This is a genomic window from Rhodococcus sp. 05-2254-5, assembly GCF_002258575.1.
In the GTDB taxonomy this organism is placed as follows: domain Bacteria; phylum Actinomycetota; class Actinomycetes; order Mycobacteriales; family Mycobacteriaceae; genus Rhodococcoides; species Rhodococcoides fascians.
Genome location: NZ_NOZG01000026.1, coordinates 344,978 through 402,648 on the forward strand (window position 1 = coordinate 344,978; position 57,671 = coordinate 402,648).

General features: G+C 64.4%; 55 protein-coding genes (2 of these 55 running past the window's edge). 43 read left to right on the forward strand and 12 right to left on the reverse strand.

The features are described from left to right. The 4 genes from CH278_RS17465 to CH278_RS17480 form a co-directional block, all read left to right on the forward strand. Positions 1-635, forward strand: the 3' portion of a protein-coding gene (locus tag CH278_RS17465; RefSeq protein WP_027496763.1) for a bifunctional riboflavin kinase/FAD synthetase. 334 nt of this gene lie to the left of the window's left edge; only the last 635 of its 969 coding nucleotides appear in the window; the start codon falls outside the window, past its left edge; it ends in the stop codon at positions 633-635. 136 nt (positions 636-771) lie between these two features. Then, entirely contained in the window at positions 772-1,041 is a 270-nt protein-coding gene (gene rpsO / locus CH278_RS17470; RefSeq protein WP_027496764.1) for a 30S ribosomal protein S15, read from the forward strand. 393 nt (positions 1,042-1,434) lie between these two features. Then, a complete protein-coding gene (locus CH278_RS17475; protein WP_027496765.1) occupies positions 1,435-3,696 on the forward strand; it encodes a polyribonucleotide nucleotidyltransferase in 2,262 nt (753 codons plus the stop codon). Further along, complete coding sequence (locus CH278_RS17480; protein WP_179274445.1) at positions 3,641-5,050, forward strand: M16 family metallopeptidase; 1,410 nt, start codon at positions 3,641-3,643, stop codon at positions 5,048-5,050. The genes CH278_RS17475 and CH278_RS17480 overlap by 56 nt, the downstream gene beginning before the upstream one ends. On the opposite strand, the gene CH278_RS17485 is transcribed toward CH278_RS17480, so the two are convergent. Then, positions 5,031-5,603, reverse strand: coding sequence for a TetR/AcrR family transcriptional regulator (locus CH278_RS17485; RefSeq protein ID WP_032366444.1), 573 nt, complete (start codon positions 5,601-5,603; stop codon positions 5,031-5,033). The two genes, CH278_RS17480 and CH278_RS17485, sit on opposite strands and share 20 nt — an antisense overlap. 53 nt (positions 5,604-5,656) lie before the next feature. On the opposite strand from CH278_RS17485, the gene CH278_RS17490 reads away from it, so the two are divergent. Continuing rightward, positions 5,657-6,331, forward strand: a complete 675-nt coding sequence (locus CH278_RS17490) for a lysophospholipid acyltransferase family protein (RefSeq protein WP_027496768.1) — start codon at positions 5,657-5,659, stop codon at positions 6,329-6,331. A gap of 32 nt (positions 6,332-6,363) precedes the next feature. Here the strand turns inward: CH278_RS17490 and CH278_RS17495 are convergent, their stop codons facing one another. Both CH278_RS17495 and CH278_RS17500 read right to left on the reverse strand, forming a co-directional pair. Next, a complete protein-coding gene (locus CH278_RS17495; RefSeq protein WP_032372836.1) occupies positions 6,364-7,107 on the reverse strand; it encodes a polyprenol monophosphomannose synthase in 744 nt (247 codons plus the stop codon). An 86-nt stretch (positions 7,108-7,193) separates the two neighbouring features. Further along, positions 7,194-7,961 carry a 2-phosphosulfolactate phosphatase gene (locus tag CH278_RS17500; RefSeq protein ID WP_057474077.1) on the reverse strand — a complete coding sequence of 256 codons (768 nt, stop codon included), beginning with the start codon at positions 7,959-7,961 and terminating at the stop codon, positions 7,194-7,196. Positions 7,962-8,031: 70 nt separating this feature from the next. Between CH278_RS17500 and CH278_RS17505 the strand changes: the two genes are divergently transcribed. Together CH278_RS17505 and CH278_RS17510 are read left to right on the forward strand one after the other, a co-directional pair. Next, on the forward strand, positions 8,032-8,466 hold the full coding sequence (locus tag CH278_RS17505) for a hypothetical protein (protein WP_057474076.1): 435 nt from the start codon (positions 8,032-8,034) through the stop codon (positions 8,464-8,466). Between the two features lie 125 nt (positions 8,467-8,591). Beyond that, positions 8,592-10,049, forward strand: a complete 1,458-nt coding sequence (locus CH278_RS17510; protein ID WP_094622450.1) for an APC family permease — start codon at positions 8,592-8,594, stop codon at positions 10,047-10,049. Positions 10,050-10,051: 2 nt separating this feature from the next. Here the strand turns inward: CH278_RS17510 and CH278_RS17515 are convergent, their stop codons facing one another. Then, positions 10,052-10,327 carry a hypothetical protein gene (locus CH278_RS17515; RefSeq protein WP_027496773.1) on the reverse strand — a complete coding sequence of 92 codons (276 nt, stop codon included), beginning with the start codon at positions 10,325-10,327 and terminating at the stop codon, positions 10,052-10,054. 100 nt (positions 10,328-10,427) lie between these two features. Here CH278_RS17515 and CH278_RS17520 point away from each other — a divergent pair, with 100 nt between their 5' ends. Together CH278_RS17520 and CH278_RS17525 are read left to right on the forward strand one after the other, a co-directional pair. Next, positions 10,428-11,063 (forward strand): AMIN-like domain-containing (lipo)protein, encoded by a 636-nt coding sequence (locus CH278_RS17520; RefSeq protein ID WP_143536274.1) that lies wholly within the window; start codon positions 10,428-10,430, stop codon positions 11,061-11,063. An 89-nt stretch (positions 11,064-11,152) separates the two neighbouring features. Continuing rightward, complete coding sequence (locus tag CH278_RS17525; protein WP_094622525.1) at positions 11,153-11,602, forward strand: hypothetical protein; 450 nt, start codon at positions 11,153-11,155, stop codon at positions 11,600-11,602. Between the two features lies 1 nt (position 11,603). Here the strand turns inward: CH278_RS17525 and CH278_RS17530 are convergent, their stop codons facing one another. Further along, positions 11,604-12,317, reverse strand: coding sequence for an aquaporin (locus tag CH278_RS17530; protein ID WP_218828719.1), 714 nt, complete (start codon positions 12,315-12,317; stop codon positions 11,604-11,606). Between the two features lie 290 nt (positions 12,318-12,607). On the opposite strand from CH278_RS17530, the gene CH278_RS17535 reads away from it, so the two are divergent. The 14 genes from CH278_RS17535 (at position 12,608) to nuoN (ending at position 28,245) form a co-directional block, all read left to right on the forward strand. Then, positions 12,608-12,967, forward strand: coding sequence for an NADH-quinone oxidoreductase subunit A (locus tag CH278_RS17535; RefSeq protein WP_027496775.1), 360 nt, complete (start codon positions 12,608-12,610; stop codon positions 12,965-12,967). Positions 12,968-13,038: 71 nt separating this feature from the next. After that, positions 13,039-13,593 carry a NuoB/complex I 20 kDa subunit family protein gene (locus CH278_RS17540; protein WP_027496776.1) on the forward strand — a complete coding sequence of 185 codons (555 nt, stop codon included), beginning with the start codon at positions 13,039-13,041 and terminating at the stop codon, positions 13,591-13,593. Continuing rightward, positions 13,590-14,294, forward strand: coding sequence for an NADH-quinone oxidoreductase subunit C (locus CH278_RS17545; protein WP_174557255.1), 705 nt, complete (start codon positions 13,590-13,592; stop codon positions 14,292-14,294). Before CH278_RS17540 ends, CH278_RS17545 begins: the two co-directional genes overlap by 4 nt. Then, complete coding sequence (gene nuoD / locus CH278_RS17550; protein ID WP_032366449.1) at positions 14,294-15,592, forward strand: NADH dehydrogenase (quinone) subunit D; 1,299 nt, start codon at positions 14,294-14,296, stop codon at positions 15,590-15,592. Before CH278_RS17545 ends, nuoD begins: the two co-directional genes overlap by 1 nt. Continuing rightward, entirely contained in the window at positions 15,589-16,485 is an 897-nt protein-coding gene (nuoE, locus tag CH278_RS17555) for an NADH-quinone oxidoreductase subunit NuoE (RefSeq protein WP_094622452.1), read from the forward strand. The genes nuoD and nuoE overlap by 4 nt, the downstream gene beginning before the upstream one ends. A gap of 1 nt (position 16,486) precedes the next feature. Then, positions 16,487-17,788 (forward strand): NADH-quinone oxidoreductase subunit NuoF, encoded by a 1,302-nt coding sequence (gene nuoF, locus CH278_RS17560; RefSeq protein WP_094622453.1) that lies wholly within the window; start codon positions 16,487-16,489, stop codon positions 17,786-17,788. Continuing rightward, positions 17,785-20,358 (forward strand): NADH-quinone oxidoreductase subunit G, encoded by a 2,574-nt coding sequence (locus tag CH278_RS17565; RefSeq protein WP_094622454.1) that lies wholly within the window; start codon positions 17,785-17,787, stop codon positions 20,356-20,358. The genes nuoF and CH278_RS17565 overlap by 4 nt, the downstream gene beginning before the upstream one ends. 26 nt (positions 20,359-20,384) lie before the next feature. Continuing rightward, positions 20,385-21,665, forward strand: coding sequence for an NADH-quinone oxidoreductase subunit NuoH (gene nuoH / locus CH278_RS17570; protein WP_032391636.1), 1,281 nt, complete (start codon positions 20,385-20,387; stop codon positions 21,663-21,665). Continuing rightward, positions 21,658-22,203, forward strand: coding sequence for an NADH-quinone oxidoreductase subunit NuoI (nuoI, locus tag CH278_RS17575; protein ID WP_027496782.1), 546 nt, complete (start codon positions 21,658-21,660; stop codon positions 22,201-22,203). The genes nuoH and nuoI overlap by 8 nt, the downstream gene beginning before the upstream one ends. Next, positions 22,200-22,967 (forward strand): NADH-quinone oxidoreductase subunit J, encoded by a 768-nt coding sequence (locus CH278_RS17580; protein WP_032366452.1) that lies wholly within the window; start codon positions 22,200-22,202, stop codon positions 22,965-22,967. The genes nuoI and CH278_RS17580 overlap by 4 nt, the downstream gene beginning before the upstream one ends. After that, positions 22,964-23,263 (forward strand): NADH-quinone oxidoreductase subunit NuoK, encoded by a 300-nt coding sequence (gene nuoK, locus CH278_RS17585; RefSeq protein WP_027496783.1) that lies wholly within the window; start codon positions 22,964-22,966, stop codon positions 23,261-23,263. The genes CH278_RS17580 and nuoK overlap by 4 nt, the downstream gene beginning before the upstream one ends. Before the next feature lie 16 nt (positions 23,264-23,279). Continuing rightward, positions 23,280-25,151: an NADH-quinone oxidoreductase subunit L gene (gene nuoL / locus CH278_RS17590; RefSeq protein WP_094622456.1), complete on the forward strand. Its 1,872-nt coding sequence runs from the start codon at positions 23,280-23,282 to the stop codon at positions 25,149-25,151. Then, entirely contained in the window at positions 25,148-26,686 is a 1,539-nt protein-coding gene (locus tag CH278_RS17595; protein ID WP_094622458.1) for an NADH-quinone oxidoreductase subunit M, read from the forward strand. Before nuoL ends, CH278_RS17595 begins: the two co-directional genes overlap by 4 nt. Further along, positions 26,683-28,245: an NADH-quinone oxidoreductase subunit NuoN gene (gene nuoN, locus CH278_RS17600; protein WP_094622459.1), complete on the forward strand. Its 1,563-nt coding sequence runs from the start codon at positions 26,683-26,685 to the stop codon at positions 28,243-28,245. Before CH278_RS17595 ends, nuoN begins: the two co-directional genes overlap by 4 nt. Before the next feature lie 11 nt (positions 28,246-28,256). On the opposite strand, the gene CH278_RS17605 is transcribed toward nuoN, so the two are convergent. Continuing rightward, positions 28,257-28,736, reverse strand: a complete 480-nt coding sequence (locus CH278_RS17605; RefSeq protein ID WP_032370831.1) for a DUF4188 domain-containing protein — start codon at positions 28,734-28,736, stop codon at positions 28,257-28,259. 81 nt (positions 28,737-28,817) lie between these two features. Here CH278_RS17605 and CH278_RS17610 point away from each other — a divergent pair, with 81 nt between their 5' ends. Further along, complete coding sequence (locus CH278_RS17610; RefSeq protein ID WP_027496788.1) at positions 28,818-29,411, forward strand: TetR/AcrR family transcriptional regulator; 594 nt, start codon at positions 28,818-28,820, stop codon at positions 29,409-29,411. Here CH278_RS17610 and CH278_RS17615 read toward each other — a convergent pair. After that, positions 29,405-30,328, reverse strand: a complete 924-nt coding sequence (locus tag CH278_RS17615) for a YdcF family protein (RefSeq protein WP_094622461.1) — start codon at positions 30,326-30,328, stop codon at positions 29,405-29,407. The two genes, CH278_RS17610 and CH278_RS17615, sit on opposite strands and share 7 nt — an antisense overlap. A gap of 127 nt (positions 30,329-30,455) precedes the next feature. Further along, on the reverse strand, positions 30,456-30,710 hold the full coding sequence (locus CH278_RS17620; RefSeq protein ID WP_032370974.1) for a hypothetical protein: 255 nt from the start codon (positions 30,708-30,710) through the stop codon (positions 30,456-30,458). 107 nt (positions 30,711-30,817) lie between these two features. Between CH278_RS17620 and CH278_RS17625 the strand changes: the two genes are divergently transcribed. From CH278_RS17625 to CH278_RS17655, 7 genes are all read left to right on the forward strand, one after another. Further along, the gene (locus tag CH278_RS17625) at positions 30,818-31,333 is read left to right on the forward strand and encodes a DinB family protein (protein WP_032366611.1); all 516 of its coding nucleotides are present in this window, start codon (positions 30,818-30,820) and stop codon (positions 31,331-31,333) included. Positions 31,334-31,382: 49 nt separating this feature from the next. After that, complete coding sequence (locus CH278_RS17630) at positions 31,383-32,909, forward strand: aldehyde dehydrogenase family protein (protein ID WP_179274446.1); 1,527 nt, start codon at positions 31,383-31,385, stop codon at positions 32,907-32,909. A gap of 24 nt (positions 32,910-32,933) precedes the next feature. After that, entirely contained in the window at positions 32,934-34,445 is a 1,512-nt protein-coding gene (locus CH278_RS17635; protein WP_032366458.1) for an APC family permease, read from the forward strand. A 12-nt stretch (positions 34,446-34,457) separates the two neighbouring features. Then, complete coding sequence (locus CH278_RS17640) at positions 34,458-36,005, forward strand: GMC family oxidoreductase (RefSeq protein WP_027496792.1); 1,548 nt, start codon at positions 34,458-34,460, stop codon at positions 36,003-36,005. Next, the gene (locus CH278_RS17645) at positions 35,995-37,944 is read left to right on the forward strand and encodes a putative nucleotidyltransferase substrate binding domain-containing protein (RefSeq protein WP_032366459.1); all 1,950 of its coding nucleotides are present in this window, start codon (positions 35,995-35,997) and stop codon (positions 37,942-37,944) included. The genes CH278_RS17640 and CH278_RS17645 overlap by 11 nt, the downstream gene beginning before the upstream one ends. A gap of 24 nt (positions 37,945-37,968) precedes the next feature. Next, positions 37,969-40,647: an MGH1-like glycoside hydrolase domain-containing protein gene (locus CH278_RS17650; RefSeq protein WP_256991867.1), complete on the forward strand. Its 2,679-nt coding sequence runs from the start codon at positions 37,969-37,971 to the stop codon at positions 40,645-40,647. Between the two features lie 83 nt (positions 40,648-40,730). Continuing rightward, positions 40,731-41,837: an alcohol dehydrogenase catalytic domain-containing protein gene (locus CH278_RS17655; protein WP_032407080.1), complete on the forward strand. Its 1,107-nt coding sequence runs from the start codon at positions 40,731-40,733 to the stop codon at positions 41,835-41,837. Between the two features lie 3 nt (positions 41,838-41,840). Here CH278_RS17655 and CH278_RS17660 read toward each other — a convergent pair whose 3' ends face one another. Continuing rightward, entirely contained in the window at positions 41,841-42,629 is a 789-nt protein-coding gene (locus tag CH278_RS17660) for an ABC transporter ATP-binding protein (protein ID WP_094622463.1), read from the reverse strand. Between the two features lie 93 nt (positions 42,630-42,722). Here CH278_RS17660 and dapB point away from each other — a divergent pair, with 93 nt between their 5' ends. From dapB to CH278_RS17675, 3 genes are read left to right on the forward strand one after another with little or no spacing between them, the layout of a single operon-like run. Beyond that, positions 42,723-43,481: a 4-hydroxy-tetrahydrodipicolinate reductase gene (gene dapB, locus CH278_RS17665; protein ID WP_027496797.1), complete on the forward strand. Its 759-nt coding sequence runs from the start codon at positions 42,723-42,725 to the stop codon at positions 43,479-43,481. A 50-nt stretch (positions 43,482-43,531) separates the two neighbouring features. Further along, a complete protein-coding gene (locus CH278_RS17670; protein WP_072692106.1) occupies positions 43,532-43,951 on the forward strand; it encodes a hypothetical protein in 420 nt (139 codons plus the stop codon). A gap of 5 nt (positions 43,952-43,956) precedes the next feature. Beyond that, the gene (locus CH278_RS17675; RefSeq protein ID WP_032366463.1) at positions 43,957-44,409 is read left to right on the forward strand and encodes a flavodoxin family protein; all 453 of its coding nucleotides are present in this window, start codon (positions 43,957-43,959) and stop codon (positions 44,407-44,409) included. A gap of 56 nt (positions 44,410-44,465) precedes the next feature. Here the strand turns inward: CH278_RS17675 and CH278_RS17680 are convergent, their stop codons facing one another. Continuing rightward, positions 44,466-44,885, reverse strand: a complete 420-nt coding sequence (locus CH278_RS17680; RefSeq protein WP_179274457.1) for a hypothetical protein — start codon at positions 44,883-44,885, stop codon at positions 44,466-44,468. Positions 44,886-45,055: 170 nt separating this feature from the next. On the opposite strand from CH278_RS17680, the gene CH278_RS17685 reads away from it, so the two are divergent. From CH278_RS17685 to zwf, 4 genes are read left to right on the forward strand one after another with little or no spacing between them, the layout of a single operon-like run. Next, positions 45,056-46,426: an OFA family MFS transporter gene (locus tag CH278_RS17685; RefSeq protein ID WP_027496813.1), complete on the forward strand. Its 1,371-nt coding sequence runs from the start codon at positions 45,056-45,058 to the stop codon at positions 46,424-46,426. After that, positions 46,423-46,539: an MFS transporter small subunit gene (locus CH278_RS28305; protein ID WP_420030340.1), complete on the forward strand. Its 117-nt coding sequence runs from the start codon at positions 46,423-46,425 to the stop codon at positions 46,537-46,539. Before CH278_RS17685 ends, CH278_RS28305 begins: the two co-directional genes overlap by 4 nt. A gap of 35 nt (positions 46,540-46,574) precedes the next feature. Next, positions 46,575-47,783 (forward strand): winged helix-turn-helix domain-containing protein, encoded by a 1,209-nt coding sequence (locus CH278_RS17690; RefSeq protein ID WP_032372575.1) that lies wholly within the window; start codon positions 46,575-46,577, stop codon positions 47,781-47,783. Between the two features lie 48 nt (positions 47,784-47,831). Further along, positions 47,832-49,286, forward strand: coding sequence for a glucose-6-phosphate dehydrogenase (zwf, locus tag CH278_RS17695; RefSeq protein WP_094622467.1), 1,455 nt, complete (start codon positions 47,832-47,834; stop codon positions 49,284-49,286). Between the two features lie 30 nt (positions 49,287-49,316). Here zwf and CH278_RS17700 read toward each other — a convergent pair whose 3' ends face one another. Further along, a complete protein-coding gene (locus tag CH278_RS17700; protein WP_094622469.1) occupies positions 49,317-49,793 on the reverse strand; it encodes a hypothetical protein in 477 nt (158 codons plus the stop codon). A gap of 126 nt (positions 49,794-49,919) precedes the next feature. On the opposite strand from CH278_RS17700, the gene thyX reads away from it, so the two are divergent. The 3 genes from thyX (at position 49,920) to CH278_RS17715 (ending at position 53,566) form a co-directional block, all read left to right on the forward strand. Then, positions 49,920-50,699 carry an FAD-dependent thymidylate synthase gene (gene thyX, locus CH278_RS17705; RefSeq protein WP_228139203.1) on the forward strand — a complete coding sequence of 260 codons (780 nt, stop codon included), beginning with the start codon at positions 49,920-49,922 and terminating at the stop codon, positions 50,697-50,699. Between the two features lie 99 nt (positions 50,700-50,798). Continuing rightward, entirely contained in the window at positions 50,799-51,707 is a 909-nt protein-coding gene (gene dapA / locus CH278_RS17710; protein ID WP_027496818.1) for a 4-hydroxy-tetrahydrodipicolinate synthase, read from the forward strand. Between the two features lie 107 nt (positions 51,708-51,814). Then, positions 51,815-53,566 (forward strand): ribonuclease J, encoded by a 1,752-nt coding sequence (locus tag CH278_RS17715; RefSeq protein ID WP_032366466.1) that lies wholly within the window; start codon positions 51,815-51,817, stop codon positions 53,564-53,566. 3 nt (positions 53,567-53,569) lie between these two features. Here the strand turns inward: CH278_RS17715 and CH278_RS17720 are convergent, their stop codons facing one another. Beyond that, positions 53,570-54,349 carry a sulfite exporter TauE/SafE family protein gene (locus CH278_RS17720; protein WP_094622471.1) on the reverse strand — a complete coding sequence of 260 codons (780 nt, stop codon included), beginning with the start codon at positions 54,347-54,349 and terminating at the stop codon, positions 53,570-53,572. A gap of 79 nt (positions 54,350-54,428) precedes the next feature. Between CH278_RS17720 and CH278_RS17725 the strand changes: the two genes are divergently transcribed. Together CH278_RS17725 and CH278_RS17735 are read left to right on the forward strand one after the other, a co-directional pair. Beyond that, the gene (locus CH278_RS17725) at positions 54,429-55,052 is read left to right on the forward strand and encodes a TIGR03085 family metal-binding protein (RefSeq protein WP_094622473.1); all 624 of its coding nucleotides are present in this window, start codon (positions 54,429-54,431) and stop codon (positions 55,050-55,052) included. A 68-nt stretch (positions 55,053-55,120) separates the two neighbouring features. After that, a protein-coding gene (locus CH278_RS17735; RefSeq protein ID WP_179274447.1) for an FtsK/SpoIIIE family DNA translocase crosses the window boundary here: on the forward strand, positions 55,121-57,671 show its 5' portion. The gene runs 140 nt beyond the window's last position; only the first 2,551 of its 2,691 coding nucleotides appear in the window; its start codon is at positions 55,121-55,123; its stop codon lies off the right edge, out of view.

Below are 57,671 nucleotides of genomic sequence, written 5' to 3' on the forward strand. Positions count from 1 at the left end.
TCGAACGCCTGCACGTTGCAGAAGTGGTCGTCGGCGAGAACTTCACCTACGGGAAGAAGGCGCTCGGGACGGTCCCCATGCTGCGCAAGATCGGCGAACGGTCCGGCTTCGCAGTCGACGGAGTCAACCTGTTGGCCGAGCATGCCGTCACGTTCTCGTCCACCTACATCAGGTCGTGCGTGGACGCCGGGGACGTCGCGGCAGCAGCTGCAGCGCTCGGCCGCCCGCATCGCGTCGAGGGTGTCGTCGTGCACGGCGACGGACGCGGCCGTCAAATGGGCTATCCCACAGCCAATGTCGCTCCGCCGATGTACTCGGCCATACCGGCGGACGGGGTCTACGCCGCCTGGTTCACCGTGCTCGGTCCGGGTCCGATCATGGGGACGGTCACTCCGGGGGAGCGGCACCCGGCGGCGGTGTCGGTGGGCACGAATCCCACGTTCTCGGGACGCACCAGGACCGTCGAGGCGTTCGTGCTCGACGGCGAGGGAGACCTCTACGGGCAGCACGTGGCCGTCGACTTCGTCGAGCGACTGCGCGGAATGGAGAAGTTCGATTCCATGGAAGCTCTCGTGGAGGAGATGGGCCGGGACGCCGACCGGGCCCGCTCGATCCTGGCCGCCAGCGCAGCCTGATAGGCTGACTCCTCGGTGTTCGCTGCGGTCCGCGGCGGCTGCACCGGCTTCGATACCGCCCGGATGATCATGCATCGTCCACGGCGGGGCCCGTTGCTTCCTTTCACGCGGACGTCATTGATCAGGAGTAGTACCAGTGGCATTGACCACCGAACAGAAGAAGGCCGTTCTCGGCGAGTACGGCTTGCACCCCACCGACACGGGTTCGCCCGAGGCGCAGGTTGCAATGCTCACCAAGCGCATCGTCGACTTGACCGAGCACCTCAAGATGCACAAGCACGATCACCACTCCCGCCGCGGCCTGTTGCTGCTGGTCGGACGTCGTCGTCGTCTGCTCAAGTACATCGCGAAGGTAGACGTCACTCGCTACCGTTCGCTCATCGAGCGTCTGGGTCTGCGTCGATAATTTCGATCGACGCGAGGATGTTGCCGATGCATGGTTCGACGCGCCGGTGTACACCCGACTCGCAGCAATAGTGCAGTAGCCAACGAGGCAGTGCTTAGACTGTTCCTCGTTGGCTTTCTGTGTTTGTACCGCAACATCAGGATAGTCAGCACGACCAGCGGATACACGGTATCCGCACACCGCCGTGTATGCCTGTCACGCCGTGGTGTCGGTCTTCGGTAGTGGCTTTTCGGATACGAGATCCGGAGGGCTTCGATCGATGGCCGCCTCCGCGCAGCCGCGTCCCGAGACGAACTCTCGGAGATGGACGGCACAGGTATGCCGCCACAGCCAGGAGGGCTGGTGGTGTGTCCACGCGGGCACGGCAAAGACGAGAGGACGAGAACAGAACACATGTCGGACACCACAACATTGGACGCCGAAGAAGGCGTCTACGAAGCAACAGCGATCATCGACAACGGCTCTTTCGGTAAGCGGAGCATCCGCTTCGAGACGGGTCGCCTCGCACAGCAGGCCGCAGGCGCAGTCGCCGCGTACCTCGACGAGGACACCATGCTGCTGTCGGCAACGACGGCAGGCAAGCACCCCCGTGAGGGATTCGATTTCTTCCCGCTGACGGTCGACGTCGAAGAGCGCATGTACGCCGCGGGCCGTATCCCCGGATCGTTCTTCCGCCGCGAGGGCCGTCCGTCCACCGACGCCATCCTCACCTGCCGCCTGATCGACCGGCCGCTGCGTCCGACGTTCGTCGACGGACTGCGCAACGAGATCCAGGTCGTCATCACGGTCATGAGCCTCAACCCGGCCGATCTGTACGACGTCGTCGCGATCAACGCCGCGTCGGCATCGACCCAGATCGCCGGCCTGCCGTTCTCCGGTCCGATCGGCGGCGTTCGCGTCGCGCTGATCGACAAGCAGTGGGTTGCGTTCCCGACCAACGAGCAGCTCGAGAAGGCCGTGTTCAACATGGTCGTCGCCGGCCGCATCGTCTCCGGCTCCGGTGCCGACGCCGACGTCGCGATCATGATGGTCGAGGCCGAGGCCACCGAGAACGTCATCGAGCTCATCGAGGGCGGCGCTACCGCACCCAACGAGGCAGTTGTCGCCGAGGGCCTCGAGGCCTCGAAGCCCTTCATCGCAGCCCTGTGCACCGCACAGCAGGAGCTCGCGTCCAAGGCCGCCAAGCCGACCGGCGACTACCCGGTCTTCCCGGCGTACCAGAGCGACGTCTTCGAAGCCGTCGAGAACGCCGCGAAGATCCCGCTCAACGAGGCACTGACCATTGCCGGCAAGGCCGAGCGCGAGAACAAGCTCGACGAGGTCAAGGCTCAGGTCCTCACCTCGGTCGGAGACAGCTTCGCCGGCCGCGAGAAGGAGATCGGTGCCGCGTTCCGCGCACTGACCAAGAAGTCGGTTCGCCAGCGCATCCTCACCGATCACTTCCGCATCGACGGCCGCGGCATCACCGACATCCGGTCGTTGTCCGCCGAGGTCGCGATCATCCCGCGTACCCACGGATCGGCTCTGTTCGAGCGCGGCGAGACCCAGATCCTGGGCGTCACCACCCTCGACATGGTCAAGATGGCGCAGCAGGTCGACTCGCTCGGGCCCGAGACGTCCAAGCGCTACATGCACCATTACAACTTCCCGCCGTACTCCACCGGTGAGACCGGCCGCGTCGGTTCGCCGAAGCGTCGCGAGATCGGTCACGGCGCACTCGCCGAGCGCGCTCTGCTGCCGGTTCTGCCCAGCCAGGCCGAGTTCCCGTACGCCATCCGCCAGGTCTCCGAGGCATTGAGCTCCAACGGCTCGACCTCGATGGGCTCGGTCTGCGCATCGACTCTGTCGCTGCTCAATGCCGGTGTGCCGCTGCGTGCCCCGGTTGCCGGTATCGCGATGGGCCTCGTGTCCGACGAGGTCGACGGCGAGACTCGCTACGTCGCCCTCACGGACATCCTCGGTGCCGAGGACGCGTTCGGCGACATGGACTTCAAGGTCGCCGGAACCAAGGACTTCGTCACCGCCCTCCAGCTCGACACCAAGCTCGACGGCATTCCCTCCAAGGTGCTCGCCGGCGCGCTGTCACAGGCGAAGGATGCTCGCACGACGATCCTCGAGGTCATGGCCGAGGCCATCGACACCCCGGACGAGATGAGCCCGTACGCACCTCGCGTCACCGCGATCAAGGTGCCGGTCGACAAGATCGGCGAGGTCATCGGGCCCAAGGGCAAGATGATCAACTCCATCACCGAGCAGACCGGTGCCAACATCTCGATCGAAGATGACGGCACTGTCTACGTCGGTGCAGCGGACGGCCCGTCCGCACAGGCCGCGATCGACATGATCAACGCCATCGCCAACCCGCAGCTGCCGAAGGTCGGCGAGCGATTCCTCGGAACCGTCGTCAAGACAACGGCTTTCGGTGCATTCGTCTCGCTGCTCCCGGGCCGCGACGGACTGGTGCACATCTCGAAGCTCGGTAACGGCAAGCGCATCAACAAGGTCGAGGACGTCGTGAGCGTCGGGTCGAAGTTGCGCGTCGAGATCGCCGATATCGACAACCGCGGCAAGATCAGCCTCGTTCCCGTCGAAGACGACAATGCAGCTGCTCCCGCCGACGCTCCCGAGGCACCCGCCGAGGTCAGCGCTGAGTAAGAAGCAAGCGAGCCGAACGGTACGTCCCCTCGGGACGTACCGTTCGGCCGTTCCAGAGACCAGCGGCACCGACACGGGCGTTCGACGCACGACTCTGCCCGGCGGCCTTCGGGTCGTCACCGAGTTCGTTCCCGGCGTTCGCTCGGCATCGGTCGGTGTGTGGGTCGGCGTCGGCTCGCGCGACGAGCAACCCAGCGTCGCCGGTGCCGCGCACTTCCTCGAACATCTGCTGTTCAAGTCGACGCCGACGCGTAGTGCGCTCGAGATCGCCCAGGTGATGGACGGTGTCGGGGGAGAGCTGAACGCATTCACTTCCAAGGAGAGCACGTGCTTCTACGCGCACGTGCTCGACGAGGACGTCGCGCTCGCGATCGATCTCGTCAGCGATGTGGTGCTTCGTGGTCGGTGTAGATCGGCAGATGTGGACGTCGAGCGTCAGGTGGTCCTCGAAGAGATCTCCATGCGCGACGACGATCCCGAGGATCTCCTGGGAGATGCTTTCCTGGAAGCGATGTTCGGTGATCACCCGATCGGGCGTCCGATCATCGGATCTGTCGAATCCATCGAATCGATGACCCGTTCCCAACTGCATTCGTTCCATGTTCGCCGCTATACGCCGCAACGGATGGTCGTCGCCGTCGCAGGCAACGTCGATCACAAGCAGATTGTGTCCTTGGTACGTCGCGCCTTCGCGGGTCATCTGGAAAAGGGCCTGAGGCCGGCCGAAAAGCGTAGCGGCACAGCGCGATTGCGCCAGAATCCGACGCTGAGCCTGACCGCCCGGGACAGCGAACAGGCGCATCTGTGCCTGGGCGTACGGGCGTTCGGACGTCACGAAGGACACCGCTGGGCATTGTCGGTACTGAATTCTGCTGTCGGCGGTGGGCTCAGTTCTCGCCTGTTCCAGGAGATCAGGGAAGAGCGCGGACTGGCTTACTCGGTGTACTCCTCGGTGGATACGTTTGCCGACAGCGGGGCGTTCTCGGTGTACGCGGGATGCCAGCCGGAGAACCTGGGCGAGGTCACCACGGTGATTCGCGAGGTGCTCGCCAAGGTTGCGGCCGAGGGCATCACCGATGCCGAGTGCGCTCGCGCCAAGGGGTCGTTGCGCGGTGGATTGGTGCTGGGACTGGAAGATTCGGGTTCTCGGATGAACCGTATCGGTCGCAGCGAACTGAACTACGGCAATCACCGAGACATCACCGACACCCTGGCGCGTATCGACAGTGTCGGCAACGACGAGGTGCGTGAGGTCGCGGCGGTGTTGCTCGATCGGCCCTTCGGTGCCGCCGTGGTGGGGCCGTACAAGTCGGTCCGGCAATTGCCCGCGTCGGTCAAGTCTCTGATTCGCTGACGTTCCTGATCGCGTCGCGCACTGCGCGGCGGATCAGGGATGTCACCATCGGCGTGCCGCCTATGGGGTCGAGCGCCCGCGTGGAGTGCAGCGCCGCGATCCCGTGCGCGGAGGTCCACAGTCGCAGGGCTACGAACTGTGGATTCTCCGGAACAACCGCACCGACCGTCTCGATCAACGTATCGAACAGCGGGCGTGAGGTGTCGCCGAGCTTCTCGCCGGAACCCTCCAGCAGGTCGTGCCGAAACATCAGCGCGAACATCGCCGGTCGCTCCACCGCGAACTGCACGTAGGCCTCGGCAATTGCGTCGAGAGCAGTCAGGGGTGAATTCGACTGCCGAGCCGCCGATGTCGCTCGTTCACCGAGATCGACGAGCCCGACCCTGGCCACGGCTGCGGCCAGAGCGTTCAGCGTCGGGAAGTATCGCCGCGGGGCACCGTGCGACACTCCCGCCTCTCGGGTCACCGCTCTGATCGTCAGCCCGTCCTGCCCGTCACGGTCGAGCAATCGCACGCCTGCGTCCACCAATCGGGTCCTGAGGTTGTCCGCCACGTAGACATTGTCTACTCTCGGCGTCGACGTTGTCCAGCCGAAGGGGTCGAACCATGTGGTACCTGTTGTTCAAATACGTGCTCATCGGACCGATTCTCCGAGTTCTCGGCCGTCCGTCGGTGGTCGGCCTGGACAATCTTCCGACCTCCGGTCCGGTCATCATCGCCGGAAATCACCTGACCGTCGTCGATTCTTTCTTTCTCGTTCTTCTGGTTCGACGTCGGGTCACGTTCATCGCGAAAAGCGAGTACTTCACCGGTAGAGGTGTCAAGGGGGCCGCGCTCCGGTGGTTCTATTCCGCGACGGGCCAAGTCCCGGTCGATCGACGCGGCTCCGCCGCCTCGGAGCCGGCGCTCGAAGCCGCGAAAAGTGTTCTGCGACAGGGGGACATCTGGGCTGTCTATCCGGAAGGCACTCGGTCACCCGACGGCAGACTGTACAAGGGTAAAACCGGTATGGCGCGGGTCGCGATCGAGACCGGTGCTCCCGTCGTGCCGGTGGTCGTCCACGGAACGCTCGGGTTCAATCCGGTGGGTTCGCGGATGTGGAGACCGGCAAAGGTGCGACTGGTCGTCGGCGAACCGATGGACTTCTCCAGATATGCCGGGGGACAATCCAATCGGGTCATCATCCGTGCTGTCACGGATCAGGTCATGGCATCGTTGGCGGACCTGTCGGGTCAGGAGTACGTCGATCTGTACGCCGCCGATGTCAAGGCGGCGTCATGAGCACCGTGGGCCGATGTCGAGATGAGGTGTGCTCAGAGCTTCTTCTTGTTCCGCAACAACTTCCAGGGCACCAAGGCTGATTCGAGCTGGACCGACAGGCTCATCTTCGACTCGCCTTCGCTGCGCTCCTCGAACGTGATCGGTACCTCGGCGAGAGTGAGCCCGTGTTTGACGGTGCGGTAGTTCATCTCGACCTGGAACGCGTACCCGTTGCTCTCCACCGACGCGACGTCGATCGTGCGGAGCGTGCGGGCATGCCATGCCTTGAAGCCGGCGGTGGCGTCCTTGACTCCGAGACGAAGAATCGTGTTCACGTAGAAGTTGGCCCACGCCGACAGCGCCTTGCGGTGCCACGGCCAGTCCGCGGCGACCGAACCGCCGGGGACGTAGCGCGAACCGAGCACGACCGCGGCGTCGGTGCTCCGCAGCTTGTCGATCATCGCCGGAATCACCTCGGTGGGGTGCGACAGATCGGCGTCCATCTGGATCACGATGTCGGCTCCCTCGTCGAGGGCCCGTGTCATGCCGGCCACGTATGCGCGGCCCAGACCGTTCTTCTCGGTGCGGTGCAGAACGGAGACCTCGAGGGGACCGTCGATGGCGAGTTTGTCGGCGATGTCACCGGTTCCGTCGGGGGAATTGTCGTCGACCACGAGAACACCGAGCCCCTCGACCTTCAGCCCGGCCAGCAGTTCGACCAGCTTGGGGAGGTTCTCGCGTTCGTTGTACGTCGGTACAACGACGGTGGTCTTCGGGGCGACTCGTTCCGTACTCACCACCGTATGATCCGTGATTCCGTGTTCCGATCAAAATTTCGGACACGATCGGCCGCGTCGGTGCGGGTTTCGGAGGCCCGATGGGGCTATCGGCCTCGGTGCTCGACGAAGGTATCGCCGCGCAGTATCGGCACGCAGGAACTCGAACCGACTTCGGCGGCGATGTCGACGTCCTCGGGGTGGCCCATCGCTATGAGCTCCCGCCCCGAGCCGCATCGCCGCAGCTCGGTCGCTATATCCGCCGCGGCCGCGTGCCACGCGGTCGCAGCGACCACCGCCTCGGGGGATGGATCGAACAGGCCGGACTCCACGAGCGGTGCCAGCACGGCTCCGGCACCCCACAGGTCCTCCACTGCGGGCCGCAACGACGAATCGGGCCATCTCTCGCCGGCGGCTATGACGGCAATCACGCTGTGGGGGTGCTCGTCGACGACCCACTGCGCGATCGCGGCGGCGTTGCGGAGCGATGCGCCCACGCACGCGTCGACCCGGGCGGCGAGTGCGTGGGCGATCGTGGAACCGTTCGGCGACGGCAACACGAGTCGACTCGGTGGTGGTGCGGCGGCGCGCACGGTGGCAGGACACAAGCTGATGTCGCCCGGCGTGGCAACCGAACGGCCGACTGCGAGAACGGCGTCGTGTTGCTCGGCCAGGTGGGTGGCACGGTCGTCGCGCCATCGGCTGGGTACGACCTCGATTCCGGCGTCCACCGCCACCGTCAGAGTGGTCGTGAACGACAGGACGTCCACGACGACGGCGATGTCGGCACCGGCGACCACAGCGTCGATCGCGGACAGCCCCCACTCGAAGCGCAATGCGCAGTCGTTCTGAGTGTGGGCGGAGTCGACCGGCATTGCGGAACCGTAACCAACATTGCCCCCGGTGCTACGTTCGGCCCGGACAGCGGAACCAGGGGAGGCGCGGATGCAGCTGGAGATCGACACGAAAGTGATCGTGTTCGCGTCGGGTGTGTTGCTGATGTGGGCGTTGGCGCTGGGAGTACTCAAGTACCACCAGATGACCAGGTCGAGCGACGGAACCGCGCACCGATACGTCGACATCGCGCATCGGGCAGCGTTGATGTACTCCTTCGCTGCGCTCGTGCTGGCGGCTCTCGCGCACTACAGCGCCTGGCCGACGGTGGTCGACCTGACCGCAGCGGTGGTGGTGCTGGTGTTCTTCGTCGCCGCGATCGCCGGCTACACCGTGCACGGGATCCGGCGAGACACCGAGAATCAGTTCGTCCATCCCGTTCCGGGGACGCACCTGTTCATGCTCGCTCTGATCGTCGGCGAGATCGGCGGGACCGCGGTACTGCTGGCCGGATTTTTCGCCGAACAATTCTTGGGACGGTCCTAGTGTCGCTCGGTCCCGAGGACGGTTGTGACGCAAGGATTTCCAATTTGTCCGGATAACCGACAATCGCGAAAACAAACACCACCTTTCCTCCGGCGCGGAAACAGTGGATGGCTTAGCGTCGGGAAATGGGAATGTTTCGCACGAAGTCCGTCGACGAGATCGAGAGCGACGTCGACGACGAGGGGTCCGGCAGTCTGCGCAAGCAGCTCGGGTTACGCGATTTGGTCGGTTTCGGGGTCGGCATCGTCATCGGAACCGGCATATTCACGCTCACCGGTGTACAGGCCAAAGAAAATGCCGGCCCGGCGGTCGTGATCTCCTTCGTCATCGCCGGTGTCGTGAGTTTGCTTGCCGCACTGTGTTATGCGGAACTTGCATCGGCCGTGCCGACGGCGGGCAGTGCGTACACGTACGCGTACGCCACCCTGGGGGAGCTGTTCGCGTGGATCATCGGATGGGATTTGATCCTCGAATTCGCTTTGGGTGCTGCCGTTGTCGCTCGAAGCTGGTCCGGCTACCTCGCGGATCTCTTTTCTCTGCCACCCAGCTTGTTCACGGAGGAAGCGCCGGTGAACGTGGGGGCTGTTGCCATCGTCGCGGTGCTGGGCGTCATTGCCGCTGTGGGAGTCAAGGAGTCGGCGCGAGTGACCAACGTGCTGGTTCTGATCAAGGTCGCCATCTCGGTGTTCATCGTGGTCGCCGGCCTGTTCTTCGTCCAGAAATCGAACCTGGTTCCGTTCGTACCCGAGTCCGTGCCCGCCGAGGCCGGTGGCTCGACGCTCGATCAGCCCCTGATGCAGGCCGTGGCCGGAATCGCACCCTCGGCGTTCGGATTTGCCGGCGTCGTCACCGCTGCAGCGGTCGTGTTCTTCGCCTACACAGGATTCGAGGCCGTTGCCAATCTCAGTGAGGAGGCCGAGCGGCCCGCCCATGATCTGCCTCGTGCACTGATCGGCACGCTCGTGGCATGCACGTTGCTGTACATGATGGTCGCGTTCGTCGTCACCGGCATGGTGAAGTACACCGAGCTCGACGACAGCGCACCCATTGCCAAGGCGTTCGATTCTGTGGGTGCAGGCTGGGCTGGAGTTCTGGTCTCGATAGCGGCCGTGGCGGGTCTGACGTCGGTCATTCTGGTCGAGTTGGTGACCATCAGCCGAATCGGCTTCGCGATGGGCAGGGACGGTTTGCTACCCAAGTCGGTTGCGAAGGTGTCTCCCCGTTTCGGGACTCCGACCCGGTTGACCGTCGGCGTCGTGGTGTTCGTGGCGCTGCTGGGGGCCCTGGTACCGCTGAAGGAACTGGCCGAGATGGTCAGCATCGGAGCCCTGTTCGCGTTTCTGCTGGTCTCGGCGGCAGTGCCGATCCTGCGTCGGACCAAGCCGGATCTCGAGCGGCCCTTTCGAGTTCCGCTGTCTCCCGTCGTGCCGATTCTGTCCGGGCTCTCGTGCGTCTACCTGATGGCCAACCTGGTGGTGGAGACGTGGATACGGTTTCTGGTCTGGTTGGCCCTCGGTCTGTTGATCTACTTCGCCTACGGGCGCCGCAACGCGAGGTTGGCGACCGAGGTGGTCGACCGATAGACCTACCGTCGGTCAAGGTAGAGCTCCGCCGTCTCCGTTGCCACGGCCGCGACCGCCGAGGCGAGGCCGGGCTCGAGATCCAGAGCCGTCGCGAGTGGCTCGCCGCGAAGATTCGACGATCGAAGCAACTCCCAGGCCCGCTCGACCAGTCGCACCGAGGTCGGGTGGTCCAATTCCGGTCGGTTGGACCGCAGCGCGGTGGCCGCCCAGTCCGCGTCGAACGTCCCGTTGGGAGGTCCGAACACGCGTTCACCGGACGAATAGCTCGTGGGCTCCATGCTCGACGACGCTAGCAGGATTTGCGGCAGGTGGGACCGTGACCGAACTGCGGCCGATCGACACTATCGAACCGATCGGTTTCATCTGTACGGTGAGTCGATGAGCGAGGGGTATCGCAGGCTTGTGGCGGCCGGGTCGGTCGTAGCACCACTGCTTGCTGCTGTGCTGCTCGTCGGTTGCTCCGCCGGTGAGGCCGCTCGCCCGACGCCCGATGCGTCACCGCCACCGAACTTCGAGACCGCCACCGGCTCGCTCGTGGTCGGTGACCCGTTCACCGCGCCGACCGCCCCGACCGAAACGCTGCCGCCGGTCGTGCCGGGACTGTCGCTGGAGGGAATTCGTCACCCGTCGGGCTCACCCGTGGCGGTGACGGACGTGGTGTTGGGAGCCTCCTCCGTCGAGTATCGACTGCGCGGCAACGGGCCGGTGTCCTACACGGTGCGCTACGTCGACGAGGCCGTCCGATACGGAACCAGTGAGCCGGTCGCGCTTCCCGGGCGAGCCGTACTCCAGGTCGACATCGCCGGTACCTCGACCGAGCCGGATGTCACGGTCGTTCCGTATGCCGGGCCGGATCGGATTCGCAACGAGCCGGACTCCGCCGTGGTGGCAGTCGACTTCCTGGCCGATGCCGATGGAATCTCACAGTCCTTCGTCGCCGTGGCGTCCGACCGTCCGGACTTCGCGGTGCACAGCACCGAGGAACCGGCGGCCGTGGTCGTCACCATCTCCTGAGCTGCCGCCACCCGACGTCGACGACGCGAAAGTACCTCTGCGACGTGCGTTCGGGCCCGGTCCACCGGGGGCCGCGCTACCATCGCGGTGTGTCCGACGCCACAGCGGGAGCAAGTTCGGCAGGTCAGGTGCGTGTGCTCGTGTACAGCAGTAACGCGGCCACGCGCGCTCAGGTGATGTCTGCGGTGGGCACCCGGCCCGATCCGGCGCTCGGCGTCGTCGACTTCGTCGAGGTTGCCACCGCGGCCGTGGTGATCGAGCACCTGGACGCGGGGGGAATCGATGTGGCGATCCTCGACGGTGAGTCCTCGCCCGTCGGCGGGCTGGGTTTGGCCAAGCAACTCAAGGACGAGATCGACGACTGCCCGCCGGTGCTGGTGCTCATCGGACGCCCCGACGACCGGTGGTTGGCCGACTGGTCGCGCGCCGAGGCCGCAGTTCCCCATCCAGTGGATCCGATCCGACTCGGGCGCGCGGTGGTCGATCTGCTGAGGCAGCACTCGGGTCGCGTCGGTGCCAGGGTCTCTCGATCGCGGTAGATCAGACCGTTTTCTCCGATGCGGGCACCGTCAGCACGAACCGGTGTATCGAGCCGGCGACAGCAGCTCCGAGCATGGGGAACACCACGAACACCCACAGTTGTGACAGGGCAGGGCCGCCGGCGACGAGGGCGGGGCCGAGGGACCGAGCAGGGTTGACCGAGGTCGAGTCGATTCCGATGCCCAGCAGGTGAACCACGGTCAGGGTCAGGCCGATCGGGATACCGGCCGCCACGACGGGGTGAACGGTGGGGGCCGTGGTGGCGAGTACGACGAGGACGAGCAGGCCGGTCGCGATCGTCTCGAACACCGCGACCGACGCCACGCCATACGCTCCGGGCGAGGAGCTGCCGAATCCGTTGGTGCCCAGACCGTCCGACGACATGTCGTATCCGGGACGGCCTGACGCGACGAACAGTACGATCAGCGCGCCGATCACTGCACCGACGGCCTGGGCAGCGATGTAGAACGCAGCCTTGACCGGGGTGATGGCGCGAGCTATCAGGGCGCCAATTGTCACGGCCGGGTTGATGTGGCATCCCGAGATCGGGCCGATCGCGTAGACGAGGGCAAGCAGTGTGAGCCCGAACGCCAGGGCGATGCCCGGGGTTCCGACGGTGTCGCCCGCGATGACGGCGGTGCCGACGCCGAATATCACGAGCAGGGCAGTTCCCAGTCCCTCGGCGGCGAGCGCCGAGATGGAAATCGACTTCATCGTCTCTCCTCAGTGGTGGCGGCAGCCCGGGTCGGGTGGCCGGAAATGTTCGGTGATTGGTCGTCCCTCGCGGTGTGGACCGCATGTGAGGCAAGAGTGATGTGGATCACATCAATGATTGGGTCCGAGGGTGGGTGGCCCATGCGTGTCAACGGTTTACGAAACTGGGCTGCTCGAAATCCCGCGAGATCTGTACCGAACCCATACTGTGTGGTTCAGGTCACATTGGTACGGCCGTCGCATTTACTTTCGCGGCGGCGCGGTCGTCGATCGAGGGAGCGGATGCCCGAATGAACGCCTACGTTCCGATTCTCGTCCTGGGTGCCGTCGCAGTCGCGTTCGCGGTCTTCTCGGTGATGGTCGGCACGATGGTGGGACCCGCCCGATACAACCGAGCGAAGTTCGACGCGTACGAATGTGGGATCGAACCCACGATGCATGCGCCTACGGGACAACGATTTCCGGTGAAGTTCTATCTCACCGCGATGCTGTTCATCATCTTCGACATCGAGATCGTCTTCCTGTATCCCTGGGCCGTCCACCTCGACGTTCTCGGTGCGTTCGGGCTCGTCGCGATGGCGTTGTTCGTCGTGAACGTGTCGGTGGCCTACGTGTACGAGTGGCGGCGAGGCGGGCTCGGTTGGGACTGACCACACGATCTCGGATACGACGACGGCACGATGCACTGTTCTCATTCTGCGGAAGCGAAAGAGCGTGATCGATGGGACTCGAAGAGAAGCTACCCAGCGGATTCCTGCTGACCACCGTCGAGGGGTTGGCCGGGTACGCACGTAAGGGCTCGCTGTGGCCCGCCACCTTCGGGCTCGCATGTTGTGCCATCGAAATGATGGCCACCACGTCCGGCCGTTTCGATCTCGCGCGATTCGGAATGGAAGCGTTTCGCGCGTCCCCCCGGCAGGCGGATCTGATGATCGTGGCCGGCCGCGTCAGCCAGAAGATGGCTCCGGTGTTGAGGCAGGTCTACGACCAGATGGCAGAACCGAAATGGGTTCTCGCCATGGGTGTCTGTGCATCCTCGGGCGGAATGTTCAACAACTACGCGGTGGTCCAGGGAGTCGACCACATCGTGCCCGTCGACATCTATCTGCCCGGGTGCCCGCCTCGGCCCGAGATGCTGCTCAACGCAATCCTGGAGTTGCACAAAAAGATTCAGCAGATGCCGTTGGGTGTGAACCGGGAACAGGTGCGAGCGGCCGCCGAGGCGGCCGCACTCTCGTCCACCCCGACGATCGATCTGAAGGGTTTGCTCCGATGACGGCGCAGCCGCCGGGTGGGATGTCTCAGCCGCCAGGAAAAATGTCTCAGCGGCCACGCGGGATGTTCGGGGTTCGCGGTAGTGGCGACACGTCGGGCTACGGCCGATTGGTGCCGCCGGCGGCAGCGGAGGACACCGCGACGCGGCCCTACGGCGGCTACTTCGATGCCCTCGTCGATCGGTTGGCCACCGTGCTTCTTGCTGTGAACCCCGTCGCTACGTTCGACGCCGCCGTCGAACGGGTGGTGATTCATCGCGGAGAATTGACGCTGCATCTGGTGCGGGAGTACGTGCCTGCCGTCGCCCAGGCGCTACGGGACGACGAAGAATTGCGATTCGAATTGTGTACCGGCGCATCGGGTGTGCACTATCCGGACCTGATCGGCCGGGAGTTGCACGTTGTGTACCATCTGGTCTCCATCACGCACGGCCGTCGGCTCCGACTCGAAGTTGCCGTCCCCGACGACGATCCACACAGTCCGTCGCTGTGCGGGGTGTATCCCACCAACGACTGGCACGAGCGCGAGGTCTACGACTTCTTCGGCATCGTCTTCGACGGTCATCCTGCATTGACGCGGATCGAGATGCCCGACGACTGGGTCGGTCATCCACAACGCAAGGACTATCCGCTGGGCGGAATTCCCATCGAGTACAAGGGCGCTCGCGTCGCGCCTCCCAACGAGCGCAGGTCGTACAACTGATGAGTGCAACGGACGAAACCATCTACGCGGTCTCCGGACAGGACTGGGACGACGTCGTCGAGTTGGCCCGCGGATCGAGTACCGAGCGGATCGTGGTCAACATGGGCCCGCAGCACCCGTCAACCCACGGCGTGCTGCGGTTGATTCTCGAAATCGAGGGCGAGACCGTCACCGAGGCTCGTTGCGGGATCGGGTATCTGCACACGGGAATCGAGAAGAATCTCGAGTACCGAAACTGGACCCAGGGCGTCACGTTCGTCACCCGCATGGACTACCTGTCGCCGTTCTTCAACGAAACCGCATACTGCCTCGGCGTGGAGAAGCTACTGGGTATAACCGACGACATTCCCGAGCGCGCCACGGTGATCCGGGTGATGCTGATGGAGCTGAATCGCATCTCGTCGCATCTCGTCGCATTGGCCACGGGCGGAATGGAATTGGGAGCGGTCACCGCGATGCTGTTCGGGTTCCGTGAGCGCGAGCTGATACTCGACGTCTTCGAGGCCATCACCGGCCTGCGCATGAACCACGCCTACATCCGGCCGGGCGGACTGTCGCAGGACCTACCCGAGGACGCGGTCGGCAGGGTACGTGAGCTCCTTCGCGTGCTGCCGGGACGCCTGCGCGACCTCGAACTCATGCTCAACGACAACCCGATCTGGAAAGCCAGAACCGAGAACGTAGGTTATCTGGATCTCACCGGATGTATGGCGCTGGGCGTCACCGGTCCGGTGCTGCGTTCGACCGGACTGCCCTACGACCTGCGACGGTCCGATCCGTACTGCGGGTACGAGAACTACGAGTTCGACGTGGTGACCGACACCGGATGCGACTGCTACGGGCGATATCTGATTCGCGTCGAAGAAATGAAGGAATCGCTCAAGATAGTCGAACAGGCCCTCGACCGCCTGCGTCCCGGCCCGGTCGTCATCGACGACAAGAAGATCGCGTGGCCGGCCGAGCTGGTCTCGGGACCCGATGGCCTGGGCAACTCTCAGGAGCATGTGCGGACCATCATGGACACCTCGATGGAATCGCTGATTCACCACTTCAAACTGGTGACCGAGGGAATGCGGGTCCCGGCCGGCCAGGTGTTGTCCTCGGTGGAGTCGCCGCGAGGGGAGCTCGGGGTACACATCGTCAGCGACGGTGGAACCAGGCCGTACCGAGTGCATTTCAGAGATCCGTCCTTCACCAACCTGCAAGCGGTGGCGGCAATGTGCGAGGGCGGAATGATCTCCGACGTCATCGCCGCGGTCGCCAGTATCGACCCGGTGATGGGTGGGGTGGATCGATGACCGCGCAGCCCCAGTCGGAACCGGTTCTGATCCAACTCGGAGCCCGGCCGGACGAACCGGTGCAACTGGCCACGCCGGGTGCACGAACGTCGTATCCCGCCGAGGTGCTCGCCCGGCTGCACGCCGACGCCGATATCGTCGTCGCGCGCTATCCGCAGGCCAGATCGGCCCTGCTGCCGCTGCTCCATCTCGTGCAAGCCGAGGACGGCTGCCTCACGCCCGCTGGAATCGAATTCTGCTCGGAGGTACTCGAACTCACCGGGGCGGAGGTGACTGCAGTCGCGACCTTCTACTCGATGTATCGACGCGAACCCACCGGGACGTACCGCGTCGGCGTGTGCACCAACACGCTGTGTGCTGTCATGGGCGGCGACGCCATCATGGACGCGCTGCGTGATCACCTGGACGTCGAGCACGGAGGTACCACCGAGGACGGCACGATCACCCTCGAACACATCGAGTGCAATGCCGCATGCGATTACGCCCCGGTGATGATGGTCAATTGGGAGTTCTTCGACAACAGCACCCCGTCGTCTGCGCGGGATCTGGTCGATGCACTTCGATCCGGCACCCAGGTCACTCCGACGCGTGGAGCACCGCTGTGCACGTTCCGCGAGACCGAGCGGATTCTCGCCGGATTTTCCGACGATCGGCCCGAGGCGCTCGAAGCGACCGGTAGTGCAGGCGATGCCACCCTGGCCGGTCTTCGATACGCGCGCGAACACGCGATGTCGGCACCCGAGGCCGGGGCACGACCGAACGACGATCACCCGGACGTCGGAGCCGCGGCCGCACCGGAGACGGTGCGAGACAAGCCCGCACCGGCACCCTCGGCGACCGTGCCACCACAACCGAACACCACCGAGACCGATCCACCGACGAAGGGAGCGTGACATGGCCCTGACGCCGGTGTTGAGCGAGTTCTGGGACGAGAAGGATTCCTGGACGCTCGACGTATACCGCAGCCACGACGGATACCGCGGGCTCGAGAAGGCCCTCGCGATGGACCCCGACGACCTCATCGCCTTCGTCAAGGAATCCGGATTACGCGGTCGCGGCGGCGCAGGATTTCCGACCGGAACGAAGTGGAGCTTCATCCCGCAGAACGACGGTAAAGAGCATTATCTGGTGGTCAATGCAGACGAGTCCGAGCCGGGTACCTGCAAGGACATGCCCCTGCTGATGGCGAGCCCGCACACGCTGGTCGAAGGAATAGTGATCGCCGCGTACGCAATTCGCGCATCCCATGCATTCGTGTACGTCCGCGGCGAGGTAGTGCCGGTGCTACGCAGGCTGCAGGCTGCGGTCGCCGAGGCCTACGCGGCGGGCTATCTGGGAAAGGGTGTTCTCGGAACGAAATTCGACTTGGAGTTGGTGATCCACGCCGGAGCCGGCGCGTACATCTGCGGCGAGGAAACAGCCCTCCTCGACTCGTTGGAAGGTCGGCGCGGACAACCTCGGCTGCGGCCACCGTTCCCCGCAGTGGCGGGCCTCTACGCACGCCCGACTGTGGTGAACAACGTCGAATCGATTGCCAGCGTTCCAGTGATCCTGCGCAAAGGAATCGACTGGTTCCGATCGATGGGTAGCGAGAAGTCACCCGGCTTCACGCTGTACTCCATCTCGGGCCACGTCTGCCGTCCAGGCCAGTACGAGGCACCGTTGGGGATCACGCTGCGGGAGTTGCTCGGCTACGCGGGCGGGATCAGACCGGGACACGAACTGAAGTTCTGGACGCCGGGAGGATCCTCGACGCCGATGTTCACCGGCGAGCATCTCGATGTTCCACTCGACTACGAGGGCGTCGGTGCCGCCGGATCGATGCTGGGCACCAAGGCCTTGCAAATATTCGACGAGACGACCTGCGTGGTGCGAGCGGTGCTGCGCTGGACCGAGTTCTACGCACACGAATCCTGCGGCAAATGCACACCGTGCCGGGAGGGCACGTATTGGCTGGTGCAAATTCTGCGTCGCCTCGACGGTGGAACCGGTACCGAGGCCGACCTGACGACCTTGCTCGACATCGCCGACGGCATCGCCGGAAAGTCCTTCTGCGCGTTGGGAGACGGTGCTGCCAGCCCGATCGTGTCTTCGCTGAAGTACTTCCGTGACGAATACATCCGTCACGTCACCGAGCAGGGATGCCCATTCGATCCACACCGATCGACCCTGATGGCAGAGGAGCTGACGTCATGACTGCAGCAGCACATGGTCGTTCCGCGGGCTCCACTCCTGCATCTTCGGGTCGTTCCGCGGGCTCCACTCCTGCCAGCCCTGAGCAGTCGGTCGCCCCAGTAGAGATGGTGACACTGACCATCGACGACCACGAGATCAGTGTTCCCAAGGGCACGTTGGTGATTCGCGCGGCCGAGTTGATGGGCGTACAGATTCCGCGATTCTGCGATCATCCGCTGCTCGATCCGGTGGGCGCCTGCCGCCAATGTCTGGTCGATGTCGAGGGGCAACGCAAGCCGTTGGCGTCCTGTACGACGACCGTGGCCGAGGGCATGGTGGTGCGCACTCAGGTGACGTCGGAGGTCGCGGGCAAAGCGCAACGTGGCGTCATGGAATTGCTGCTGATCAATCATCCTCTCGATTGCCCGGTGTGCGACAAGGGTGGTGAGTGTCCACTGCAGAATCAGGCGATGGCCGCGGGTCGCACCGAGTCCAGGTTCACCGAGACCAAACGTACGTATCCCAAACCGATTCCGTTGTCGGCCGAGGTTCTGCTCGATCGCGAACGCTGTGTCCTGTGCGCTCGATGTACTCGCTTCGCGGCGCAGGTTGCCGGTGATCCATCCATCGAGCTGCTCGAACGCGGTGCCGTGCAACAGGTCGGCATCTTCGGCACCGAGCCGTTCGACTCCTACTTCTCGGGGAACACCGTCCAGATCTGCCCCGTGGGTGCACTGACGAACACCGAGTATCGGTTCCGAGCGCGCCCGTACGATCTGACGTCCTCGCCGAGCGTGTGCGAACACTGCGCAGGAGGCTGTGCGCAACGCACGGATCATCGTCGTGGCAAGGTCCTCCGCCGGTTGGCTGGTGACGATCCCCAGGTCAACGAAGAGTGGAACTGCGACAAGGGCCGGTGGGCATTCAAGTACGCCAGCGAGCCGGACCGCATCGGCGCACCGATGGTCAGAGACGAATCGGGGGCTCTGGTCGAGACGTCCTGGTCGGCCGCATTGGCGGCGGCGGCAACGGGACTGGCTGCGTCGATCGGGAACGCTGCGGTACTCGTGGGCGGAAGATCGACTGTCGAAGACTCCTACGCATACGCCAAGTTCGCGCGAACAGTGCTGCACACCAATGACATCGACTTCCGCAACCGTGCTCACAGCGCCGAGGAAGCGGAGTTCCTGGCCGGTCGTATCGCGGCGACGGGGCTGGGCGTGACCTACTCGGATCTCGAAAACGCTCCTGTGGTGTTGATGGTGGGGTTCGAGCCCGAAGAAGAGTCACCGCTGATGTTCCTCAGGTTGCGCAAGGCGCGCCGGACCCGCGGCGTGGTCGTGGCGTCCATCGCATCCTGGGCCAGCCGCGGTCTGCGCAAGCTCGACGGGGTGCTCCTGCAGTCGATTCCCGGCGAGGAACCACAGTGGCTCGACGCACTGCACGTGGGTGACCGCGGTACCGAATCGATCGCCCAGCTCCTCCGGAGCCCTGGAGCGATCGTGCTCGTGGGCGAGCGGCTCGGTTCCGTTCCCGGTGCATTGTCCGCAGCGTCGAAGTTGGCCGACGACACCGGAGCGAACCTGGCATGGATTCCGCGACGGGCAGGAGAGCGCGGTGCCCTCGACGCAGGCACGTTGCCGAACCTGCTGCCGGGCGGGCGGCCCGTCGCCGACGCCGCCGCCCGCGCCGAGGTGGCAGCCGTGTGGGGAGTGACAGAACTGCCTACGGACGCGGGCCGAGATACCGCGGCGATACTGGCGGATGCCGGGCCTGACCGCGCCCTGATCACCGCAGGGATCGACCCGGACGATCTGCCCGATCCGCAGGGTGCGCTCGACGCGGTGGACCGATCGGCATTCGTGGTCAGCCTCGAACTACGCCACAGCGCCGTCACCGAGCGGGCCGACGTGGTGTTTCCGGTGGCACCGGTGGTCGACAAGCCCGGAACCTTCGTCGACTGGGAGGGCAGGCCTCGCACGTTCGACACGGCACTCGGTGCCGGCGCAGTATTGCCCGACCAACGCGTTCTCGACGCCATTGCCGCGCAGATGGGAGTCGAACTGTCGCTACCCGACGCGGCGGCGGCGCGCGGCGAGTTGGCCCGGCTGGGAGCCTGGAGCGGATCACGGATTCCTGTGGCCCGAGTGGCACCACGGCGAGATATGCCGACGCTCTCCATCGGCCAGGCAATTCTGGCCACCTGGCGAATGCTCATCGATTCGGGACGGATGCAGGACGGCGAGGACAATCTCGCGCAGACCGGCCGGGCACCCGTGATCAGGCTGTCCGAGACGACGGCGTCGAGCATCGAAGCGTCGCCCGGCGACCTGGTCAGGGTCGAGACGGGCCGGGGCTCGATCACGTTGCCACTGAAAGTCACCGATCTACCCGACAACGTGGTGTGGGTGCCGATGAACTCACCGGGGTCTTCGGTGTACGGCTCACTCGGCGCGGAGTCGGGTGCGGTGGTGAGGATTCGCAGGGATCAGCCCGCGGAGCGACCTGAGGGTGCAGGAGTGGAGCCTGCGGAACGACCCATGGGTGCGGGAGTGGAGCCTGCGGAACGACCCGGGGGTGGTGCATCGTGATTGCCGCAGCGCCGACCGATCTGTCGATGTTCGGCACCGATCCGTGGTGGCTGGTGGTCGGCAAGGCCCTGGCGGTCTTCGTTTTTCTGGTGCTCACACCGCTCGTGGCCATCTATGCCGAACGCAAGATCATGGCGTGGATGCAGATGCGCGTCGGGCCCAATCGGGTGGGTCCGTGGGGACTGTTGCAGTCTCTGATGGACGGGATCAAGCTCGCTCTGAAAGAGGGAATCACTCCGACCGGCGTCGACAAGCCGATTTACATTCTGGCTCCGATCATTTCGGTGGTCCCTGCCTTCATGGCCTTCGCGGTGATTCCGTTCGGTCCCGAGGTGTCGGTGTTCGGCACTACGACTCCGCTTCAGATGACCGACCTGCCGGTGGGGGTTCTGTACATCCTCGCGGTCACCTCGGTGGGTGTGTACGGGATCGTCCTGGCCGGTTGGGCGTCGAGTTCGACGTATCCGTTGCTGGGTGCACTGCGTTCGACGGCTCAGGTCATTTCCTACGAGGTTGCGATGGGGCTTTCGTTCGCTGCGGTGTTCCTGTACGCGGGCACCATGTCGACGTCCGGAATCGTTGGTGCGCAACAGAACACCTGGTACGTGTTCCTGTTGTTGCCGTCGTTTCTGGTGTACGTGACGGCGATGGTGGGTGAAACCAACCGCGCGCCGTTCGACTTGCCCGAGGCCGAGGGGGAGTTGGTGGGCGGGTTCCACACCGAATATTCCTCCTTGCGTTTCGCGATGTTCATGCTTGCCGAGTACATCAACATGGTCACGGTGTCGGCGCTCGCGACCACGTTGTTCCTGGGTGGCTGGCGGGCTCCGATTCCGTTGAGTCTGTGGAGCGGTGCCAATTCCGGGTGGTGGCCGGTGCTGTGGTTCGTCGCCAAGGTGTGGGTGTTCCTGTTCGTCTTCATCTGGTTGCGGTCGACGTTGCCGCGATTGCGTTACGACCAGTTCATGAACTTCGGCTGGAAGATCCTCATTCCCGTCGCTCTGATCTGGGTGATGGTGATCGCGACGGTGCGGGTTCTGGGGGCCGGGCGATACGACGTACCTCTGGTCACATTCGTGGTGTCGACGATCTTTGCAGTCGCCGTCCTGGGTTCGCTGCTGCTCTTACTGCGCCGCCGCGCACGCACACGAAACCTGCCGCCTGCTGCACCCGTCGCACCGTTCGACGCTGCGGCGGGCGGGTTTCCCGTACCTCCCATTCCGAAGCAGGGCACGAACATCGCGAGCCGGCACGCCGGCGCACGGTCCACCGTGGCCGCGTCCCAGAAGGAGAACGCCGATGCCTGAATTCCTCGGTCCTATAGCAGGTTTCGGTGTCACCTTCGCCACCATGTTCAAAAAGCCCGAAACCGAGCTGTATCCGGAGGAGAAGAAGCCGACCGAGATGCGCTATCACGGCCGCCATCAGCTCAACAGGTACGCCGACGGGCTCGAGAAGTGCATCGGTTGCGAACTCTGTGCGTGGGCCTGCCCGGCCGACGCGATCTATGTCGAAGGTGCCGACAACACCGAGACCGAACGGTTTTCGCCGGGCGAGCGATACGGCGGGGTCTACCAGATCAACTATCTCCGGTGCATCGGCTGCGGACTGTGTGTCGAGGCCTGTCCCACACGGGCTCTGACGATGACCAACGAATACGAACTGGCCGGTGACAACAGAGCCGACCTGATCTACGAGAAGGATTCGCTGCTGGCACCGCTGGAGCCGGACATGGTGCCGCCGCCGCACGCGATGGCACCGGGGCGTTCGGCAGAGGACTACTACCGCGGTGCCGTCACCGGTGCCGAGAGCGAGGCCGACACCGATCGAGGGCCGGTTCGATGACTGCCACCGTTCAGCTCGCGCTCGAGGCAACCTCCACCGGCGAGGCCGTGCAGTTCTGGACCCTCGGTGTCGTTGCGGTCATCGGTGCACTGGGTGTGGTGATGAGCACGAAGGCCGTCTACTCGGCACTGTTCCTCGCGGCCACCATGGTGGTTCTCGCTACCTTCTACATGGCCCAAGGGGCCCTGTTTCTCGGTGTCGTGCAGATCGTCGTCTACACCGGCGCGGTCATGATGCTGTTTCTGTTCGTCCTGATGCTCGTCGGCGTCGATACCTCGGAGTCGTTGACCGAGACACTGCGCGGGCACCGTATCGCGGCCGTTGTCATCGGAATCGGCTTCGGGCTGTTGATCATCGGGGTGCTGCTGCGCGACTCGGCCCGCGCCGGGCGACTCGATTTCGCCGGACTCGACGCGGCCAACTCCACCGGAAACGTAGAAGGCCTGGCCGAGCTGATCTTCGTCGAGTACGTCTGGGCGTTCGAGCTGACCGGCGCGCTGTTGATCACGGCCACCATCGGGGCGATGATTCTGGCGCACCGGGAGGCTCTGGGACCGGTGAAGGGTCAGCGGGAGATGTCGCAGGACCGGTTCCGTGACGGCTCCAGGGTGACGCCGCTGCCGAGCCCCGGTGTGTTCGCTCGTCACAACGGCGTCGATCGACGGGCTCTGCTCCCGGACGGAAGCGAGTCGGACTCGTCCGTCAACGCACTGTTCGCCGATCGAGGCATCGAGTACAAGGTGGACGGGGGTGACACGCGATGAATCCAGAGAATTACCTCTACCTGTCGGTTCTGCTGTTCACGATCGGCGCGGCGGGAGTCATCGTCAGGCGCAACGCCATCATCGTGTTCATGTGCATCGAATTGATGCTCAACGCAGTCAATCTCGCGTTCGTCGCGTTCTCTCGCATGCACGGCAATCTCGACGGCCAATTGTTCGCGTTCTTCACCATGGTGGTAGCTGCAGCCGAGGTGGTGGTGGGCCTGGCGATCATCATGGCCATCTTCCGTTCTCGTCGCTCGATCTCGATGGACGAGAACAATCTGATGAAGAACTGACGGGGGAGCAGAAACGATGTCGATCCTGTGGCTTCTCCCGGCTCTGCCGGCGTTCGGTGCGGCCGTCCTGCTGCTCGGTGGCCGGCGCTGCAACTCGTGGGGCCACCTTTTCGCGACGGCCGCCGCGGTGTCGTCGTTCGTCGTTGCGGCGCTGGTGTTCTCGTCGATGCTCGGACGGGACGAGTCGGACAGAACACTGACTCACACGCTGTTCCGCTGGGTGCCCGTCGACCAATTGCAGGTCGACTTCGGCATGCGTGCCGATCAACTCTCGATCTGTTTCGTCCTGTTGATCACCGGGGTCGGATCACTCATTCACGTGTACTCGATCGGGTACATGAGCCATGACCCGGAGCGGCGACGCTTCTTCGCGTACCTCAATCTGTTTCTCGCAGCCATGCTGCTGCTGGTGCTGGCAGACAATTTCCTCGGCCTCTATCTGGGGTGGGAGGGTGTCGGTCTGGCGTCGTACCTGCTCATCGGATTCTGGCAACACAAGCCATCGGCAGCGACGGCTGCTCGAAAAGCGTTCGTGGTCAACCGCGTCGGCGATATCGGCTTGGCCATCGCCCTGATGATCATGTTCGTGAACTTCGGGTCTGTGCAGTACGACGTGGTGTTCGCGGGAATCGGGAACGCGGGTGAATCGGTGGCGACCGCCATGGCACTGATGTTGCTGCTGGCGGCCTGCGGGAAGTCGGCCCAGGTGCCGCTGCAGTCGTGGCTCGGCGACGCGATGGAGGGCCCGACGCCGGTCTCCGCACTCATCCACGCGGCGACGATGGTCACCGCCGGGGTGTATCTCATCGTCCGATCCGGACCGGTGTTCGAGGCCTCGCCGGTGGCGCGGGCGGCGACCGTCACGGTCGGCGCGGTGACGTTGCTGTTCGGTGCCGTCATCGGTTGTGCGAAAGACGACATCAAGAAGGCGCTCGCCGCCTCGACGATGAGTCAGATCGGGTACATGGTGCTCGCGGCCGGACTCGGCCCGTCCGGTTATGCCTTCGCCATCGTGCTGCTGCTGTCGCACGGATTCTTCAAGGCAGGCCTGTTCCTGGGGGCCGGCTCGGTGATGCACGCGATGAACGACGAGACCGACATGCGACGGTTCGGCGGGCTCCGTGCCGCGATGCCGATCACGTTCGTCACGTTCGGTCTCGGCTACCTCGCCATCATCGGAGTTCCGCCGTTCTCCGGTTTCTTCGCCAAGGATCCGATCATCGAGACTGCGTTCGCGGCCGGGGGAGCGGCAGGTGTGGTGCTGGGCTGCGTCACGTTGCTCGGTGCGGGCTTGACGGCCTTCTACATGACTCGGGTGATGCTGATGACGTTCTTCGGCCCGAAACGCTGGTCGGCGCAGGCACATCCGCACGAAGCGTCGGCGACCATGACGGCTCCGATGATTCTGTTGGCCGTCGGCTCGGTGGCATCGGGTGCCTTCCTTGCGGTGGGTGGACGCCTCGAGACGTGGCTGGAACCGGTGGTGGGATCGGCGCACGAAGAACACGCGATACCTGCCTGGGTCGTGACGGTCGCAGTTCTGGCGGTGGTACTCGTGGGTGCAGGCGTCGCGTACCGGAAGTACATCGCTCGTGACGTTCCCCCGACTCCACCCGAGGACGTATCGGTGCTGACCAGAGCCGCACGCGCTGACCTGTACGGCGACGCCTTCAACGAGGCAGCATTCATGCGGCCCGGTCAAAAGCTCACGAACACAATGGTATTCGCCGACAAGGCGGGTATCGACGCGGTCGTGGACGGGGTGGGGAGATCGATCGGCGGAGTATCCACTCGATCGAGGCGGCTGCAGACCGGATTCGTACGGTCCTATGCGTTGGCGATGTTCGCGGGGGCAGTTCTCGTCGTGCTGATGGTGGTGGTCCTGTGACGTTCCCCTGGCTGACCGTCCTGTGGGTTCTGCCGATTCTCGGCGCGATTGTCGTCGCCCTGGTCCCGGCCGATCGACCGACGATCGCACGCAGCGTCGCCGTGGGCTTCGCCGCCGGCACACTCGCGGTGTCGGTGGTACTCGCCGTGGCATTCGACTCCGGTGGCGATCGCTACCAGTTCCTCGAAGACCATTCGTGGATAGCGGCATTCGGTGCGCGCTACACGCTCGGCCTCGACGGAATAGGCCTCGTGCTGGTGTTGCTCACCACCGTTCTGACCCCATTGCTCCTCGTCGCGGGCTGGCACGACGGCAGCCGTGTGGCGAACTACGGATCGCGCCGGGTCTCGCACACCTACATGGCGTTGATCCTGGTGGTCGAGTCCATGGTGATCGTGTCGTTCCTCGCGTTGGACGTATTGCTGTTCTACATCTTCTTCGAGGCGATGCTGATTCCGATGTACTTCCTCATCGGTGGGTTCGGCGGTGTTCAGCGAACGCGCGCCGCGGTGAAGTTCCTGCTCTACAACTTGTTCGGCGGTCTGGTGATGTTGGCTGCCGTCATCGGGTTGTACGTCGTGACGGCCAGGCCCGACGGCCCGTTCGACGGCGGGACGTTCGATTTACGCGAGATCGCGGATGCGGCGTCATCGGGGGGACTCGGTGTGGATCCGATGGTTCTGAACGCGCTGTTCCTCGGCTTCATGTTCGCGTTCGCGATCAAGGCACCGCTGTGGCCGTTCCACACGTGGCTACCCGACGCTGCAGTGCAGTCCACCCCGGCGACTGCTGTGCTGATGATGTCGGTGGTGGACAAGGTCGGCACCTTCGCCATGCTGCGCTTCTGCCTCGAGCTCTTTCCCGGTTCGTCGCAGACGTTCGCCCCGTGGATCATCACGCTCGCAGTGATCGGAATCGTGTACGGCGCGATACTGGCGATCGGTCAGACCGACATGATGAGACTCATTGCCTACACCTCGATTTCGCACTTCGGGTTCATCATTCTCGGTATCTTCGCGATGACCGGTCAGAGTCAGGCCGGTGCGACGCTCTACATGGTCAACCATGGAATCTCCACCGCCGCATTGTTCTTGATCGCCGGCTTTCTCGTGTCCCGTCGTGGCTCACGGGCGATCGCCGACTACGGCGGCGTCCAGAAGGTCGCGCCGGTGCTCGCCGGAACGTTTCTGATCTCTGGTCTGGCCACGCTCTCGCTACCCGGTCTTGCCCCGTTCATCAGCGAATTCTTGGTGCTGATCGGCACATTCGGTCGCTACGGCGTCGCCGCGATCGTGGCCACCGGTGCGCTCGTGCTGTCGGCGATCTACATTCTCTGGCTCTACCAACGGGTGATGACGGGGCCCGTCCGAGAGGGCAGCGAGAAGATCTCCGATCTCGTTCCCCGTGAGGCGTTGGTGGTGGTCCCGTTGCTCGCGTTGCTGATCGTGTTCGGGGTGTACCCGAAACCGGCACTCGACATCATCACTCCGGCAGTGCAATCCACGATCGTCGACAGTGCAGGAGGTCAACGATGACCACTCCCGAAGTGCAGTACGGTCTGCTGTCGCCCATGTTGATCGTCTTCGGTGTCGCGGTTCTCGGGGTTCTCGTCGAGGCGTTCGTACCGCTACGTGCTCGTCGCGCAACCCACGTGGGTCTCGCTCTGGCAGGGCTGGTCGGCGCCCTCGCGGCAGTGCTCGGCCTGGCCGGCACCGAGGCAGCCGCGATGAACGGGGCCGTCGCGATCGACGGACCGACTCTGTTCCTGCAGGGAACCATTGTGCTCGTGGCAATTCCGGCAATCGCACTGTTGGCGGAGCGCACCGTCGCCGTCACCGGGGCCGGGGCCGAGCGCCGCATCGACTCGTTCACTCCGCAGGCCTCGACCACGCCGGGCAGCGTGGCAGAGAAGCAGGCCATCGATGCAGGCGTCGCCCAGACCGAGGTCTTTCCACTGGCGATGTTCGCGATCGGCGGCATGCTGCTCTTTCCGGCGTCCACGGATCTGCTGACGATGTTCGTGGCGCTGGAAGTGCTGTCGTTGCCGCTGTATCTGCTGTGCGGTCTGGCGAGACGACGACGACTGCTCTCTCAGGAAGCAGCCCTCAAATACTTTCTGCTGGGCGCGTTCTCGTCTGCGTTCTTCCTGTTCGGAGTCGCGTTCCTCTACGGCCACGCCGGGACGGTCCGATTGGACGGAATCGCCGACGCCATCACGGCAGACGGTCAGGGCAGATCACTCGCACTGATCGGAACCGCCTTGCTTGCGGTGGGTCTGCTGTTCAAAGTCGGTGCCGTGCCTTTCCATTCGTGGATTCCCGACGTCTACCAGGGTGCCCCCACTCCGGTGACGGCGCTGATGGCCACCGTGACCAAGGTGGCGGCCTTCGGTGCGATTCTGCGAATCTTCGGAATGGCGCTGCCCGGTCTCGAGTCGAGTTGGCGTCCGATGTTGTGGGTGATCGCCATCGCCACGATGGTGCTCGGTTCGGTTGTCGCGGTGACGCAGACCGACGTCAAACGGATGCTGGCCTACTCGTCCGTGGCGCACACCGGGTTCATCCTCACCGGAGTGACTGCGCTGGGTAGTTCGGGTGATGTACGTGATTCGGGGGTGTCGGCCACGATGTTCTACCTGCTTGCCTATGCCTTCAGCACGCTGGGTGGATTCGCGGTCATCGGTCTGGCCCGAGACGAACGCGGTGAGGTGAGCGACCTGGAGCGATGGGCGGGTATCGGTCGCCGCTCGCCGCTCGTCGCCGCTGTGTTCGGTTTGTTTCTGCTCTCGTTCGCCGGGATCCCGCTCACCAGTGGGTTCATCGGTAAGTTCGCGGTGTTCAGCGCAGCCTCGGGTGCGGGGGGAGCCGCACTGGTCGTGGTCGGAGTGGTGTGCAGTGCGATTGCAGCGTTCTTCTACGTGCGCGTGATCGTGCTCATGTTCTTCACCGAACCCAGCGAACGGACCGCCACGGTGGTGCGTCCTACCGCGCCGGTGGCCTGTGCGATCGGGGTGTCGGTGGTCGTCACCGTGGCACTGGGAGTCTTTCCTCAGCCCGTTCTCGATATCGCCGCGCGGGCCGGGAACTTCCTCTAGCACGTACGGGCCTACTTCGCGGACTTCATTCGCTGCTTCCACGTGTGCGAGCCGGTGCCGACGGGGATCCCACCGATAGCTCCCGCGAGGCCGAATGTCGGCATGTTGACGTAGATCGCTTCACTGTCCTGGGCTGTCGCGGTATAGGTTTCGTGCCATACGCCGACATGGCCGGTCGCAGCGACCGATCGGTTGAAGGCACGCCAGGCGGGGGCATGTGGTGCGTCGGGATCGGAGGCGAATCGCGTCAGGTCTTCCGCGTTGCGCCAGTAACTGACGAGCATGGTGGTGCGGCCCAACCACGAGTGGTAGCCGAGCAGTCCGGAGGTGGGATCCTGCTCGAGGTGGCTGAGCATCCGCGGCATCGCGCGCGCGGCGGGAAGCCAGGAGCGAACGGCAAGGGGATTGTTGATGCGCATTCCGATGAGGAAGACCGTGACGGTGTCGCGGTCGGATTCGACCGTGGTGCGGCCGTCGATGATGGATTGCATGTCGTGTTCCCGTCTGTTCGTTTCGGGGCCTAGCGCATGGCGTGACACTGTTATAAAACACTGTTGTGATAGATTTCGCAAGTGGCGAGACCCAGAATTCACGATGCCGAACTGCGCACCCGGCTACTCGAAGCCGCAGCGGAAACCGTTGCGCGCCATGGCGTCGACTCGTTGTCGTTGCGTAAACTCGCGGCCGCGCAGGGCACCTCGACCACGGCCATCTACTCGCTGTTCGGCGGTCGAGCGGAGCTGCTGGTGGCTCTGTTCGGCGCGTCGTTCTCGAGTTTCGGTGACGCGCAACGCAGCGTTCCTGTCACCGGGGAATCCGAGGTCGACCTGCGCGAACTGGCATTTGCGTACCGCCGCTGGGCCATGGCCAACCCACACCTCTACGCAGTGATGTTCGGCGGAGTGCTCGGTTCGGTCGACGTATCCGATCAGGCACACCTCGCGGCCGCCGCGATGGATCCGCTTCGGGCGGCGGTGGCGAGCGCCGTCGAGGCAGGCACGATGAGCGGCGCGTCGGTGGACGTGATCAGCCACTCGTTCTGGGCGATCGTGCACGGTCTGGTGTCGCTCGAGTTGTCGATACCCGGGATGGCCGACGACGAGGATCGTCGGGTGATGTTCGACGCCGGGGCGGCGTCTGTGCTGCGCGGGTGGATGCGTCAGTAGGTGCGCGGTATCCCGATGATCTTGGTGGCGTCGACGGTCATGCCCAACCGTGCTGTCGGAGCGAGCGCGGGCAGGGCCGGAAGATCGTCGGGGGTGGATGTGGCGGCACCGATCACGTCGGCACCGGCGATCTCGAAGTCGGAGATCGCTCGCCGAAGATGGCTGGGAGTTGTTGCGAGCACCAGATTCACAGCACCGATCTCAGTAGCCAGTGGGGTGGCGCGCTGCGCATTCTGCACCGTCGAATTCGCAGTGGACTCGGCGTGAATGCGGTCGGCCGCAATCTCGTTGTCGATCAGCCACTTCTTCATCGCTTCGGCTTCGGTGACGCCGCGCTGCGGATTTCCGCCGGTGACGATGATGGGTGATTCGGGGGAACGCTCGGCGACCGCGGCAGCGGATTTCAGTCGCTGCACCAATTCCGGTGCCATACTGCCGTCGTCGTTCAGGCCCAGGCCGAGCACCACGATTGCCGTCCTCACGCCATCGGTCGCAGGCGTGAAGTCGATCGCCTCCGTCGCCGCCTCGTCGATGACTTCGATAGCCCGATCCACCGCATCGGCAAGCGGGGGAGACAGGGCGCGCAGGCGGGCCGAGTGCAGCGCTCGCGCGTCGGCATCATCGGTTGCGTTGGCGTAGAACGTCTGCAGTGCTGCGACATTGGCATCGTTCGGTGCGGCGGTGGCAACCGCGTCCAGTGCGGCGAAACCGGCCTCGTAGCGACCCTTGACCAGAGCATTCTGCGCATCGTTGTACTGCTGCGCGTCGGCCGAACGTACTGCGTCGGCAATCGTTGGGGTCGAGATCGGCGCAGCGGGCTCGGCCGTCGCCGAACTGGATCCCATGGCGAGCCCGAACACGGCGACACAAGAGACCACGGCAACGCGAATCGACGGTTGTTGTCGGCCGGATCGCATTGTCGGCTGCCCTCCTGAACGATGACGGGTTTTCGTCACCCTAGCTCAGTTCGGTGCCAGTGTGGCTGGTGTGATCCGAGTTGCTCGAGTTACAGGAATGTACTTCGGTGTCGGCTGAACTCGATCGTCACATCGTGACCGGAGCGCGTCCGCGGTCGGCTGGTTCGATGGTCACCTCGGCGTCGGGAAGGAAAACTCGCTCGGTCGTGGTGGTTCCGTCGACGCCGTCGGTGACCGTCACCGCCACGTTCTCGGCAACCTGCCCAGCGCTTTCGATGAACCCGGTCGCGACACCCTCCTCGATGAGGAGATGATCACCCACCAACAGAAGAAGCTCATCCGCCGTCACCGTTCGCCTGCCGCCCACATCTTCGATTGTCATGAATCCCACCGTAGTGTGAATTGTCCGAATGGGTTGTTGCTGGGGCTTCGCACTCTGTTTCGGGCGGGTCGTTCGGCAGGAGCCACTTCGTGCTCGACAATCGCAGTATGAGCTTCACCGCGCCCACGCCCGATCCCGTCGACGGTCCGCTCGTCGGTGACGACAGACCCATTCTCGAAGGAATGCTGCGTTGGCATCGAGCCACGTTGTCGAACATCTGTGCCGGTGCCGATGCCGAACAGCTTGCGCAACGCCCCTTCTCGCACTCGACGCTCTCCCTCCTCGGCCTCGTCCGGCACCTCGCGAAGGTCGAACGCATCTGGTTTCGAGAGCGACTGGCGTCGATGTCGTTCGACCCGATGTACGACGCTGCGTTGGGTAAGGATTCCGACTTCCTGGGCGCGACGGCATCGAGTGCAGAGTCGGACTTCGCGCGATTCGCTGCCGAGTGCGAGGCCTCGGACGTGGTCGCTGCCCAATACTCGTTCGAGGATCCGGTCGACTGTCGCGGCGGGCCGATGTCATTGAGGATGGTCTACGTGCACATGATCAGTGAATATGCGCGGCACAACGGGCACGCGGACATCATCCGCGAACAGATCGATGGAGTCACCGGCCGCTGAGGCATACCGTAGACACACCAACAGGCCCCCACACGGAAGAAGGTGTCGAGTGACCGACTCCGATGCAGGATTCGACCCGAGCTCACTGCGGCCGTCGTTGTTCATCGACGGGCAATGGCAGGGAGCCGGTGACGGCGGGACCCGCGACATCGTCGATCCGTCCAACGGCAGCGTGGTGGCCGTCGTCGACGAGGCGACACCCGACGATGCCCTGGCTGCGGTTGCCGCGGCTCGGGCAGCGTTCGACGACGGCCCCTGGCGCTCGGTGACCGTGGGTGAGCGCAGTGATCTGCTCAATCGCATCGCGGACTTGCTCCAACGGGACAAGGCGAAGTTGGCGCATATCGAGACTCTCGATACCGGAAAGACGTTCGGCGAGAGTGAGATCGATATCGACGACGTCACGTCGGTGTTCCGCTTCTATGCCGATCTCGCTGTGGTGCAGGCAGATCGACTGATCGACGTCGACCGTCCGGAAATTCTGAGCCGAGTGGTGCACGAGCCCATCGGTGTCTGCGTGATGATCGCACCCTGGAACTACCCGCTGTTGCAGATCTCGTGGAAAATCGCCCCCGCCTTGGCTGCTGGGTGCACCATGGTGCTCAAACCCAGCGAGGTGACGCCACTGAGCACCATCGCGTTCACCAAGCTCGTGGAAGAAGCAGGAGTGCCTGCTGGTGTGGTCAACCTGCTGCAGGGCAGCGGCGCGACGCTCGGAGATGCGCTCACCAGGAACCGCGACGTCGACTTCATCTCCTTCACCGGCGGACTCGCCACCGGCAGGCACATTCTCGCCGCGGCCGCGGAGAACGTCACGAAGGTGGCGGTGGAACTCGGGGGAAAGAATCCACACATCGTCTTCGCCGACGCGGTGGCCGACGAGCAGTCGTTCGCCGATTCGGTCGACAACGTACTGACCGGAGTGTTTCTGCATTCCGGTCAGGTGTGTTCGGCCGGTACCCGACTGATCATCGAGGAATCGGTGGCCGACCGGTTCGTGGCCGCCGTGGCAGAGCGTGCGAAGACCATCGTGATGGGGCCGGGTATGGACCCGGCCAGCGAGACCGGACCGCTGGTGTCGCAGGCGCAGCGCGAGAAGATCGAAAGCTTCGTGGCGACGGGTATCGAGGAGGGGGCCACCTTGGTCATAGGAGGTACCAAGCCGGACGATCCGTCCTTGAGCAAAGGTAGCTATTTCCTGCCCACCATCTTCGATCACTGCGATCGGTCGATGAATATCGTGCAAGACGAGACGTTCGGGCCCATACTCACTGTGGAGCGATTCGACACCGAGGCCGAGGCGCTTCTACTGGGTAACGATACGAATTACGGTCTCGCCGCGGGTGTTCGGACGTCCGACGCCGCGCGAGGCGAAAGAATGGTGCGTGGGCTTCGTCATGGAACGGTGTGGCTCAACGACTTCGGTGTCTACACGGCGGCCGCGGAATGGGGCGGCTTCAAGCAGTCCGGGAACGGCCGCGAACTCGGACCGTCCGGTATGTCCGAATATCAAGAAGCGAAGCATATTTGGCACAACACCTCTCCTACCGCGGCGGGGTGGTTCGGTACCCGATAGAGCACGATGGGAAAGGCCACAGGCATGGCAATACTGAACGACAATTCGAGCGGAATGGACGATTTCGGTTACAAGGAATCGCTCGATCGAAGTCTCGGCAAATTCGCCAGCTTCGCCGCAGGCGTCAGCTACATCTCGATTCTCACCGGTACCTTCCAACTGTTCTACTTCGGTTTCGGCACCGCCGGACCGGCATACCTGTGGTCGTGGCCTGCGGTCTTCGTCGGTCAGCTCTGCGTGGCACTGTGCTTCATGGAGTTGGCCGCGAAGTATCCGGTGGCGGGATCGGTGTACAACTGGGCGAAGCTGTTGGGCCGCAGGATCGTCGGTTGGTCGGCGGGCTGGTTGATGCTCACGGCATCGATCGTGACACTGGCCGCCGTTGCCCTCGCTCTGCAGCTGAATCTGCCACGCATCTGGAGCGGATTTCAGATCATCGGTGACGGCTCGGGAGCCACCGACTTCGCGGCCAATGCAGTGCTGCTCGGTGCGATTCTGATCGCCATCACCACCACGATCAACGCGCTGGGCGTTCGACTGATGGCGATGATCAACAGTGCGGGTGTGTTCATCGAACTCATCGCGGCCGTGCTCATCGCGATCTTGCTCGCGGCCAACATCACTCGAGGACCCGAGGTGTTCTTCTCCACCAACGGCTACGGTGCCGGTGAGAGCGGCGGCTACCTCGGTGCTTTCCTGGTGGCGTCGCTGGCGTCGGGATACGTCATGTACGGATTCGACACCGCGAGCTCGCTCGGGGAGGAAACCGTCGAACCTCGGCGCACCGCCCCCAAAGCGATCTTTCGCGCCATCCTCGCGTCGTTCGTCATCGGTGGAGCCATCCTGGTGTTCGCCGTCATGGCCGCGCCGGACCTGAACGATCCTTCCCTCGGCAGCCCCGACGGCAGCCTGCAATCCATCGTCGAATCGGTGATGTGGGGCCCGCTCGGCACCGTCTTCCTCATCTGCATCGTCATTGCGGTCTTCGTCTGCTCACTGGCAGTACACACCGCGGCGATCCGGCTCACGTTCGCCATGGCGCGAGACAACGCGTTGCCCTTCGGTGAGAGTCTGGCCAAGGTCAATCCCAAGACCCAGACCCCGGTGGTGCCCGCGGTGACCATCGGCGTGCTGGCCATCGTGATCCTCGTCGTCAACATCGGTCAGCCGCAGATCTTCACGGTCCTCACCTCGATCGCGATCATCATGATCTATCTCGCGTATCTGATGGTCACCGGACCACTGTTGGTCAAGCGCATCAAAGGCGAGTGGCCGCCGGAGGATCTCAAACCCGGCGGATACTTCACGATGGGCAAGTTCGGCCTGCCGGTCAACATTGCGGCGGTGGTGTGGGGTGCCGGGATGGCGCTCAACCTCGCCTGGCCGCGCGAGGCCGTGTACGGAACCCCCTGGTACAACACGTTCGGTGCGTTCGTCTACATCGGCGGCATCCTGGGCGTAGGCCTGCTGTGGTACGCACTCAAGGGGCGCAAGCACATCGGCACTCTGAAATCACATGCCTCCACGGGCAACTAGAAGGAGCGTGCAGTGACAGACACCCAGTTCGATTACGTCGTCGCAGGAGGTGGCACGGCGGGGTGCGTCCTGGCCGCGCGGCTGAGCGAAGATCCTTCTGTGAGCGTCTGCCTCGTCGAGGCAGGTCCCACCGACATCGGCGACAAAGCGATCCTGGAACTCGTCGAGTGGATGCATCTGCTCGACTCCGGCTACGACTGGGACTACCCCGTCGAGCCGCAGGAACGTGGCAACAGCTTCATGCGGCATGCGCGTGCGAAAGTGCTCGGCGGTTGCTCTTCGCACAACTCCTGCATCGCTTTTCATCCGCCGGCCGAAACTCTCGACGATTGGGCCGCGGCCGGCGCGACGGGCTGGGGCGCGTCGGACATCCTTCCTTTCGTTGCGCGCGTGGAGAACAACGACACCGGCCGCGGTCACGACGGACCCGTGCGGATACGCGACGTGCCGCCGCACGATCCCTGCGGTGCGGCAGTGCTCGAATCGGCCGCCGGAATAGGCCTTCCGACAGTCGCATTCAATCGCGGGACGCCGGTACTCAACGGCGCGGGTTGGTTTCAGATCAATGCGGGTGAGGACGGGTCGCGTATGTCGACGTCCCATGCCTACCTGCATCCGATCATCGGCTCGCGGCCGAACCTGGAGGTGCGCACCGACTGCTGGATCAGCGAGATCCTGATCGACGAGTCGCTGACTGCGACGGGTGTGCGGTACCAACGCCCCGACCTGACCGGTTACGACACCGTGTCCGCGCGACGCGAAGTGATCGTCACCGCCGGTGCCATCGACACTCCGAAGTTGTTGATGCTCTCCGGAATCGGACCGGCGGCACAGCTGCAGGAGATGGGAATCACCGTTCGGGTCGACTCGCCCGGCGTGGGTGAGAACCTCGACGACCACGTCGAGGGACTGGTGTTCTGGGAGGCGAGCAAGCCGATGGTCACCACGTCCTCGCAGTGGTGGGAGATCGGGGTGTTCGCACAGACCGACACGTCGCTGAACTACCCGGACATCATGATGCATTACGGCAGCGTGCCGTTCGACATGAACACCCTCCGGTGGGGTTATCCGACCACCGACAACGGTTTCTGTTTGACGCCCAACGTCACTCAGGGTCGTTCTAGGGGAACTGTTCGGTTGCGCAGCAGAGACTTCCGCGATCGCGCCAAGGTGGATCCGCGCTATTTCACCGATCCCGACGGCCATGACGACGCGGTGATGCTTGCCGGGCTGAAGCTGGCGCGCGCTATCGCCGCAGACGGTCCACTCGCGGGTTGGATCGAACGCGAACTCGCCCCCGGGCCCGATGCCGTCACCGACGATGATCTGCTCGACTACGTGCACAAGACCCACAACACGGTCTATCACCCGGCAGGCACGGCGCGGATGGGATCGGTGGACGATACCATGGCCGTGCTCGATCCCGAGTTGCGCGTCAAGGGCATCTCGAACCTACGCGTGGTCGACGCGTCGGCGATGCCGAAGCTGCCGTATGTCAATCCCAACATCACGGTCATGACCATGGCGGAAAAGTGCGCCGACCTGATCCGTGGCGGATAGATCGGAGCTTGCCGACTTCCTCGGCGCGCACCCACCGTTCCAAGGCGCGTCACCTGCGGTACTGACCGACATCGCCGGAGCAGCCGTCGAACTCGACTATGTCAGTGGCGCATGGGTTGTGGGCCCGACGTCGAAGCTCGATGTGGCCGACACCGTGTGGGTGGTGCGTACCGGTCGAGTGGTGATCGTGCACTCCGACGACACCTCGCCCGCCGCCGTACCGATCGACACCATCGGTCCGGGCGGGGTCTTCGGTTTCTCGGCGTTGCTTGTCGGCGGGACGGTCGAATTCTGTGCGCGCGCAACCGAGCCGAGTACCGTTCTTCGGTTGCCCGGAGAGCTGATTCGACCGCTGTTCGCAACGCCGACCGGGCTGGCGTTTCTGGCCGACGCCGTCACCTCGGCCAGCACGCATCGCGGTGGGGCGGCCGAGGGTAGTGCCGGCCGCGCCGTCGGCGAACTGCTCTCGGCCCCAACGGTGTTCGTCTCCGTCGGCACCTCCGTCCGAGACGCAGTTCGGCACATGACCGAGCAGGGCAGCTCGTACGTCCTGGTTCCGCTGCGAGGTTCGCGCTACGGAATATTCACCGACCGTGACCTCAGGGTGCGGGTGGTCGCCGCGGGAATCGGCGTCGACACCCCGGTCGAGCACGTCATGACGTCGCCCACAGAGACGGTCACCGCGGACCGGTTGGCCGGCACCGTCCTGATGGACATGCTCGAGCTGGGACTGCGGCACATGCCCGTCGTGTCCAGCCGAGGCGAGGTACTCGGCGTCGTCGAGGACTCCGATCTGCATGCCGCGTCCACGCGTCGCAGCTTCGTGGTTCGTCGCGCGGTGACCTCGGCAACGACATCGGCCGAACTCGCCGACGCAGGAAGGCTCGTTCCGGGATTGGTGGCGGACCTGTTCCGGGGTGGGACCGACGCCCTGGCCATCAGCGCGATTCTGTCCGTCGTGGTCGACAGCCTCGTTCGCCGAGCCGTGGAGATCGAATGGGCGGCGCGGCCCGAAGTACCGCGACACAACTTCGCCTGGATCACCCTGGGCAGCGTCGCCCGTCGGGAGGCGATGCCCTCCTCGGACGTCGACAGCGCTCTGACTTGGTCGGATACCACCGCCGACCCCTACGTGCGTGGACGATCGAACTCGGTGCCGAGAACTCGCGACGAAGTGCTGATGGGCCTGGCCGCTCGGGTACACGCGAGCCTCGACGGTGCCGGGTTGCCGTCCGACACCAACGGTGCGGTTGCGAGTTCGCCGAGATTCGCACGCTCGGCCGGACAGTGGGAAAGTGCCGCGGCCCACTGGCTCAGCAACCCCTTCGGCGATCGTGGCAAAGCAGGAACCCCTGGTCGTTCCGCAGGCTCCACTCCGGCTGGGGACTCCGGCCTCATCATGTCCTCGCTGATGATCGACGGCAGGGTGGTGTGGGGCCCGAGGGAGTTGAACACGGTTCCCGAGGCCTATCGCCGACTGCTGGTGGACAACCCCGATGCACTGCGACTGCAACTCAGAGATGCCCTCGCCGGACGGGCCCGGCTGCGTTCGCTGCGAGACGTGCTGGCGCGGCGCGGCGGTACGTTCGACCTCAAGGCCCATGCACTGACTCCCATCGTCAATCTCGCTCGGTGGGGTGGACTGTCGGTCGGAATGGCCTCGGCCTCGACACCGGCGCGTCTGGCGGCCGCGTCGGGCAACGGGATGCTCTCCGAACGGGACGTCACCACGTTGACCGAGGTGTTCGCGTTGCTTCAACGGCTGCGGCTGTCACACCAGATCGATCAGATGACGGCAGGCCATCGGCCCGGCGATGTGCTGATCATGGCCGATCTCTCACCGCTCGAGCGCAGTCTGCTCACCGACGGCATCCGAGAGATCGCCGCGGTGCAACGCCGAGTCGGGTACCTCGCCGCCAATGTCGGCGTGCATCGCTGACCGGGAAGCACCAGACTGTGTGCCGTGACCACCAATCCCGTGAGCGTTCCCACCCCGTCCACCGTCGAACACAACCGTTTGGCGGAGTCACCAGGGGTCAGCGGGCCATGGCGTCAGTGGGGACCGTACCTGGCGGGACGGCAGTGGGGCACGGTGCGCGAAGACTACTCCGAGGACGGAAACGCGTGGGCGTCGTTTCCGTTCGATCAGGCGCACAAGCGTGCCTACCGCTGGGGTGAGGACGGAATCGGTGGAATCTGCGATCGATTCGGTTTCCTGAATTTCGCGTTCGCCCTGTGGAATCGCAAGGATCCGATTCTGAAGGAACGACTCTTCGGGTTGGCCAACGAGGAGGGGAATCACGGCGAGGACGTCAAGGAGTATTTCTGGGCGATCGACGGCACTCCGACGCACAGTTGGATGCAGTGGCTCTACCGCTACCCGCATGCGGAGTATCCGTACGCGCACCTGCGCGAGGAGAGTGCCCGACGCGGCCGAGACGACCGCGAATACGAATTGGCCGATACCGGGATCCTGGACGAGAACCGGTTCTTCGACGTTCAGGTCACGTATGCGAAAGCGTCGCCCGACGACATCTGCATCACGATCTCCATCACCAATCACGGACCCGAGGCGGCATCGGTCGATCTGCTGCCGCAACTGTGGCTGCGCAACACCTGGTCGTGGGGGCGCGACGATCGCGGCGGATCGCTCACCCAGCTGACCCGACCGGAACTTCTGGCCGGCGGCCTCGAGGCCGTTGCAGCCGATCACGGCTTTCTCGGTCGGTACTACCTCAGCGCCGAGGGGTCGCCGTCAGTGTTGTTCTGCGACAACGAAACCAATGCAGAGTCCTTGTGGGGGCAGGACAACCTGTCGAAGTACCCCAAGGACGGCATCGGCCGACATGTCGTCGACGGCGAACAGGGTGCGGTGAACCCCGAGCAGACCGGAACGAAGGCTGCATTCTGGTATAGATTCGACGACATCGCCTCGGGCGCAACCGAATCGGTGCGACTGCGCTTGTCGCCCCATCGGCCGGACGAGCAGACGTTCGGTGCGGGATTCGACGCGGTCACCGGTGACCGTCGTGCGGAGGCGGACGAGTTCTACGGCGCAGTGATCGGTGCGGACCTCACCGATGCCGATCGACACGTGGCGCGGCGGGCATATGCGGGGCTGTTGTGGACCAAGCAGCTCTACCGCTACGACGTCGAGCAGTGGATCGAGGGCGACAAGGTGGGAGCCCCGGCGCCGCACTCGCGTCAGGACCCCAAGGGCCGTAACGCCCATTGGCGTCACCTCGCACTGGCCGATGTGATTTCGATGCCCGACGAGTGGGAGTATCCATGGTTCGCCGCCTGGGACTTGGCCTTTCACGCTATTCCTCTCGCACATGTGGACCCGGACTTCGCGAAGGAGCAGTTGGTCCTGATGTGCCGGGAATGGGCCATGCATCCCAACGGCCAACTGCCGGCCTACGAATGGGAGTTCGGCGACGTCAACCCTCCGGTCCACGCCTGGGCGGCCTGGCACGTCTATCGGATCGACGGGTACCGGGATCGCGAGTTCCTGGTCCGGGTGTTCACGAAGTTGCTGCTCAACTTCGCGTGGTGGGTCAATCGCAAGGATTCGGAGGGGTCGAACATCTTCGAGGGCGGGTTCCTTGGTATGGACAACATCGGATTGTTCAATCGCTCCGCTCCGCTGCCGCCCGGTTTCCGTCTGGAACAGTCCGACGCCACGAGTTGGATGGCGTTCTACTGCCAGCAGATGTTCAAGATCGCACTCGAGCTCGCGCGCCACGACAGCGCCTGGGACGACGTCGCGACCAAGTTCTTCTCGCATTTCCTCTCGATCGCGAAGGCGGTCAACTCGTTCGGTTCGCAGCACATTTCGCTGTGGCACGAGGAAGACGGATTCTTCTACGACGTTCTCGTGCAACCCGAGGGCGACGCGGTACCGATGCGAGTGCGATCCATGGTCGGTCTGCTTCCCATTCTCGGGGCCACGGAAATTCCGCCCTGGGTCGAGGCGGAGTGCCCGGACCTCGCGGCGCGGCTGCGGTGGGTTCAGCACCGTCGGCCGGAAATGGTCTCACCGCTGCTGGCGCGTCGGGAAGGCAACGAGGTGCGCCTTCTGCTCACCCTCGTGCAGCCCGAACGTCTCAAGCGGATCCTCTCTCGCATGTTCGACTCGGAAGAGTTCCTGTCGGAGTTCGGTATTCGTTCCTTGTCGGCTTCGTACCGCGAGCCGGTCACGTTCGACGTCGACGGTCGAAGCCTGTCCATCGAGTACGAGCCGGGGGAGTCGCGCACCGGAATGTTCGGGGGCAACTCCAATTGGCGAGGGCCGGTGTGGTTCCCGGTGAACGTGCTGCTGGCGGACAAGCTGCGCGCCTACGGGCGCTACTACGGCGACTCGTTCACCATCGAAATTCCCACCGGCTCGGGAAACCATCGCACTCTCACCGATGCCGCAGACTTGATCGACAACGGTCTCGCCGGACTGTTCCGTCCGGTCGACGGTAAGCGGCCTGCCGACGGTCAGCGGATCGAATCGAGTTCGGATCCACTGTGGAGTGAGCACCCCACGTTCAACGAGTACTTCGACGGAGACACCGGCGAGGGACTCGGAGCAACACACCAAACCGGCTGGACGGCGTTGGTTGCGCACCTGCTCAGGCCACGTCTGCCGCTGTGAGGGCCTGCGGCCCATGTGAGTGGAACTTCGTAGTGGGCTACGAAGTTCCACGCACATGCGGCGCAGCCGCATAGTCTGGCGGGATGAAGATTCGCGGCGCTGTACTCGAAGAAATCGGCCGATCTCGTCCCTTCGCGGACTCGCATCCCATCACCGTCTCCGATCTCGAACTGGGCTCACCGGGTGACGGGGAACTGCTCGTCCGGATCGAAGCGGCCGGACTGTGCCACTCGGATCTGTCGGTGGTCGACGGTAATCGCGTTCGTCCGGTACCGATGCTGCTCGGCCACGAGGCCGCGGGCCGCGTCGAGGAAGTCGGCGCGGGCGTCGACGACATAGCAGTCGGAACCCGTGTGGTCATGACGTTCCTGCCGCGCTGCGGTGACTGCGCGGGGTGCGCCACCGACGGCCAGATGCCCTGCGTCGTGGGAAGCGCGTCGAACAATGCGGGCACGTTGCTCGGCGGAGACATCAAATTGCATCGAGACGGTGCCGAGATCAAGCATCACCTCGGAGTCTCCGGCTTCGCCACACACGCAGTGGTCAGTAGAAAGTCGGTGGTACCGGTCGACGACGACATCCCAGCCGACATCGCAGCGGTCCTCGGTTGTGCAGTGCTCACCGGCGGCGGCGCTGTCCTCAACGCCGGAACTCCGAAGCCGGGGCAGTCGGTGATGGTGGTCGGCCTCGGCGGAGTGGGCATGGCGGCCGTACTGACCGCGGTCTCGATCGGTGCGGGTGAGGTCATCGGTGTCGACGGCGTCCCCGACAAGCTCGTCGCCGCAACCGATCTGGGTGCAACGCAGGTCTATTCACCTGCGGATCTCGCAGAGAAGGGGATCAAGGCGGACATCGTCATCGAGGCAGCGGGCAACGCCCGTGCATTCGAAACTGCAGTCGCGGCAACGGCTCCCGGCGGAAAGACGATCACCGTGGGCCTGCCTGCTCCCGACGCCCGTTCGTCGATCTCTCCTCTCGGTCTCGTAGCCGAGGCGCGCACGATCATCGGTAGTTACCTCGGCTCGGCCGTCCCGGCACGCGACATTCCGACGTACGCCCAGATGTGGCGCGAGGGTCGACTGCCCGTCGAGAAGCTGATCTCCTCGCGCATCACGTTGGACGAGATCAATCGCGGCATGGACGAATTGGCCGACGGCAACGCCATCCGTCAGGTCATCGTTTTCGACTGACCGTCAGCGGTGGGCCGCGGTGGCCACCCACCGCCCGCGACGGCGAGAGATCTCGATCGGATGGTCGAAGCACGTGCTGATGTTGTCCGTCGTCAGCACCGTGTCGACAGGCCCCTGAGCGTGCACGCGCCCGTCGCGGATCAGCAATGCGTGGGTGGTCGAGGTGGGGATTTCCTCGAGATGGTGGGTGACCAGGATGCTGGCGAGCCCGGGATGTTCGGCACGCAGCGAGTCCAGCGCCGTCAGGAGTTGTTCGCGGGCAGCGAGATCGAGGCCGGTGGCGGGTTCGTCGAGTAGCAGCAGCGCCGGATCGGGCAGCAGTGCGCGAGCGATCAGTGCCCGGCCCCGCTCGCCCTGGGAGAGGGTGTGCCACGACGCGTCCACCCGGTGGACAACTCCCAGCGACTCTACGAGCCGGTGGGCGCGAGCGACCTCGTCCTTGTTGGCCGACCATCTCGGGATCAGATCGGGCGTGTTGGTCAGTCCTGTCAGGACGACCTGGAGCAGAGTCAGCGGGGCCTCGATCTTCAGACGAGGGTCGACGTGTCCGATGTGCGTGCGTAATTCGCGCATGTCCACTCGGCCCAGGCGGTGGCCCAGTACGTGCACCGCGCCCCGCGTGGGATGGACGACGGCTCCCAGCAAGCTGAGCAGGGTGCTCTTGCCGGCACCGTTGGCACCGAGCAACACCCAGTGCTCGCCTTCGTCGACCCGCACGGTCGCATCGCTGAGGAGATAGCGGCCGCCACGGACGAGATCGACGCGGTCGGCGAACAGAACGCTGGACTTCACCGACCGACCGTAGCTGCCGGTGTCGGGGGCCTGGAAGTAGGCTCGGTCTTCGGTAGGACGACAAGACGACGACGAAACGAGTGTGGGAACGACGTGAGTGCAACGGCACCTGTTCGAGTAGGGGTACTGGGGTCACGCGGCAAGGTCGGTCAGGCGATCTGCGCCGCAGTCGACGCAGCCGGCGATCTGGAGCTCGTGGCAACTGTCGACCAGGGCGATCCGCTGGCGAACTTCGTCGACAGCGGTGCGCAGGTGGTCGTGGATTTCACCCATCCCGATGTGGTCATGGACAACCTGCAGTTCTTGGTCGAGCACGGCATCCATGCTGTCGTCGGCACGACGGGTTTCGACGAGCAGCGGCTCGAGCAGGTTCGTGAGTGGTTGGCCGGATCCCCACAGACGGGTGTGTTGATTGCACCGAACTTCGCCATCGGAGCGGTGCTGTCGATGCGCTTCGCTCAGCAGGCAGCCCGATTCTTCGATTCCGTCGAGGTGATCGAGCTGCACCACCCGAACAAGGCCGATGCGCCCTCGGGGACCGCGTACCGTACCGCCGCGCTGATCGCCGAAGCGCGGGCGGCAGCGGGCACCCCGAAGAGTCCCGATGCGACGACGACGGAGCTCGACGGTGCTCGCGGAGCCGACGTGGACGGAGTGCGCGTGCACTCCATCAGACTGGCGGGACTCGTTGCGCATCAAGAGGTTCTGCTGGGGACACAGGGGGAGACGCTGAGCATCCGACACGACTCGCTGGACCGGACGTCCTTTGCGCCCGGCGTACTGCTCGGAGTCCGAGAGATCGCTGCCCGTCCGGGGCTGACCGTCGGCCTCGACCCGCTTCTGGATCTGTGAGCTGATCGACAGTGAACAAAGCGACCAAAGTCGTCGCCATCATTGCAGTGATGGTGTTGATCCTCGGCTTCTACTTCTTCCTGCTCGGACAGCGCGGAGTGACGTTGATCCAGAACGGCGGGGTGGCCAGTATTGCCCTGGGGATCGGGGTCATTCTGCTGCCGATCGTCGGGTTGTGGATCGTGTGGGCGACGCTCAAAGCAGGATTGGACCATCAGCGGCTGGCGTCGCGCATCCGAGAGGAAGGCCTCGAACTCGACGTCGACGATCTGCCGAGGAGGCCGTCGGGGCGCATCGAACGAGACGCGGCCGACGAACTCTTCCAACAGGTCAAGGCCGAATGGGAAAAAGATCCCGACAACTGGCGCAATTCGTATCGGCTGGCGCGGGCCTACGATTACGCGGGTGATCGCGGGCGAGCTCGCGAGACGATGAAACGTGCTGTGGCACTGGAACGTGCCGAGAGCTGACGGACATGGCGCGCACTCTGCTGATCGTTCACCACACTCCGAGCCCGCCGATGCGGGAACTGCTCGAATCGGTCCTCGCCGGAGCCCGTGATCCCGAGATCAGCGGTGTGGACGTGCGCAGTGTGCCTGCGCTCGGCGCGACAGTCCCGGATGTGCTTGCCGCCGATGGCTTTCTCTTCGGTACCCCGGCGAACTTCGGTTACATGAGTGGTGCCCTGAAACACTTCTTCGACACCGTCTACTACCCGAGTCTCGATGCGGTATCCGGAAAGCCCTACGGTGCGTGGGTGTACGGAAACAGTGACACCGCTGGTGCCGGGCGGGCAATCGAAAGTATTGCAGCGGGTTGGGGATTGGACAAGGTTGCCGAGACCGCTCACCTGGTGGACAGCGGCAAGGAGTCGCGGGAGCGCTGCTACGAACTCGGCGGGACGATCGCGGCCGGTCTGTCCGACTGACTGCGGCCCGAGTCGGCGTGTACGTCTCGGCACGCTGCGGCCGCGCGAGTACCGACTCAGTCCGACTCGACAGGGGAGTGGGATCGCAGCACGTCGTCGGCTGGGATCGACAACGGAATTTCCAGAAGTCGTTCCGGCCAACTCGGGTACGCGGGTCTGATCCAGACACGGTTGTCGTCGAGCTGAGTCATCAACACCCGGCGCCACTGCCAATCGTCCTGCGGTGTCAGCAGATCGGTCTCGGGCTGCAACGGCAGTGGGGCTTTCGTCCAGTGCGGCAACGACAGGGACGCCAGTCCGCGTTCCTCCAGGGCGGCAATCGCGTCCTCCAGCGACACACCCAGCGCAACAATGATACCCACCGGATTGACGGCATCGACCAGGTATCCCTCGTCGTGTTCGTCGTACGGGGACGATTCACCCGCGCTGTGTGCGACGGTCCATCCGATCACCTCGCCGTCCGAGGCTCGTTTCACCGGCAATCTGCTACGCCACCGCTCGACATCCACTCACGCGAGGATACGGGGCTCGATGTAGTGAGTTCGGTGAAGAAACTATGTCCGATTGTGAGCAGGCAGGGTCGTGCTCGTGTTTGACTGCAGGGGATAGTCGACATTTGTACCGCTCTCCATACCAAGGGATTTCGATGACCCTCCCCATTCTCGACCGCTCCAGAATCGTTGCTACGCCCGAGTGGAGTCGCTGGCTGATACCCCCGGCAGCCCTGTCGATACACCTGGCGATCGGATCTGCGTACGCCTGGAGCGTATTCAAGAACGCCATCTCACAGCCCGACGCCCTGGGGCTCAGCGGAACGGTCACCGCCATACCGTTTCAGCTCGCCATCGTCATGCTCGGCCTGTCGGCCGCGATCTTCGGCACCAGAGTGGAGAAGAACGGCCCGCGTTGGGCGATGGCCGTTTCACTTGTCTTCTTCGTATCGGGACTGCTGATTTCCGCACTCGGCATGGCACTCGGCCAGTTCTGGCTGGTGATCTTCGGATACGGCTTCATCGGCGGTATCGGCCTCGGAATCGGATACATCTCGCCCGTGTCGACGCTGATGAAGTGGTTCCCGGACCGGCCGGGAATGGCGACCGGTATCGCGATCATGGGCTTCGGCGGCGGCGCCCTGATCGCGTCACCTCTCACCAGCCAACTGATGGTGAACTTCGGCGGCTTCACCGATGGTTCGATCGCCAAGACGTTCCTCACCCTCGGCGTCGGGTACGCGGTGTTCATGGCGCTGGGAGTCGTGCTGATCAGAGTCCCGGCCGAGGGGTGGACACCGAAAGGCTGGACGCCTCCCGCGGCGTCGGCGATGATCTCGACGCACAACGTCTCCGCGGCCAACGCCGTCAAGACTCCGCAGTTCTGGCTCCTGTGGGTGGTGTTGTGCTTCAACGTCACTGCCGGCATCGGCATCCTCGAACGCGGCTCCGGGATCTACCAAGACTTCTTTCCGGACGCCACCTCCCCGGAATCGTTGGCCGCGGCGGCCGCTGGTTTTGTGGCGTTCCTGTCTCTGACCAACATGATCGGTCGCTTCGTCTGGTCCTCGGTCTCGGACGTGGTGGGTCGCAAGAACATCTATCGTCTGTACCTCGGTGTCGGCGCGCTCCTGTACCTGTATATCGCCCTGTTCACCAACACGAACAAGATCCTCTTCATGGTGTCGGCGCTGTTGATCCTGTCGTTCTACGGCGCGGGATTCGCAACCGTTCCGGCCTATCTCAAGGACCTCTTCGGTACGTACCAGGTGGGCGCAATCCACGGACGACTGCTCACCGCATGGTCGGTGGCAGGTGTTCTGGGACCACTGATCGTCAACGCCATCGCCGACGCCGGCGAGGCGGGAACCACCGGCCGGTACCTCCCGGCCTTCTACGTGATGATCGGATTGTTGGTCGTCGGGTTCCTGGCCAACGAAGCCATCAAACCGGTGGCGTCGAAATTCCATGAATCCGATTCGGCCGACGCCGCCGATTCGACGACCTCGACAGGAGCCAAGGCATGACCACCGCGCGAATGCAGGGAACGATGGTGATCGCATGGCTCTGGGTGTCCGTGCCGTTCGCCTACGGACTGTACGAGCTGATCCTCAAGGCCAAGAATCTCTTCAGCACCTGAACCACCGTGTCGGTGGATCGTGACAGGGTGGCCCGATGCGAGACATGAGCGCTGCCATGGCGCGCCGCACCGCCTTGGCCGCCCAAGGACTGGCGTCGGCCCGATCGCGCACGCGGCCGGCGAGCAAGAGCGCGGTGCACGGAGCCATCGACACCACCGGGTTGTTGCAGATCGATTCGGTGTCGGTGGTGGTGCGCGCGCACTACGCGCCGGTGTTCAGTCGCGTCGGTGCCTACGACAGAAAAATCCTCGACGACGCCGCCTGGACCGACACCACCCGACGCCCGAGGCGGTTGGTCGAATACTGGGCGCACGAGGCAGCGTTGCTCCCGGTGGAGGACTGGCCGCTGATGCGGTGGCGCATGGAGTTGTACCGACACGGTCGATGGGGTGGAGCCGCCCGCATTCTCGATCGTGAACCCACACTGGTGGACGATGTTCTCGCCGTGATCGCAGAGCACGGCGCGGCCAGTGCGGGTGAGATCGAGAAGCATCTCGACGTCGAGAAGCCCGGGCGCAAGGGTCCCTGGTGGGATCGAAGCGACGTCAAGGTCGTGTGCGAGCAACTCTTCGCTGCCGGAGTGGTCAGCGTGCCGGCACGGTCCGGGTTCGTTCGGCAGTACGAGCTCAGCGAACGGGTGCTTCCCGACGCTGTTCTCCGCAGGCAGGTCGACGAAGCGGATGCGGTGCGGGCCCTGATCGAAAAGTCCTCTCGTGCACTGGGAATCGGCACCGAGCCGGATCTGCGAGACTACTATCGGCTCTCCCAGAAGCAGTCCAAGGCCGCAATCGCCGACCTCGTGGAAGACGGCGTCCTGGAGCAGGTATCCGTCCGAGGGTGGAACGCGCCGGCCTATGTGCACCGCGACGCCAGAACACCGAGGACTGCCACCGTCGCAACCCTGTTGTGCCCGTTCGATCCGATGATCTTCTATCGGCCGCGTGTGGAGAGAATCTTCGATTTCCACTATCGCATCGAGATATACACCCCGCAGCACAAGCGAATTCACGGGTACTACGTATTTCCCTTCCTGCTGGACGGCCATCTCGTGGCGCGCGTCGATCTCAAGGCCGTGCGGGCCAACTCGGAACTACACGTCATAGCGGCGTACGTCGAAGGCGACCGCGATCCACGCGACATCGCACCCCGGTTGCGCGACGTCCTGCACGAGATGGCGGAGTGGCTCGAACTCGAACGCGTGGTGGTGGGTACCCGAGGTGATCTCGTCGCTGCGCTGCGATGACATGATCCGGCGTGCGCTCGATCCGGATCGATGCCAGTATTTTCGAGCATGACCACTTTTCCGACAGGCATCGACACCGAACTTCCACCCCAGGTCGTCGTCCTGTTCGGGGCAACCGGAGATCTGGCCAAACGGAGATTGCTATCCGGGATGATGCATTTGGCGTTGTCCGAGCTGGCACCGAACATCCGCGTGGTGGGTACCTCGCTCGAAGAGATGTCCACCGACGAATTTCGAGCCCTTGCTCGCGAATCGATCAATGCGTACTCCAGCCGTAAAGTCGGCGACGAACAGTGGCGGCAGTTCGCGTCGCGGCTGACGTACGTCTCGCAGAAAGCCGGGCCGGCGGCGCTGGGTGCCGCGGTAGCAGAGGCCGAGATCGAACTCGGAGGCAACGCCAGGCGGTTGCACTACCTGTCGGTTCCGCCGAGAGCTGCACTGGCCGTAGTGGATACGCTCGCCTCCGCAGACCTGGTCAAGCGATCGCGCATCATCATGGAGAAGCCGTTCGGAACCGATCTGCAGAGCGCAATCGACCTGAACGCTCGCCTGCACGAGACCTTCGACGAAGAACAGATCTATCGAATCGATCACTTCCTCGGCAAGGAACCGGCGCAGAACATCCTGGCGTTCCGTTTCGCCAACGGGCTGTTCGAGCCGATCTGGAACCGCAACTTCATCGATCACGTTCAGATCGACATCCCGGAGGAGCTCGCCCTCGACAGTCGGGCCGGGTTCTACGAGTCCACCGGTGCGTACAAGGACATGGTCGTCACTCACCTGTTCCAGGTGCTCGCGTTCATGGCGATGGAACCGCCGACGGCGCTCGAACCGCGTGCGATCGGTGAAGAGAAGAACAAGGTGTTTCGATCGATGGTCCCGCTGGACCCGAAAAATGTTGTGCGCGGACAATATACGGGCTACCGCTCGGAGGAAGGTGTCGCCCCCGATTCCGACACCGACACGTTCGTCGCACTGAAATGCGAAATAGACAACTGGCGCTGGGCAGGTGTGCCGTTCTACCTCCGTAGCGGGAAACGTCTCGCCGAAGGCCAACGCATCATTTCGATAGCGTTCCGAGAGCCACCGAAGAGCATGTTCCCTGCCGGTTCGGGCGTCGGAGCGCAAGGTCCCGACCACCTCACCTTCGACCTGGCGGACGCATCGAAGGTGTCGCTGTCGTTCTACGGCAAGCGGCCCGGGCCCGGGATGCGGCTGGACAAACTGAGCATGCAGTTCGCCACTCACGAAACCGAACGCGCCGGCGACGTGCTCGAGGCCTACGAGCGGTTGATTCTCGACGCCATGTACGGCGACCACACGTTGTTCACGACGGCGCAGGGTATCGAACGACTGTGGCAGGTATCGGAGCCGTTGCTGGCCGATCCACCGCCGGTGCGCCTGTACTCACCGGGGTCGTGGGGCCCCAACGCAATTCATCAACTCATCGCGCCGCATGCCTGGCGGCTGCCGTTCGAGCGACAGTGGAGAGAGAAGAAGTAGAGGCGCGTCAAGAGACAGGGGAGAGAGCCCTCAGTTGTTCCAACCGCGGTCCTTGCGCATCTGATCTCGTAGCGCGCCCTGAACCGCTTGAGAGAGCCACGAGTTCAGGGACACCCCGCTGTTGTTCGCTGCGTCCTCGGCTCGTTCCTTGATCTGCTCGACGAGTCGGAGCGTGACGCGTCGTACCTCGCCCGAGACGTCGTCCATGGTCGGATACTCCTCGGCAACAGGCTCTTTCGGCTCGCTGGCGTGGTCCGATGTCGAATCGTTGCGTCGAACGTCTGCGTGTGCCTGCCCACCGTCCAGGCGGACGACCACGGTTCGATCGTCCAGTGCGTTCGACACCTCGGCCGCGAAGTCCGACAGGGCGGTCAGCAGCATCAACCGCGCCGACGCTTCCGCGGTCTTGCCGAGGGCATCGGCTGTCTGCCGGGTGTGTTCATCGCCCAACGCCGCCGCGGCCATCAAATCGGTGCGCAGAGTGTCGGTGTACTGGCTCAGTTCCATGACGCCAGTGTGACGTCACAGAAGGCGTCAGTCAAGGCGTCGGGTGATGTCAGGTCGACGTCACGACGGCGTCAGCGGTGGCGTCGTGCGCGGCAGGGTGCGGTCGTCGCCGTTTAGGGTTGGGCGGTGTCGTCAGAAATCAGAGGTCGAGCTGCGCCTCGAACAGTCGCGCTGAACGTGCAGTTGGTGGCCCGAACCGAGTTCGTCCCACCCGCCGACATCCCGTGGGAGACCGACGCGGACGGTGGGCAGGCGTTGGTGGAATTCGCAGGCAGAGCGTGTTACCAGAGTTGGTCGAAACCGAACCCTCGCACTGCGACCAATGCGTCGTATCTGCGTCATCTGCTCGACGTCGGACACCTGTCGGTGCTCGAGCACGCGAGCGTGAGCTTCTACATCACCGGTATCTCCCGGTCGTGCACACACGAGTTGATTCGGCATCGACATTTCTCGTACTCGCAGTTGTCGCAGCGCTTCGTACCCGAACACGATGCCAACGTGGTGCTTCCGCCGGCCGTGGAGGGCGATCCCGAGCTCGAAGCCCTGTTCGCATCGGCGACGGAGGCGAGTCGGGCCGCGTACAGCGAGTTGCTCGCTGCCCTCGACGGCAAACTGGAGTCGGTCACCAATGCTGCCTTGCGGGGCAAGCAGGCGCGGCAGGCCGCGAGATCGGTTCTGCCGAACGCGACCGAGACACGCGTGGTGGTGAGTGGTAACTATCGCGCCTGGCGGCATTTCGTGTCGATGCGGGCCTCGGAGCACGCGGACGTCGAAATCCGCCGCGTCGCCGTCGAATGTCTGCGTAAGCTCGTGGACGTGGCGCCCGACGTGTTCGGCGACTTCGAGATCACGACCCAGCCGGACGGAACGGAAGTCGCGCGCAGCCCCTTCGTCACCGAGGTCTAGGAATCGCGTTCGAGGCTCGAACGGACCGGCGCGGACCACCGGTGTCAGCGGGGAGTCCCGCTGCGTAGGAGTGGGTAAAGCACCGGGTAATCTGCTGCCATGACCTACGGTGACGCCGCTCCTTCCGTTGCGCCTGTGTTCGGTACGGTGCTCACCGCAATGGTGACCCCGTTCACTGCCGACGGGAAGTTGGATATCGACGCAGGCGTTCGGCTCGCGCATCATCTCGTCGAACAGGGAAACGACGGGCTGGTGCTGGCCGGGACGACGGGTGAGTCGCCCACCACCACCGAGAACGAGAAGCTCGAGCTGTTGCGCGCCGTGATCGCGGCTGTCGGACATCGGGCTCGAATCATCGCCGGGGCCGGGAGCAACGACACCGCACACAGCGTCGAACTGGCCCGTGATGCCGCTCGCGCCGGTGCGCACGGCCTGCTCGTGGTCACCCCGTACTACTCCAGGCCACCGCAGGCGGGCCTCTACGCCCACTTCACTGCGGTCGCCAACGCCACCGATCTGCCAGTGATGCTCTACGACATCCCGCCTCGATCGGTCGTCCCCATCGAGACCGAAACGCTGCGTCGGCTCGCCGAGCACCCCCGCATTCTTGCCGTCAAGGATGCGAAGGGCGATCTCAACGCCGGTGCCGAGCTGATCGCGTCGACCGGTCTGCAGTTCTACTCCGGCGACGACCCGCTGAACCTGCCCTGGCTCTCGGTCGGCGCCACCGGGTTCGTCAGCGTCATCGGGCACCTCGTTCCGGCCCGTCTGCGCGAACTCCACACCGCATTCATGATGGGCGACATCGCCCGCGCCCAAGCGATCAACGTCAGCCTCATCCCGGTCATCCGTTCGGTGGCACGCCTCGGCGGCGTCAGCGCATCGAAGGCAGGCCTGCGCCTCATCGGACTCGATGTCGGCGAACCACGACTTCCCCAGGTGCCACCGAGCATCGATCACATCGAATTGCTCGCAGCCGAGCTGCGGGCGGCAGGAGTTCTTGTATGACACGACCTAACAGATCGCGCGGACGCGCAACCCGAAACGCCGGACCGCCGTCCGAGCGTCCCGCTCCCAAGCAGGGCCAACCTTCGGGTGCCCGCCAGGGCAAGCCGATGGTGCAGAATTCCGCTCGGACGCAGCGTCCCGACAAGCGTCGTGAGTTCGACCCGACCGAGCGTCTCGGCACACCGCCGAAGGCTCCGTTCAAGGGCCTACGAGTGGTCGCGCTCGGCGGAATCGGCGAAATCGGTCGCAACATGACCGTCTTCGAGCATCAGGGCAAGATGCTGATCATCGACTGTGGCGTCCTGTTCCCCGAGGACCAGCAGCCGGGCGTCGACCTGATCCTGCCCGACTTCAGGCACATCGAGAACCGCATGGCCGATGTCGAGGCGGTGGTACTGACGCACGGTCACGAGGACCACATCGGCGCAGTCCCGTTTTTGCTTCGACTGCGTCCCGACCTGCCCGTCGTCGGATCGAAGTTCACCCTCGCGCTGGTCGCGGCCAAGTGCCGTGAACACCGGCTGCGGCCGAATCTCGTCGAGGTGATCGAGGGTCAACACACACAGCACGGGCCGTTCGACTGCGAGTACTTCGCCGTCAACCACTCCATTCCCGACGCCCTCGCGATCGCCATCAGAACCGACGCGGGACTGGTGCTGCACACCGGAGACATCAAGCTCGATCAGCTGCCGCTCGACGGTCGTCTGACAGACCTGGCCGGTTTCTCACGGCTCGGTGACGAGGGCGTGGACCTCTTCCTGGTCGACTCCACCAATGCCGAGGTGCCCGGATTCGTCACGCCGGAACGGGAGATCGGCGGAGTGCTCGACACCGTCATCGGCAAGGCGAAGCAGCGCGTCATCGTCGCGTCGTTCGCCAGTCACGTGCACCGCATCCAGCAGGTCATCGACGTGGCCGAGCGGTACAACCGTCGAGTGGCATTCGTCGGTCGTTCCATGGTGCGCAACATGCAGATCGCCCAGGATCTCGGTTATCTACGGGTGCCCGACGGCCTCGAGGTGAATGTCGATACCGCCGCGACGCTCCCGGACGACCGGTTGGTGCTCATCTCCACCGGTTCGCAGGGCGAGCCGTTGTCGGCGCTGTCCAGGATGGCTCGCGGCGAGCACCGTCAGATCAACGTCAAGGCCAACGATCTCGTGGTGCTGGCGTCGTCGCTGATCCCGGGCAACGAGAACTCCGTGTTCGCGGTGGTCAACGGCCTCGCCAAGCGTGGCGCGACCGTCGTGACGCAGCAGAACGCGAAAGTGCACGTCTCGGGTCACGCATCGGCAGGCGAATTGCTGTACCTCTACAACGCAGTGCGGCCGACCAACGCCATGCCGGTACACGGCGAGTGGCGTCACCTCCGGGCCAATGCGGCTCTGGCGAAGGCGACCGGCGTATCCGAGGACCGGATCGTCCTCGCCGAGGACGGCGTCGTTGTCGACATGGTCGACGGGCTCGCCGAGATCGTCGGGCAGGTCCCAGTCGGTCACGTCTACGTCGACGGCTTGTCGGTCGGCGATGTCGGAGATTCGACGCTGTCGGATCGTCTGGTGCTCGGCGAGGGCGGCTTCATCGCGATCAGCGTTGCCGTCGATTCGGCCACCGGCCGTGCAGTGACCGCACCCGAGGTGTCCGGTCGCGGATTCTCCGACGACCCGGCGGCCCTGAAAGAGGCCGGCCAGCTCGTGGAGGCCGAGCTGCAGCGGCTGGCCTCGGACGGCGTGTCCGACACCCACCGGATCGCTCAGGCCGTCCGCCGCGTCGTGGGCCGGTGGGTAGCGGACAAGTACCGGCGTAAGCCGATGATCGTTCCGACGATCATCGCGGTCAAGCCGCAACCGCAGTCCTAGAGTTCAGACGAGCAGTCGCCACAGGCCGATGAGGCCGAGGACGACGATGGCACCGCGCAGGGCCGCCGGCGACAGCCGGCGGCCGTAGCGTGCTCCCACAGCTCCGCCGATGAGGGAGCCGACCGCGATCAGACCGGCGGCTTGCCAGCTGATGTCGTCGAAGCGAAAAATCGTGAAAGCAACTGCTGCGACGATATTGACGACGAGTGAGAGCAAGTTCTTGGCAGCGTTCATGCGCTGCATGGATTCGGGGAGCAGCGCGCCCATCACTCCGATGAGCAGGATTCCCTGTGCTGCAGTGAAATAGCCCCCGTAGATGCCGACCAGCAGAGTTCCGACGGTAACCAGTGCCATGCGGCCGCGGCCGATGTGGCCGGCCGCCTTGCCGGCCGCTTCGGACCGACGTTTGGCCCAGGCCTGGATCTTCGGTTGTGCGACAACGAGAATCAACGCACCGATGAGCAACACCGGAACGACAGAGGCAAACACTTTTTCGGGCAGATGCAACAGCAGCCACGCGCCACCGAGTGCGCCGAAGAAAGAGGCGGGAAGCTGCCAACGCAGTCGGTGCCATTGTCCGCGAAGTTCCCGGCGATACCCCCAGGTACCCGAGACGCTTCCCGCCACCAGTCCGATGGCGTTGGACATCGTGGCGACCACCGGGGGATAGCCGAACGCAACCAGGGTGGGGAACGTGATCAACGTGCCCGAACCGACGACGGCGTTGATTGCACCGGCCCCGAGGCCGGCGAGCAGGATGACGAGAATTTCCGATACCGGCACTGTTGGGAGGTTACCCAGACGAAGGAGTAGGTCTCCCGGCAGGATGCCGCTCCTTCGGTGTAGCCGTAGCCTGGAGTACGTGAGCCTTGCCCAGGATGAACGTTCCCAGCTTGTTCGGACCCTTCTCGACGTCGGTCCCGATGCGCCGACACTGTGTGGTGAGTGGACTGCTGCCGATCTGGCCGCGCACCTCGTCGTTCGCGAACGGCGGCTCGATGCGTCGCCGGGTATCTTTCTCGGTCCGTTGTCCGGATACACGGAGCGGGTTCAGCGTTCCGTCGCGAATCGACCGTTCGCGTCGGTGGTCGAGGACGTTCGCACCGGGCCGCCGATGTGGTCGCCGTTCGCTCTGCTGGATCCACTGATCAACCTCGGTGAGATGTTCGTGCATCACGAGGATCTGCGCCGCGCGGTAGGGAACTGGACCCGACGGGTTCTGCCCAGCGCGGTCGAGTCCCGACTGTGGCCCCAGGTGCGGTTGATCGGACGAGCAGGGCACCGCTCGGCACCGGTCCCGGTGCATGTCCGCACCCCGGACGGCCGACAGGCCACCTTCAAGGGTGGCTCGGGCCCGGGTGTGACGGTGTTGGGGGAGCCCTCCGAACTCCTTCTCTATGCGTTCGGTCGGGACCAGGTAGAGGTCGTGTACGAAGGTTCTGCGAACGATGTCGCCGCCGTGAAGGCGCTCGACCTGAGTTTCTGACGCACATCCGTCGTTGTTACTGGTGTTGCGGATGGTTTCGACGGGGCTGTTGCGACTAGCCTGGGGGCATGGCAGGAAAGACCAGCACCTCCACCGCCAGGGCCGGATCCAGCGGATCCGGCTCCTCGCGCGCGTCCGGTACCTCTCGTAAGTCCGGTACCGGACGCACGGCTCGAACCGTCACGACACCGAAGAAGCCCACCGCGCCCCGCAACCCGGCGACCACGCGGGCAAGCGCATCGTCTCGCGGTAAGGCACCCGCGAGAGGTGCTGCGTCGCGGCGGCCCCCCACGAAAAAGAAGTCCCGCGGTGCGCTCGACGCGATCGGTCGTGGAATCGCGTCCACGTGGTCGATGGCGGCACGAGGTGTCGGTGCCACGACACGCACCGTCAGCAAGGCCGCGGACATCGAGCACGGTCACCGACGTGACGGAATCGCCCTCGGGCTCATCGCCGTCAGCGTCGTCGTCGCCGCAAGCGTCTGGTTCAGTGCCGGCGGCCCGGTCGGTGAGTGGATCGAGGTAGGGATCCGTGCCGTCATCGGCGACGCCGGCTACGTCGCACCCGTGCTGGGGGTCGCGATCGCCGTCGTGCTGATGCGTTCAGAGCCTCGCCCCGACGTGAGACCACGCCTGGTTCTGGGCTCGATACTGCTGGGCTTGCCCGTTCTCGGGCTGTGGCACATGGCGGCGGGGTCACCGACCGACGCCACCGGTCGGTCCGAGGGAGCGGGCTTCGTCGGCTACGTTGCGGGCGGACCCATCGCCGACGGCCTGACGGTGTGGCTCGCCGTACCGTTGCTGCTGCTCGCCGGCCTGTTCGGCGTGCTGCTGCTCACCGGCACCACGGTACGAGACGTACCGGACCGGATGCGGGCACTGTTCGGTACCGACAGTCGAGGCGACGAATACGACGAGTACGACCCGGCCGATTTCGGTTCGGAATTCGGCGACGAGGGCTACGGAGACTACGACTCGAACTTCGATGCCGACGGATACCCGGTGCACGGCACCACCGACCCGTACGACAACTATCCGACCGAGGAGTACATCCCGGTCGTCAAGCCATCACGCGCTCGCAAGACCCCGGCACCGGCACCGGAGGCCCCCACCGAGGTCATGACGCCTGCCGCGGCCGCGCCGGTCCCGGTGCCCGAGCCTGCCGCGCCCCCACGGCCGAAGCCCAAGCCGATCGTCAAGGCCGCCGAACCCAAGCCGGCTGCCGACGACGACAAGATCGTCGTCGATCGCGTCGTCGACGGCGACTACACGCTGCCGTCGTTGTCGCTGCTCATCGACGGCGATCCGCCCAAGACGCGCAGCCAGGCGAACGACGCGATGATCGAGGCCATCTCCGAGGTCCTCGAGCAGTTCAAGATCGACGCTGCGGTCACCGGATTCACCCGCGGACCGACGGTCACCCGCTACGAGGTGGAGCTCGGACCGGGCGTCAAGGTCGAGAAGATCACTGCGCTGGCTCGCAACATCGCCTACGCGGTCGCGACCGACAACGTGCGATTGCTCGCCCCGATCCCCGGCAAGTCCGCCGTCGGTATCGAGGTGCCGAACTCGGATCGCGAGATGGTCCGCCTGGCCGATGTGCTGACCGCCCCGTCGACCCGCAAGGATCACCACCCTCTGGTGATCGGCCTCGGCAAGGACATCGAAGGCGATTTCGTCAGTGCCAACCTGGCGAAGATGCCGCACCTGCTGGTGGCGGGATCCACCGGTTCGGGTAAATCGAGCTTCGTGAACTCGATGCTCGTGTCGCTGCTGGCACGGGCGACACCCGACGAGGTCCGGATGATTCTGATCGACCCGAAGATGGTCGAGTTGACGCCGTACGAGGGCATCCCGCACCTCATCACGCCGATCATCACGCAGCCGAAGAAGGCTGCCGCGGCCCTGGCCTGGCTGGTCGAGGAGATGGAGCAGCGCTACCAGGACATGCAGATCAACAAGGTCCGGCACATCGACGACTTCAACAAGAAGGTGCGGTCCGGCGAGATCACCGCACCGTTGGGCAGCGAACGCGTCTACCGGCCGTACCCCTACATCCTGGCCATCGTCGACGAGCTTGCCGACCTGATGATGACCGCTCCTCGCGACGTCGAGGAAGCGATCGTGCGCATCACCCAGAAGGCGCGCGCCGCAGGTATCCACCTGGTGCTCGCCACGCAGCGTCCGTCCGTCGACGTCGTCACCGGTCTGATCAAGACGAACGTGCCCTCACGTCTGGCATTCGCCACGTCGTCGTTGACCGACTCGCGAGTCATCCTCGATCAGCCCGGAGCCGAAAAATTGATCGGCATGGGCGACGCGCTGTTCCTGCCGATGGGTGCGGGCAAGCCGACGCGTCTGCAGGGTGCGTTCATCACGGACGAGGAAATCTCGGCCGTCGTCGACTTCGCCAAGAATCAGGCCGAGCCCGAGTACAACGACACCGTCACCGCCGCGAAGGTCTCGGACAAGAAGGACGTCGACCCCGACATCGGTGACGACCTCGACGTGCTGCTGCAAGCCGTCGAACTCGTCGTCACCAGCCAGTTCGGTTCCACGTCGATGCTGCAGCGCAAGCTACGCGTCGGATTCGCCAAGGCAGGACGTCTGATGGACCTCA

Bases quoted from the DNA above. Each gene is read 5' to 3' on its own strand.
- CH278_RS17475 (WP_027496765.1), top strand. From the start codon at position 1,435: ATGTCGGACACCACAACATTGGACGCCGAAGAAGGCGTCTACGAAGCA.
- CH278_RS17480 (WP_179274445.1), top strand. From the start codon at position 3,641: ATGCAGCTGCTCCCGCCGACGCTCCCGAGGCACCCGCCGAGGTCAGCG.
- CH278_RS17490 (WP_027496768.1), top strand. From the start codon at position 5,657: ATGTGGTACCTGTTGTTCAAATACGTGCTCATCGGACCGATTCTCCGA.
- CH278_RS17500 (WP_057474077.1), bottom strand. From the start codon at position 7,961: ATGCCGGTCGACTCCGCCCACACTCAGAACGACTGCGCATTGCGCTTC.
- CH278_RS17505 (WP_057474076.1), top strand. From the start codon at position 8,032: ATGCAGCTGGAGATCGACACGAAAGTGATCGTGTTCGCGTCGGGTGTG.
- CH278_RS17510 (WP_094622450.1), top strand. From the start codon at position 8,592: ATGGGAATGTTTCGCACGAAGTCCGTCGACGAGATCGAGAGCGACGTC.
- CH278_RS17515 (WP_027496773.1), bottom strand. From the start codon at position 10,327: ATGGAGCCCACGAGCTATTCGTCCGGTGAACGCGTGTTCGGACCTCCC.
- CH278_RS17520 (WP_143536274.1), top strand. From the start codon at position 10,428: ATGAGCGAGGGGTATCGCAGGCTTGTGGCGGCCGGGTCGGTCGTAGCA.
- CH278_RS17530 (WP_218828719.1), bottom strand. From the start codon at position 12,317: ATGAAGTCGATTTCCATCTCGGCGCTCGCCGCCGAGGGACTGGGAACT.
- CH278_RS17535 (WP_027496775.1), top strand. From the start codon at position 12,608: ATGAACGCCTACGTTCCGATTCTCGTCCTGGGTGCCGTCGCAGTCGCG.
- CH278_RS17540 (WP_027496776.1), top strand. From the start codon at position 13,039: ATGGGACTCGAAGAGAAGCTACCCAGCGGATTCCTGCTGACCACCGTC.
- CH278_RS17545 (WP_174557255.1), top strand. From the start codon at position 13,590: ATGACGGCGCAGCCGCCGGGTGGGATGTCTCAGCCGCCAGGAAAAATG.
- nuoD (WP_032366449.1), top strand. From the start codon at position 14,294: ATGAGTGCAACGGACGAAACCATCTACGCGGTCTCCGGACAGGACTGG.
- nuoE (WP_094622452.1), top strand. From the start codon at position 15,589: ATGACCGCGCAGCCCCAGTCGGAACCGGTTCTGATCCAACTCGGAGCC.
- nuoF (WP_094622453.1), top strand. From the start codon at position 16,487: ATGGCCCTGACGCCGGTGTTGAGCGAGTTCTGGGACGAGAAGGATTCC.
- CH278_RS17565 (WP_094622454.1), top strand. From the start codon at position 17,785: ATGACTGCAGCAGCACATGGTCGTTCCGCGGGCTCCACTCCTGCATCT.
- nuoH (WP_032391636.1), top strand. From the start codon at position 20,385: ATGTTCGGCACCGATCCGTGGTGGCTGGTGGTCGGCAAGGCCCTGGCG.
- nuoI (WP_027496782.1), top strand. From the start codon at position 21,658: ATGCCTGAATTCCTCGGTCCTATAGCAGGTTTCGGTGTCACCTTCGCC.
- CH278_RS17580 (WP_032366452.1), top strand. From the start codon at position 22,200: ATGACTGCCACCGTTCAGCTCGCGCTCGAGGCAACCTCCACCGGCGAG.
- nuoK (WP_027496783.1), top strand. From the start codon at position 22,964: ATGAATCCAGAGAATTACCTCTACCTGTCGGTTCTGCTGTTCACGATC.
- nuoL (WP_094622456.1), top strand. From the start codon at position 23,280: ATGTCGATCCTGTGGCTTCTCCCGGCTCTGCCGGCGTTCGGTGCGGCC.
- nuoN (WP_094622459.1), top strand. From the start codon at position 26,683: ATGACCACTCCCGAAGTGCAGTACGGTCTGCTGTCGCCCATGTTGATC.
- CH278_RS17605 (WP_032370831.1), bottom strand. From the start codon at position 28,736: ATGCAATCCATCATCGACGGCCGCACCACGGTCGAATCCGACCGCGAC.
- CH278_RS17615 (WP_094622461.1), bottom strand. From the start codon at position 30,328: ATGCGATCCGGCCGACAACAACCGTCGATTCGCGTTGCCGTGGTCTCT.
- CH278_RS17620 (WP_032370974.1), bottom strand. From the start codon at position 30,710: ATGACAATCGAAGATGTGGGCGGCAGGCGAACGGTGACGGCGGATGAG.
- CH278_RS17625 (WP_032366611.1), top strand. From the start codon at position 30,818: ATGAGCTTCACCGCGCCCACGCCCGATCCCGTCGACGGTCCGCTCGTC.
- CH278_RS17635 (WP_032366458.1), top strand. From the start codon at position 32,934: ATGGCAATACTGAACGACAATTCGAGCGGAATGGACGATTTCGGTTAC.
- CH278_RS17655 (WP_032407080.1), top strand. From the start codon at position 40,731: ATGAAGATTCGCGGCGCTGTACTCGAAGAAATCGGCCGATCTCGTCCC.
- CH278_RS17670 (WP_072692106.1), top strand. From the start codon at position 43,532: ATGGTGTTGATCCTCGGCTTCTACTTCTTCCTGCTCGGACAGCGCGGA.
- CH278_RS17675 (WP_032366463.1), top strand. From the start codon at position 43,957: ATGGCGCGCACTCTGCTGATCGTTCACCACACTCCGAGCCCGCCGATG.
- CH278_RS17685 (WP_027496813.1), top strand. From the start codon at position 45,056: ATGACCCTCCCCATTCTCGACCGCTCCAGAATCGTTGCTACGCCCGAG.
- CH278_RS28305 (WP_420030340.1), top strand. From the start codon at position 46,423: ATGACCACCGCGCGAATGCAGGGAACGATGGTGATCGCATGGCTCTGG.
- CH278_RS17690 (WP_032372575.1), top strand. From the start codon at position 46,575: ATGCGAGACATGAGCGCTGCCATGGCGCGCCGCACCGCCTTGGCCGCC.
- zwf (WP_094622467.1), top strand. From the start codon at position 47,832: ATGACCACTTTTCCGACAGGCATCGACACCGAACTTCCACCCCAGGTC.
- CH278_RS17700 (WP_094622469.1), bottom strand. From the start codon at position 49,793: ATGGAACTGAGCCAGTACACCGACACTCTGCGCACCGATTTGATGGCC.
- dapA (WP_027496818.1), top strand. From the start codon at position 50,799: ATGACCTACGGTGACGCCGCTCCTTCCGTTGCGCCTGTGTTCGGTACG.
- CH278_RS17715 (WP_032366466.1), top strand. From the start codon at position 51,815: ATGGTGCAGAATTCCGCTCGGACGCAGCGTCCCGACAAGCGTCGTGAG.